Below are 57,671 nucleotides of genomic sequence, written 5' to 3' on the forward strand. Positions count from 1 at the left end.
TCTAATAATCAACATATCGTCGCTACGACCTTCAATACGTCCAATTCTTCTAAAGCTTCGTCCACACGCACATGATCCTGGTAAGATACTTGTAATATCGCCCGTTCTATAACGAATAATCGGTAGCGCTTCTTTTGTTAAAGAAGTAAACACCAACTCCCCTTTTTCACCTTCAGGAAGCACTTCTCCCGTATCCGGATCAATAATTTCCATGAAAAAATGATCTTCCATTACATGAAGTCCGTTCTGCTCCTGGCATTCTACAGCCACACCAGGCCCAATTATTTCGCTTAATCCATAGATATCGATGGCTTTCAAATTAAGACGTTGTTCGATTTCTTTTCTCATATTTTCCGACCAAGGCTCTGCTCCAAAAATACCTACTTTCAACTTTAAGTCTTTCAGATGAATACCGTTTTCCTCAATAGATTCTGCTAAATACAAAGCATAGGAAGGTGTACACGTAATCGCTGTGCTTCCATAATCTTTCATGATCATAAGTTGCCTGTTTGTATTTCCTCCAGAAATTGGTATAATAGACGCTCCTATTTTCTCTGCCCCGTAATGAATCCCTAACCCTCCAGTAAATAACCCATAACCATAAGCATTTTGAATAACATCCTGACGTTGTATTCCTGCACTCATCAAAGATCTTGCCATCAGTTCAGACCAGGTATTAATATCTTTTCTGGTATATCCAACAACCGTTGGTTTTCCTGTCGTTCCTGAGGAGGAATGAATACGCACCACCTCCTGCATGGCCACAGCGAACATATCATAGGGATAATTATCTCTTAAATCCTGTTTTTGACAAAAGGGTAATTTCTGCAAATCTTTCTCATCTCTCATTTCATAAGGTTCAATTCCCATTGCCTGAAACACTCTTCTGTAATGAGGAACATTATGAAATGCTGTTTCTACGGTTTTTATCAGCCTTTTTTTCTGCAAGCTTTCCAGTTCATCTCTCGACATACATTCTTTCTGTTCGTTCCAATACATAGGTATCTCCTCCTTCGTTTTTTATCCGATGCCTAGCATCGCTCAGAGTCCTGTTTACAGTGCCTTTTCCGTTGGTTACCAAAAACAAAAATAACCTTCCTCCCTATAAGGGACGAAAGGTTTTCCGCGTTACCACCCAATTTGACCATTAAAAAACGATCCACTTCTATTGAATACAGGAATCATGATTCCGATATTCTCACCCGATAACGGGGGCTCCGCTCAAACTTACTGCTATTTCAGTCTGAATGCTCCAGAGAGAACTTCAATAAAATTCTTCGCAGGAATGCTTCCAGTCGATGACATTCCTTCCCTGTGCAATACCTTTTACCTACTTTTCTCTATCATCACATTTCGTTTATTGTCAGAATGTTAATTGATTTATAACAAATTATACACTGCTATCCAGCCGGTGTCAATCATATCCTTGCTCTCTTTTTAAGACTCGTCTTTTATGGGTATCATTCTGTAAAGAAGATTCTATTTACAATGTCTGGAGGTTATACAATGAATACTCACAAAAGAAAATGGCTCACTGTTATCATGATATCAACAGCTGTGATTTGGAGTGCATTAGTAACTGGATTTTTTGAAGATGTAGAAATTTTAATTCTTCCAGCCTTAATTGTGGTATGGTTATTTATCATTCTGCAGTGGACAAGGCATTAGTTCAAAAGGTTCTTTCAACTTTAAAATTCTAAGCACCGCCTCATTTAATCTTTCTTCCTTTAACCTTCCCTCCCTTACGGCTTCTATAATTTCCTTATGAACCTTTTCTGGTTCCGGTGGCATCAAGAGCATATCGACACCCGCATCAAGGGCTTTTATCGCCGCTTGCGAGTTGTCCCAGGATTCCGTAATGGCGGCCATATCCAGAGCATCCGTGATCACCATTCCATTAAAGCCCATTTCCTGACGTAAAAGACCTTCAACAATCTCTTTCGAAAGGGTTGCCGGATAATGTTCATCGTAGGCAGGAACCATTATATGTGCCGTCATTATAACAGGAAGATTTTTGTCAATTCCCTTTTGAAACGGTATTAACTCTATGCTTTGCATTCGCTCTTTGGTATGATGAAGCACCACCTGCTGAAAATGTGTATCTTCAGAAGTATCTCCATGACCTGGAAAATGTTTTAGAACAGGTATCACTCCTGTTTCAATCATACCTAAAGCTTGAGCGGTTGCCATTTCACCTACTTTATATGGATCCGCCCCAAAGGATCGGTCACCAATAACAGGATTTTGAGGATTGCTATCTACGTCAGCCACCGGTGCCATGTTCATATTAAAACCTAACTCTTTCATGCGACTCCCTAGTTGGTGACCTGTTTCCTGTATAAATCCTATCTCTTTTTCCTGTCCCAAATATCGATTAGCAGGCAATGTCGGAAAATCCATATTCTTTCCAGTGAGTCGTGAGACGCGACCCCCTTCTTCATCAACAGCTACAAACATTGGAATTTTTGACGATAATTGCAAATCTCGAATAAAGGTCTTTATTTGCTCTTCTTCTTCAATATTTTCAGAAAATAAAATAACGCCACCTGGTTTTATGGTTGTTATCATCTTTTCGAGTTCTTTATCCATATGAGTAACAGATCTTCCTTCTGAATCATTTCTAAAGGCTAACATCAAAACCTGCCCGGCTTTTTCTTCCAAAGTCATCCCTTCTATCAATCCCTCTTTTGTTTCCTGTATTTCCTGATTATGTTCATTACATTCGTCTTTTGTTTCTTCTACCGATCCTTTCGGAAGATCCGTTTTGTTTTGTTGATTATCCTTTTCTTTGTTCGAGTTCAGCGTGTTTTTACTACACCCTGATACGAATACAAGTAACAGCATACAGCACAAAATCAATGCTGCATATCTGTTTTTTTTGCGATCTCTCTTAGTGTTGATTGTATTTTGTTGTATCAATAGATTACCCTCCCAGAATTGGATGAAAAAACAGCCCCTAAAAGCATAAGCTTATCAGGGACTGTAATGACTTTATAACATTATGATATTACTTGACAAGAATCCGATGATAGGTTTTTTTGCCTTTTTTTATCATTAGTGACTTTTCGAGAAAAGAATCTTCTGTAATTCTATAATCAATATCGGTTATTTTTTCATCCTGAAGTGTGATGCCTCCTTGTTGCACCAGCCTTCTCCCTTCAGAACGTGATGATACAATCTTTGCTTCTGTCAAAAGTGTCAAAATATCTTTTCCTTCCTTAAAATCAGCTATTTCATATTCTGTTGTGGGTACATTTTCCGCGAATCTTCCAGAAAAAACGTTTTTTGCTGCTTCTTCTGCTGTTTTCGCCGCTTCTTCACCGTGTACGATTTTTGTTGCTTCAAAAGCAAGTATTTCTTTTGCTTTATTTAAAGCCGCACCTTCCACCTTACATAGTTGACTAATTTCATCCAATGGCAAGAAGGTTAACAGTTTAAGGGTTTTTTCCACATCCCTGTCATCTACATTTCGAAGATACTGATAAAATTCATAAGGAGAAGTTTTATCCGGATCAAGCCAAAGAGCCCCTGATTCCGTTTTCCCCATTTTGATTCCTTCGCTGGTGGTTAGCAACTGAAAGGTTAATGCATATGAACTGCTGCTTTCTACTTTGCGAATCAGTTCATATCCCGCCAGTATATTAGACCATTGATCATCCCCGCCCATTTGTAGCTGGCAGTCATATCTTCGATAAAGCTCTAAAAAGTCATACGCCTGCATAATCATATAATTAAATTCTAAAAAAGTAAGGCCTTGTTCCAGCCTTGCTTTATAGCATTCGGCCGAAAGCATACGGTTGACAGAAAAGTGTCTACCTACTTTTCTCAGAAAATCAACATAGTTTAGATCCATTAACCACTCTGCATTATCAACCAAAACAGCTTTTCCTGGAGAAAAATCAAGAAATTTTTCAAATTGTTCTTTAAACCTTTGAGCATTGTGCTGAATTTGATCTGCTGTAAGCATTTTTCTCATATCTGTTTTTCCGGAAGGATCTCCTACCATAGTGGTTCCTCCACCAAGTAAAACAACCGGTTTATGCCCCGCATTTTGCATATGCATCATTGCCATAATTTGAACATAATGACCAAGATGCAAACTTTCTGCCGTTGCATCAAAGCCTATATAAAAAGTAATAGGGTCTTTTTGCATTCTGGCACGAAGGTCTTCTTCATGAGTAACCTGGGCTATATACCCCCGCTCTTTAAGCACATCAAACACATTAGACATTTCCTTTTTTGCCTCCCTTAGCCACTATCAAATCTGTGTTTTTTTATTTTTCTGTAATTCAGCTACCTGTAACTGGCTTTCATATAGCTGATCTTGCAATTCTTTGATCACTTCGTTTGCTTTCGTTAACTGATCCTCTTTTTCCGTAAGTTTCCCTTGCATCTCCTGTACTTCTTTTTTAGTATCTTCTTCCTTTTTCCTCATCAGGGTAAGTTTGTTTTGCAGTGCTTTACTATGTTCTTTTTCCTGATTTAAGGATTGATTTTTCTGGTGCAACTCCTTTTGAACATGAAGAATATCATCATTTTTCAATGGTGGTTCTTCTTTTGATGTGGCTTTTTCTCTTTCTTTTTTAAGATATAAATCAGCTATATTAATAGACGTTAATACAGCTACCATTGACAGGCTTAGCTGCCGGTTATTTTTAGCTACATCCTGCATTTTTTCATCCACAAAAGTTCCAATCCTGATCAAATATTCTTTCGACTCATTGCCAACGATAGGATACTCCTGTCCATTAATTTTCAGAATAACTCTATTTCTATTATCTGCCAACGACAACCCACCCCTCACCTGAAAACTTTGCTTTTATTGTAGCATATTTTCAATGGTGTCGTACAGAAGATAGTTTCTTTACGGTTTCTATGCTCTTAATTCTGCACCAGTAGATTCTTCTAATACTTTCACCACGTTTTTTATAATTCCATCCACTTCTCCATCTTTCAGTGTTCTTTCCGGATGTCGGAAGGTCATGGTGTAGGCAACGCTTTTCAATCCTTTTCCGATCTGATCCCCCTGGTATATATCGAATAGTTGGAAGGATTCCATCCATTCACCGCCATGTTCCTTCAAAATATCTTCAATCGCTTTTACAGGTATTGTTTCTTCCAACACTAGTGCTAAATCCCTTACGATAGAAGGGTATTTAGGTAAGGCTTTGTATTGTGGAGCAACGGATGCCATATCAAGCAATAAATCAGCATTCAATTCAGCGATATAGCATCTTTCTTTGTCAAGATCATACTGCTGCCCTACTTTGGGGTGGATTTCCCCTAAATTGCCGAGCAGTTTTCCTTTAGCATAAATAGTAGCACACCTGCCAGGATGATAACTTGGATGATTGGTTTCTGCTTCATAGACCACTTCATCGATACCAATCTTTGTCAGTAAGAACTGTACCACACCTTTTAGTGCGAAAAAGTCCTCTTCTTTCCCAAAGCTTCCAATTACAAGCTCTCGAACCTCTAATGGGAGCGCATTTTCTTCTCCCATTTTAGCGTAAAAAACATTTCCTATTTCAAAAAAACGACCTTCGGTTACATTTCGATGAATATTCCTAGCCATTACCTCCATCATATTCGGTACAATGGTGGTTCTCATCACACTTGTTTCATCACCTAACGGATTTAATAATTTCACAAAATCTCTTTTAAAACTGCCTGGCGCTATCCGAATGGCATCCACACTGGAGGGACTTACAAATGAATAGGTTAGAGATTCAAAGCAGCCACAAGAAATTAATGCATTTTTAATCCTTTCTTCCATCTTTTGACGCTCTGATAACCCACCTACCATAATATCCCCTTTCATTAAGGTAGGCTTAATTTTATCAAATCCATAAATTCTTCCTATTTCTTCGATAAAATCAGCTTCTTGCTGTAAATCTTTTCGAAAAGTGGGTACTGTGAGGTTTATTTTATCACCAACCACTTTTGACTGTATTTCTAATTTATTTAGTATTCTTACCATCTCTTCAACAGAAAGATCGGTTCCTAGTAAAGCGTTTACTCGGTCAGGTCGAAGAGTGGTTTTCATTTGCTTAACAGGATTTGGATATTCATCTAATACACCCTTATCAATCACGCCAACATCTAGCTCTTCAATTAACTGGCATGCTCGATTGGATGCAAGAAGACAACCTTCAGGGTCCATGCCTTTTTCAAAGCGAGAAGACGCTTCAGTACGAAGGCCTAAAAGTTGAGACGTTTTTCGAATTCGCTCTTGATTAAAGTTTGCCGATTCCAAGATAATGGTATGAGTATCTTTTGTCACTTCTGACTCTTCACCACCCATAACACCCGCAATTCCTAAAGCTCCTTGCGAATCAGCGATTAAAGTCATTTCCGATGTTAAGTTTCTCTCCACTCCATCTAAAGTCTTAAAAATTTCTCCGTCTTTTGCTTGACGAACAATAATATGCTGATCTTTTATCTTATCAGCATCAAAAGCATGTAAGGGCTGCCCTGTCTCCAGCATGACATAGTTAGTAATATCTACCACATTACTGATAGGCCTTATACCTGCCTGAATAAGACGTTGCTGCATCCATTGTGGCGATGGGCCGATTTTTACATTGCTGATTCTTCTAGCTGTATATCGAGAACATCCTTCTAGATCTTCAATAGCTACTTTACTTTCTTTTTTCCAGTCTACGCCTTCTTCTTTCAAGGTAATTGCCGGAAACTTCGTTTCTGTGTCCAAGGTTGCGGCTGTTTCTCGGGCTAATCCCAACACACTCAAACAGTCAGGTCGGTTAGAAGTAATTTCAAACTCAATAACCTTTTCGGCCACAGGAATCACTTCTGTAAGCATTGCTCCTATTGGTGCTCCTGGATCTAAAATCCATATACCATCCTTGAACTCCTCCGGAATCATATGCTTAGGAATTCCCAATTCATCTGGTGAACACATCATTCCCTGAGAGAGCTCTCCTCTAAAATCAGTTTCTTCAATAACCATTCCATTGGGAAGCTTTGTCCCTTCTACAGCTATGGGAATGAGGTTCCCTTCTTCTACATTTTGAGCGCCCGTCACAATTTGCAGCGATTTATTGCCTGTTGTCACCTGCGCAATAACCAGTTTATCAGCTCGTGGATGAACGTCTATTTTAGTGATTTTTCCTACTATAATTTTATCCAATCCTTCTCCCCACTGCTTAACTTCTTCTACGTTAGATCCGGACATTGTCATTTTATCTGCTAGTTCATCTACGTCAACATTCACATTTACATATTCTTTTAACCAATTTACGGGTACAAGCATTATTCAAATCCTCCTTTGAAGGTAGCCATGTTTTTCTTAAAACTGTTTCAGAAAACGGATGTCATTTTCATATAATAATCGAATGTCGTCAATGCCATATTTTTGCATCGCTATCCGATCAATGCCCATTCCAAAAGCCCATCCGCTATATTTTTCTGGGTCGATTCCACAATTTTTCAATACATTTGGGTGAACCATTCCAGAACCCAGCATTTCAATCCATCCGCTGCCTTTACACATTGGGCAGCCTTTACCCTGGCATTTGAAACAGGTAACATCTACTTCAGCGCTTGGTTCTGTAAAAGGAAAGTAATGGGGACGAAATTTTGTTCGTGTATGCTCTCCAAAGAGATGTTTTGCAAAAATCTCAAGACTTCCCTTTAAATCACCAAGTGTACTTTTTTCATCAATCACTAATCCTTCAAGCTGGTTAAACATTGGCGAATGGGTAGCATCAGGTGTATCGTTCCGAAAACATCGCCCAGGGGAAATAACTCGTATCGGTGGCTTGTTTTGTTTCATGACTCGAACCTGTACCGGAGATGTTTGTGTTCGTAAAATCGTATTTTCATCTATATAAAAGGTGTCCGAAAAATCTCTGGAAGGATGATTTAGCGGAGCATTTAACATATCAAAGTTATTACTGACAGTTTCCACTTCAGGCCCTTCCACCACAGTAAAGCCCATTCCAATAAACACTTCTTTCAATTCATCCAGCGCCTGCGTTAAAGGGTGTCTTGATCCGCGAACCGGTGGATTTCCAGGCATGGTTACGTCGATTGTTTCTTTCGCCAGTCTTTCTTCCATGGCCTCCGCATGGATACGTTCTTTCGTCTCGCTAATGGCTTTTTCAAGAGACTCCCGAACTTCATTGGCAATTTGACCAACGACAGGCCTTTCCTCCTTAGGGAGGCTTCCCATACTTCTCAAAACTTCGGTTAAAGCTCCTTTTTTACCTAAGTACTTTACTCGAATTTCTTCTACTTCTTTTGCTTCTTTTACCTTTTCTAAAACTTGTGCAGCCTCTTGCTGAAGTTGTTCCAGTTTTTCTTTCATGTTGAAATGACTCTCCTTCCTTATTAGAAACTGATCATCAAAAACCAAAAAAACTTTCATCCATCAAGGGACGAAAGCTGCTCCGCGGTACCACCCTAATAGCATCATTTTAATCTATGCCACTTAAAGATGATAACGGGTTCTTCCCGCCGAGTGCCTACTATTGATTCAACACCGGTGCTCCTGAGTGAACTTCCGTTGTAATTCTTCCAGGTGCTCACAGCCTAGGCAACCTTTCTCTGCAGGAAGAAATCTTCAACATACTTTCTCAATCATCGCTTTATATGTCATTTCTAAATCTATAAATTTCTCAACATTATAGCATAGTTTTTGTTTTTCGACAAGAAGAGGACAGATGAAACATTAAAATACTGCCCGCTATTGCCGCATTAACCGATTGCGTTTTTCCAAGCATTGGAATTGTAACCGTCTGATGAACTTCTGTTAATATGTCAGGACAAATTCCTTTTGATTCGTTACCAATAATCAAAGCTATTGGTGCTCGACATTCTACCTGGGTATAGGATATTCCATTCGTCAATGCCGCTCCCAAAATATGATATTCCTTTGCCTCCATGATGCTTAGTATTTCTCCAAATGATGAGGTTTCCACTACTGGTAAAAAAAGCATCGCACCGGTGGCTGACCGAATACATTTTGAACTATATGGATCAGTGCAGCCTGGCATAAGAATAACCGCATCAAAACCAGCTGCGTCGGCTGATCGTATTAACGTCCCCATATTTCCCGGATCTTGGATGGCATCAAGGATCAACACATAAGAACTGTTCTCTAAAACCTGCTTTACTTCATGCACCGGCATGGATACAATGGCAACAATGCCTTGCGGAGTCGATGTGTCCGCAATTTTTTTCATTACAGGTTCTGTCACGTGAAACGCGCTAATCTTTTCATCTTCTAACTCTTGGATCAAGCTTTTCCCATCCGGTGAAGACTTTATTTTTTCGTCATAAAAAACACATTCGATCGATGAAGTGCTTTTCAAGGCATCTTTAATACCATGTGCTCCTTCCAGCAAAAACTGTTGACTTTTTTTTCTATGCTTTCTCAAATGAAGCGTCGTAGCTTTTTTTACCATTATATTCGAAGTGCTTTCAATTGTTTTCTCTTTCATCAGCAACATCCTTGTGATTTTAATAAAAAATGAATATAAAACAAAGCCCAAAGGGTATCGATCCACTTTGGGTTTTTATAATTAAGCGTTTAACTTTTCTTTTGATAATTCTACCAGTTGCGCAAAGCCATTTTTGTCATGAACGGCCATTTCAGAAAGCATTTTACGATTCATTTCTATGCCTGCCAGTTTAAGACCATTCATAAAACGAGAATAGGACATGCCGTTCACTCTAGCCGCCGCATTAATTCTTGTAATCCACAACTTTCTAAAGTCTCGCTTTTTAAGTTTTCTACCTTTATATGCATGGCTTAATGCTTTAATAACCGTTGCATTTGCTGTTTTAAACAACTTGCTTCTGGCTCCACGATACCCTTTTGCTAATTTCAATATTTTTTTATGTTTTTTCTTGGCGTTTACCGCCTTTTTTACTCTGGCCATGATTTTTTTCCTCCTTAGCTAATCTTTTAGATCATTTCTCTGATTTTTTTCAATTCACCTTTAAACACAGTTGCTGATTTTCTTAATTTTCTTTTACGCTTTGCCGATTTTTTTGTCAAAATATGACTTTTAAATGCTTTTGCTCGTTTCAGTAATCCTGATTTTGTTTTTTTGAACCGCTTAGCAGCGCCTCGATGACTTTTCATTTTTGGCATAACATTTCCTCCTTAAATAAGTAATACTCTCTATTGAGCCTTAGGGACAAGAAACATAATTAATTGTCGCCCTTCCATTTTTGCTGCTTTTTCAACAACCGTATGCTCTGCCATCATTTCCTTAAATTCGTCCATTACTTTACGACCCAGTCCTATATTGCTTAACTGACGCCCTCTAAACCGTAACGTAACTTTGACTTTGTCTCCATTTTTAATGAATTTAATGGCTTGATTTGCTTTCACCTGCATATCATGTTCTTCGATATTGGGACTTAACCGAATTTCCTTAATGTTGATTATTTTTTGGTTTTTCTTTGCTTCTTTTTCTTTTTTTGCCTGTTCATACTTGTACTTACCATAGTCCATAATCCGGCATACTGGCGGTTTTGCTTGGGGCGCTACTTTTACCAGGTCTAAACTTTTGTCGTCCGCCATTTTTTGTGCTTCTTTCGTTGAAACTATTCCCATCTGTTCGCCTTCTGAATCAATCAGCCTTACTTCTTTTTCTCTGATTTCCTCATTGATTTGAAGTTCTTTAATCGTAATGGCACCTCCCTGAATACTTTGTGGATAACAGAATTAGAACGAATCACGCATGACCTGTTTTTATGACATGTAAAAGCGGATGGTGAACACCATCCGCTTCATAGACATCAACACATTATACCCCGAAATATAAACCACTTTCGCAGTCATGTCATCTATTGACCCTGTCGAGCTTTGCTGCAGGGTGAGAAACGGATCGTTCTACTTTGTTTATAGACTAGAATTGTACCATTTCTCTATACATAAGTCAAGTACTTTATCAACAGATATTTAATCTTCTAATTCTATTCTTAAATCTTTTGTTTTTATTTTTTCTTTTATCTGGTTCAAGAAATGATCCGGCTTCATCGCACCAATTTCTCCACCATCTCTGATTCTAAGATTTAACGTTTCGTTCTCCAGTTCTCTATCCCCAATAATAAGCATATAAGGCACTTTTTGAAGTTGTGCTTCCCGTACTTTGTAACCTATCTTCTCGTTACGATCATCCAGTTCAACACGAATGCCTTCACTTAGCAGCTGGTCACGCAACTTTTTAGCATATTCCATCTGGTTATCAGAAATAGGCATAATGCGAGCTTGCACCGGCGATAACCAAAGTGGAAATTTGCCAGCAAAATGCTCTATTAAAATACCTATAAAGCGTTCAATACTTCCAAAAATAACTCGATGAATCATGATAGGCCGATGTTTTTCTCCATCAGAACCAATATAATTAAGGTCAAAACGTTGTGGCATCTGAAAGTCCAGTTGGATTGTTCCACATTGCCACGTCCTACCTAAACAGTCCTCCAAGTGAAAGTCAATTTTAGGACCATAAAAAGCACCGTCACCTTCGTTAATTTTATATCCTAACTCACGTTCCTCCAATGCTTCTTTCAAAGCATCAATGGCCATATTCCATTCTTCTTCGGTTCCCATCGATTTTTCTGGCCGTGTTGATAGCTCCACATGAAACTTAAAGCCAAACATATTATATACATGATCGACAAAATCAATCACACCAATGATTTCATCTTTAATCTGTTCTGGTAGCATGAAAATATGAGCATCATCCTGTGTAAAACATCGAACCCTCATCAATCCATGCAAAACCCCTGACATTTCATGACGATGAACCAGTCCCAGTTCACCCATTCGGATAGGAAAGTCTCTATAGCTATACATTTTTCTTTTGTATACTAATACAGCTCCCGGGCAATTCATTGGTTTAACGGCATAATCCATCTCATCGATTTTAGTAAAATACATATTTTCCTGATAGTGCTCCCAATGGCCTGACTGATGCCATAAATCTTCATTAAGAATAATTGGTGTTCTTATCTCATCGTAACCACGCTGTACATGAGCGTGTCTCCAGAAGTTTTCTAATTCATTACGAATGACCATTCCTTTTGGGTGGAAAAAGGGAAATCCCGGTCCTTCTTCTAACAAACTGAAGAGATCCATTTCTTTTCCAATTTTTCGATGATCTCTTTTTTTTGCTTCTTCTATTTTTTCCAGATACTCTGTTAACTCTTTTTTCTTTTCAAAAGCTGTTCCATAAATTCGTTGAAGCATTTTGTTTTTTTCACTGCCTCGCCAGTAGGCACCTGCAACGCTTAATAGTTTAATCGCCTTCACTCGCCCTGTTGATAATACATGTGGTCCTGCGCAAAGATCTGAGAATTCACCTTGCTTATAAAAAGAGATAATTTCATCCTCTGGAAGTTCTTCGATTAGTTCAACCTTATATGCCTCGCCTGCTTTTTTTACATATTCTATCGCTTCATCTCTTGGTAGTTCAAAACGTTCAACGGGCAAGTCTTCCTTTACAATTTTCTGCATTTCTTTTTCAATTTTTTCTAAGTCTTCAGGACCAAAGGTGTGCTCTGTATCAAAATCGTAGTAAAAACCATCTTTGATCGCAGGGCCTATGGCAAGCTTTGTTTCTGGGTACAATCTTTTTACAGCCTGTGCCAAAATATGGGATCCTGTATGTCTCAAAAAGATTTTTCCATTTTCTTCTTCAAATTTCAAAAGATTCAGTTCAACATCTTCTTCCAGTTGATATTGATAATCCACCGGCTCGCCGTTTATTTCTCCACCTATAGCCGCTTTTGCAAGACCTTTACTAATGCTCTCTGCTACTTCTATCACCTTTACTCCTTTAGGATATTCTTTAACCGTTCCGTCTTTCAACGTTACTTTTATTGTTTCCATGCTTATCCTCCTATCTGATTTCCTTTTATCAAAAACTCAAAAAATCCTTTCCCCTAAAACATCAGGGCGAAAAGGATTCCGCGGTTCCACCTGATTGAAGCATTTTACGCTCCACTCATTATGATGATATCGGGATCACCGGCTTTAAAAGCTACTCGTAAATGGTTTTCAGCAATACTTGCAATAAAATGCTTCCAGCCATGGCATTTTTTCTCTGGGATGCAGTTCTTTGCTTACTCTTTTTACTTCATCGCATTATCTGTTTTCGTGATAACTTATTATACCGATAATTTTATTGTTTTGTCAAGAAATTAAGGTAATGATCCATGCCTGGAAAAAACCTATCATTACTCCCAACAATCCACCTAACCTTTCAATATGACGCAATTCTTTTTTGGCAACCATCAGAATCATTTCTTCCAGTTGTTCCATCGGATACTGATTAATTTTCTCTTCAATAAGATCGGCCAGCTTCAGTTTCTCTGATTGGTCTTCGATCAGGTAATCGATCATTTCTGTAATAATTCGATCTCCTTCTTCATTTAATAAATCATTGACAAAAATGCTAATCGGCTTACGCATAGCTCTTCGTAACATTCCAGGAAGTTTTTCCACAATCATATTGTTCAAGTATATTTTAAGAAAAATTTTCAAATCTTCTCTTTGCTGATTTTCACCAAATGTTTTCAAAATATCTTTCATGGATACCAGTTCTTTTTCAATTTGATAGCCAATATTTTTAGCAATTTCACCCTTTCTCCTCGGAATTAAGCCTTGTAACTTAAATCCAAGCAGTGGTACTGAAATCGCCTTATAGGGCTTAAACAGCAGTCGAATAGCTAATACATTGGTTGTCCAACCAATAAAACCTCCGACTAACATTAATAAAATCCAGTTAGTAAGACTCATCTTTCCACCTCGACTTTCAGTCGCATTCCAAGCTCTTTTATATCGATAAATCGTGAAGCTCTGTAGATTTCTTTTCCCTGGCAAAAGAGTATCAGCGTAGGGACTGCAAAAACCAAATGTTTACCGGATATTTCCGGTATTTCATCCAGATTCACCTCAAAAATGCCTACCTTCGGATCCTTTTCCATTTCTTTTTCAATTTTTGGTTTCATAGCGTGACAAACATTACAACTGGTCACTCCTATATATAACATGGCTATTCTCTGTTTTTCTATACAGGCTTCCCACATTTTCATTGTATTAATTTTTATCACGTAATCGATCCCTTCATAAATGACATAAAATTTTTGCAATTTATCTTACGCATCAACCATCATATCGCATTCAAAAATAAAAAGACTTCCTTCCCCTGGTTGGCTAAAGACTTTTATAGAGCCTCCCATAAGATCAGACAATTCTTTGGATATTGATAAGCCAAGCCCCACTCCTCCATAAGAGCGGGTATGTGAATCTTCCACCTGTTGAAACCGATCAAAAATATCAGCCAATTTATCCGATGGTATTCCTATACCAGTATCTTGTATTTTCCATTGTAGTCGCAGAGTCGAAGAGTTAACCCTTTCTTTTACAGTAACGGAAAGATGAACCGAACCTTCATTTGTAAATTTCACTGCATTTCCGGTTAGGTTGTTTACTATTTGCTTCAGTTTGTAATAATCGCCTCTAAGGCTTGTAGGAACTGTATCATCGACTTCCATTGTTATAGACACACCTTTATGAATTGCCGTAACCTTATATAATTCCACTACCTCTTCTAGAAGCTCCGATGAAACAAATGTCATTTCTTCTATAAACGGCTGTTTCTTACCCAAATTAGTATAGTCTAAAATCTCCTGCACTACATGAGCTAAGGATTGGCATGCTTTCACAGAAAGCTCCAGGTATTCTTCCTGCTCTTTGTCAAGCTCGGTTTCCAGAAGTAGTTGCGTCATGCCCATTAAGCCATTAATTGGTGTCCGAAGTTCATGGCTCATATTTGCAAGAAATTGAGATTTAGCTGCATTGACTGTTTCGACGGCTTCTTTAGCCAACACTAATTGTTCATTGATTTTTTGAAGTCTTTCTTCTGATTCTTTTTGTTTTGTAATATCACGCATATATTGAACAACAGCTACCACTTTTCTTTCATCATCAAGTATGGGATAGGCATATTGTTCTATCACTTTTATGTCATTGGGATCCATCTTGTGAGTAACCTCATTCATTTCAAGTTTTCTAGAGTTCATCGCTTTTACTGCTGAACATTTATCGCACCCAGAATATGCATTGCAAAAAACATGGTAGCATTTCTTTCCTTCCAAAGGTGTATTTCTTGAGTACCATTTTTTAATGGTTTCATTTGTGCGAATGATGTTTAAGTCCATATCCAAAACACTAATTCCATCCTGAATTGCATCAATAATCGATTGAAGAAATAACTCTCGTTCACGAATTTGTTCTCGAACAACGACCCATTCTGTAACCACTTCCGTATAGATGACAATTCCTCCAATGTCACCATTTTTTTTATACCATGGACGACATTCCCAGTTTGTATAATCTATCTTACCGTTTTTGCGTATATATTTATTTTCATGACCAGTTATTACTTCGCCAGATAAGGCTTTCTGATGAACCGCTCGCCATTTCTCCGGAATGTCCGGAAACACTTCATAGTGATGACGACCAATCACTTCTTTTTCTTCTACGCCATAGTCTTTCAAAAAACGATTGCTAACAAACAAATGAATAAGATTTTTATCAAAAACAGAAATTGCATTAGGGTCATGACGGATGATTTCCTGCATCATGTGGTTCCACTCATTATTACTCATAAGGCTTTTCTGTTTTTTAAGTTTCCAGAGGTGATTTTGTTTTATGTTCAATTTCTTCACGTAATCACTCCTCACTACCTTATCATAGGAAAGTAATTTGCTTAGATGAAGATCAAAAATGCTTTAAGTAAAATATCGCCAATTGCGTGCGATCCCTCAAAGCCAATTTCTCTAATAATGCCGAAATATGATTCCTAACAGTTCCTTCACTAAGATGAAGCTGCATCGCAATTTCTTTATTAGAAAATCCCGCTCCTATTAATTCCAATACCGTCATTTCCCGAGCTGTCACCTGAAAAGCTTCCGGATCAGCCTTTTGACGATCGTCAATAAATGCCGTCAAGCTGCTGGCAACTTCTGCCTCCAGAACCATACTCCCCTTAGCCACAGAACGAAGCGTCTCTACAATGCTTTCGGCTGGCTGGCTTTTCAATATATACCCTGACGCTCCATGTTTCAAAGCTTCTTTTATATAGTTTTCTTCTTTAAAAGTGGTTAAAATCACTACTTTCACTTCCGGAAACTGCTCACGGAGGTACCGAGTTCCCATCACACCATCCATCACAGGCATTCGCACATCCATCAAAACAATATCCGGTAATCTTTCTTCACATAATGTCAATGCTTCCTGTCCATTGATAGCGGTTCCAATAACCTGAAAATCATCTTCCATATCCAGAATCAACTGCAAACTGTCCCGAATCAGTGCATCATCATCAACAATCATTACCTTTATTATTCCCATTCTCGCTCTCCTTCCCTTGGCAAAATACCAACCATCATAAACCCTTTCTGAGGAGTAACTGAAAAACTTCCCCCGGCATTTTCAATTCGTTCTCTAATACCGCTGATTCCCATTCCTTCATGAATATACGAGCATCCGGATCCATTATCCCGCATAAACAACCGAATGATTTCTTCCCGGATTTCTATCTCGATTTTTATTTGTGTAGCATCAGAATGACGAGCCGTGTTTGTCAGTGCTTCTTTTATTGAGGAAGTTAGTATTTCTACTTGCCGAGGAGTGAGTAGTCCTATGTCTCCCACGTGACGAAATTCTACAGAACAATATTGATAATCATCGATTATTTTCTCAAAATGTGCCCATCCGATCACCGTTTTGGGTCGGATATTATGTACCGTATTTCTTAGTAATTCCAACGAGTTAGATAGTCCTTGTACGGTTTTTTGTAACAACTCTCTGGATTTTTTCAGATCTTTTTCCATTAGTTTATCAGCCGCCTGCAATTGGATCAAATTACCAGCTAACGCATGCCCAAGGTTATCATGTATTTCTGCTGCGATTCGATTCCGTTCATGAATTTCTGTTAAGCGGGCTGTCTCATCAACAGACTGCCGTAATTTGCGTTGTGATTCCTCCAACAAGTATCTGCTTTTTCTTTCCTGATCATAAACCCGTTGATACTCTAAACGGTTTTTTTCGATTTTTCGTTTCATAAATCCCAGGTAAACACTCATCATTATCAGTAGCATATATCCTAGCCACCACTTTTGAGGAAGAAAAAAAATACCAATCGGCATAAGAAGCAAGACAATTGGTATTAGTTCTTTCACAGCTAAATCGTAGGCTGTCACGCTTAACAACGCCAAATAAACAGGGCTGTATCCTGTCAACATAAGGACGATTACTATTTCAAAGCAGAGCAGTGCATTCCAGTCCCAAAACCTGGTACGAAATATATAAGAAGCCACGATCAACAAAAAACCGGCTGATTCTATCAGTGAAACAGACTCGCCAGGAATCAAGCTAAGGAACACCCAAAGAATCATTATTAATTTAAGCATATATCTTGAGTCAAGGATCCTGTTTTCAGCCATAAAAATCCTCTTTTCGCTTTTTACTCATTATCCTTAATCCATAAGATTATGTCAATATTTTCATCACCTAGTTTTCCCCTTGAAGATGAGTTGTTTTTCGCCAATTACCTAGGAGGAACAGGGTAGTGCTAAAAAGAAAAAGAATAAACAGTTCCCAAACTACATCCAGTATCCTTCCATTAATGACAACATGAGTAACGGCATCCATCAGCCAGGTGGTAGGTAAGAAAAGACTAACGTGCTGAAGGATTTCCGGCATTATTTCTTTCGGCCAAAGCATCCCACCCAGCATAGCCATTGGAGTAATTAACATCGAAGCCGTTGCACCAGCCTGACGTTTGTTTTTAGATAGAGAACCCACCGCAACACCAAAAGCCACGCACACAACAGCAAAAACAGACATTACTACAAAAAGTGCTGATACATTCACACCCAAATACAAGTCCAGTACAAAACTAGCAATGAAAAACACACCACTCATTTGAATCAGCATAATGATTAAAAACCCAAGGATATTCTGCAGCATATAATTCCATTGTGGTAACGGTGATATTTGTACCCGGTAAAAAGTTTTGTTTTCTCTGTCATTCAAAAGGTATATGGATGAATATACGGATAAAAAAAGCATGTTCATTCCCAGAATACCCATGCTAAAAATAGTTTTTTCATTTGTACCAGCCTCAACGCCGGCACTTTGAATTACTTCCAGATCCAAGGGCCCTTCCTGATAAAGCTTTAAACCCTTATAAAAAATATCGATATCTCCCTCAGCCACCATTGCTAGATTTTTAGCCGCTCGAATATAGGCATCTGCTTCTAATTGCACCTGAATAACTGAATCCGATTCCTGGATTTTATAGCTATACAATACAGGATCTTTTCCAGCAATCAATTCTTCTGCAAAACCTTTTTCCAACTTTAGTACCAAACTGACCCTTCCTTCCGATAGCATCTGGTTAATCTCTTCTTCCCGGAGCGCCGTTATTGCTACATTATTTCCAATAACTTCTTTTAAGTGCTTTGTTAGCCATGTCTGATCCTGATCAACAAAGCCTACATGAACAACACTTGTTTCACCAACGGCTACCCCAAAGACCAGGCTAATCATAAGAGGAGGAAGGACCAATATTAATAACAGGCTAAGCTTGCTACGAAACATTCTTTTAAAACAATTTTTCAAAATAGTCATCACCAGTACCTCCGTTCCGCTAAGAGGGCTAAACTATATGTGACAAGGATCATAAGGATCATCATAACGATAACAAAAATTAATCTTTTTGTGTCGCCATCATAAATCAGGTTGAAAATTGCATTTTGTGCGAGGTGATTCGGTATCATATACTGCATTTTGTATAAAAAGGACCCTTGCTGAATGTTTGTCTGGAAAAAGCCACCAGAAAAAAAAGTCATCAGCGGAATCATAATCATAAGAATATTACCTGATAGCGTTTCATTCCGCGTGATCATAATAACGGCTGTCCCTATCCCCACAGCCATCAAAGCCGTCAGCAGAATGATTCCCACCAGCATCAACCAACTATTCCCCCAATTTACACCATATACGTAATAGGTAAACCCAATAATAAGAATCGCTTGAAGGACAATTGTTGTCATGTTGGATAAAAGCAGTCCCAGATAATGCTCCACCGAACTGACAGGGGTAGATTTAATTCTATGTCCAGTCGAGCCGAGGTAAGATTGTTTCATCCCGAATACCGCATAACTCGTTCCATACATCATAAACATCACTAACATGGTAACTCCATAATAATCCATGGCTCCTGGCCTTTCATGCGAAGCATTCAGTGACCTTTCAACGATATTACTTCCCTGAAAATCCAAGATTGTTTCCATTCCCAAACTTTCCATTACGATTACTGTATTCGCACCGTTAATAAAGCTTTTTGTTGTATTTTTTACCAAGGACGCCTGCAAAGGATGTTGGGGATTCCCATAAAAAGCAATCATTCCCGTGTCTGTTTCAAGTATATTTTCTGGAAGATGAATAAATCCATGCCCTTCTCCATCTTTCATCATCTTTAGTCCTTCATTGATGGTTGAAACAGGTTTGACAGCGATAAAGCTTTCTTTTTCTAAATTTTCCATAAATACTTCAAAAGCTTCACCCACAGGTCCCTGATCCTCGCTTAGGTAAATAGCTTTTGTATCTGTAACTGGTGGTATTTGAAAAGCACCGTCTAGAGATACCCCAAGGATAAAGATGAGCAGAATTGGTAGCAGCATCATTTCCAAATAAGTGGCCCGATCTCGTATATTTTGAATGAATTGATAACGAAACATGGTCCATAGACGCATAGGAATTCCTCCTGTATTTTACTCTCTATCCCGAAGTGTTTTTCCGGTCAAAGTCAAAAAGACACTTTCCAGGGTAACTTTTTCCACCTGTAAGGAATGGATTTCAGCACCCATATTACTGATGATCTGGCTGATTTGTCCAATTAATGCACTGTCTTTTTTTGCCAGGATCGTGATTTCTTTTCCTTTCCCATGACAATCAATCACTCCCTGTAAATTCTTAATTTTTTCCATCATTGAATAACTGGCATCCGAAACCGTCAACAGAATTCGGTCTTCAGATGAAATCATTTTTTTCAACTCATCTGATGTTCCCTGTGCCATCACCCTGCCTTGATCCATAATAGCTATTTTTGAAGAAATTGCGTCTACTTCTTCCATATAATGGGATGTGTACAAAATGGTGGAACCTTCTCGATTCAATCTGCGAACGGATTCTAAAATATGATTGCGGGACTGTGGATCGATCCCCACCGTTGGTTCATCCATAATGATTAGTTTGGGTTGATGAACAATGGCGCAGGCAATGTTCAAACGTCGTTTCATTCCGCCGGAAAACTTTTTAGGAAATTGTTTTTGATGATCCTTCAGCCCCACAAATTCCAACGCCCATTGAACTTTTTCCTTTAATCGATTTCCCTTCAGTCCATATAATCCACCAAAAAAGGCTATGTTTTCCCAGGCATTCAGATCATCAAAAATTGCTATATCCTGCGGCACTAATCCTATGCCCTTTTTAATGGCTTTTCCACTTTTTTCAAGATTTTGTCCAAAGATCTTAATGCTTCCCTGATCTATTTTGGTAAGACCGGTAATCATATTAATGGTCGTTGTTTTCCCTGCACCATTGGGGCCAAGTAATCCCATTATTTCACCTTCACGTATTTTTAATGAAAGATGATCAACAACAATTTTGTGATGATATCGCTTAACTAACTGATCTATTTCCAATAACATGATACTCCTCCTTTGCCTGCTGACTTTTGCTCAGTAAGCATTAAAAGCCCTTCCTTGAGCACTGATTCTATTTTTGCTAGCCAGCCGCTTCTTCTACGGTGGTTTTTTTTCTGAAAGGCTGACGTTGTTTGTAAGTCAGGGTACGCCATAACCATTCCATAGGACCAAAATGATAGTGAGAAAGCCACCAGTTGCTAACTATTATTTGCAAGAGGTATATAATAATTGTAATGCCCCATAACCCTGCTGCTCCTACTTGATCATACATACCTATTCCATATCCATTAAAAATAAATGATCCTATCACCGAATGCATTAAGTAGTTTGTTAAAGCCATGCGTCCTACATTAGCAATTGGTAGTAAGGTTTTTTCACCATTTTCACGCCGTCGGATTAAGCATAACCCCATTACATAGGCCGTTCCCAATATCGGAGCACCGATAATCCAAAAGAAACTGGAAAGCCATGGAGATTCCGCAAAAATAATAAATGCACCATTGAAAGATGTACCGAAGATCAAGGTCCATACAAATATTTTTTTTATCAACCCATGATAGGATTTCATTTTAGAAAGCAAGTTCATTCGACCGACCAGTAGCCCTAATAGGAAAAGAGCCATTACCGTTCCCCCCTGAACAAACACAACAGATACGAAAGCAGCTAAAGATACGATTCCCTGAAAGAAAGATACCTGCAAAAAGGATCCTTCAAGATGAATTTCTCTTGCCATTTCCGCAATATTCATTTCATCAGGTACGTCCCCAGCGTCTACCAGCGGCCCACCCAAAAAACCCAATGCAACAAAATTAATGACCAAAAAGATAATGGCCCATATGATCAGTGTCCGATTGCGACGTTTTCGAAACACCATCAAAAGAAATCCCAGCACCGCATATAGTCTTAAAATATCTCCATAGAAAAAGAAAACAGAATGAATCATCCCCAATATAAAAAGTAGTGTGAGCCGCCGAGGATAAAAAGAACGAAGATTTATTCCTTTTTCCTCCGCCCTCATCATTTGAACAGAAAATCCAAGCCCAAATAGAAAAGAAAAAATCACATAAAACTTTCCTGTAGCTAAAAAGTTCATTAAAAAAGTTGCCACTTCATCATACCAAGGCGCTATTGGCGCTATATATCCAGGAAGCCACACCGGACCCGCCATCCCTACAATATTAACGGCCAAAATGCCAAAAATAGCAAATCCACGCAAAATATCTAGAATATCCATTCGTTCTTTTTTATTGATCGAGTTAATGATCGGTTTTTGTTGCTGATTTGTCACAGTAACCTCTCCTTCCAGAATCGTCGATACCATCGACGGATTTGACTTTAAAAATGACTCTCCATATCCTTTTCATCTATCATTATATAAAAAAACAGCTTTAAAACCAGTGATCCTACGCCAAACAATCCATGACAAATGTCATACTTCCATTATCGGAACAAAAAACCATAGTGCAAAAAAACTTCGAAGGCACTATGGTTTCTATTTTTTTCTCCGATCTTTTAATAAACGAGCGAACTGGTTTTAATGGATAGAATCAAGAATAGGGCGTATCGATTCTTTGTTCATAAAGTTCACTGGATGTTGAATGCATTCCAAAATCCCACGATCTTCCTCTGTTCTATCTTCTTCTTTTTTACTTTTAATTTTCGCTGCCAGGGCTTTCATCATCATTTTATGGATAAACTTTTGTTTTTGATGATCATAAGCTCCACGCAATAAGAAGAAATTAACTTTCCCCTTCATTTCTGCTGTCACATTTGCCTCCATGACTTCATGAATAACTTTCTCCACCACTGGCGAAAGACCCACGGCGCATATGATTATTCTTTTTTCTTTTATCTGATCGTAGATTTCTTGAAAGGTTTTCATACCGTTGATCCCAGCAGCATAAAGACCACCGCCAAACACTATGACATCATACTTTTGCAACTCTTCAGCTTTTATTTTATCCAGCTCAAAACAGTCTCCGTCCGTTTCTTCGACAATCCACTCGGCATATTGCTTTGTACTGCCATAAAAGCTTTTATAAAGGACAACTACCCGTTTGTTCTCTTTCTTTTCCATTGTCTCTCCCCCATTATAAAATACTCACAAAGACTCCCTCTTCTTCAAGAGGGAGTCTGAGTCCTTATATCCAAAATACGATACAACGCTCTAAAAGAGTTTTATCTCTTAGCTGCTAACTGTAAACGAATATCTAGATTCATATGTTTGAAGTAGTTTTCCCAGCTTTGCCATTCCTTCACGAATTTTTTCAGGAGGCACAGCTCCAAAGCTTAGTCTCATACAGTTTCTTCCCTTTCCGCCACCTTCTGTAAAAAATCCTTCTCCTGCGACATAAGCCACCTTTACCTCCGGGTTTGTAGTAGCTTCTACTAACAATTCTGTGGTATTAATATTCTTTGGCAACTCAGCCCAAGTAAACAGCCCACCATCCGGTTGAGTTCTTCTTGTTCCTTCCGGAAAATAACGGTCAATCGCATCCAGCATCGTATCTCTTCTGATTCGATGAACGGCACATAAGTTTCGATGATGTTCCTGATAATGTCCTTTTTTAAAGAACTCAGCACATATAATCTGTGGCAAAATAGATGTGTGAGAATTAGTGGCGCTTTTTGCATCTGCCAGTTTATTGATGATTCTTTCATTTGCCACCAAATACCCCAGTCGGCTTCCGGGTGAAAAGATTTTGGAAAAACTATTCGCCATTACCACATGACCTGTCGTATCAAATGCTTTTACCGGTGGTAACTCTACTCCATTATAACGGATATCTCTATAAGGATCATCCTCTAAAAGAACAATATCATACTCACTCGCTAATTGAGCTGCTTTTTTTCTTCTATCTAAAGACAATGTAATTCCCGTAGGATTCTGAAACGTAGGGATTAGGTACATCATTTTAGGATTGTATTTTTTGATTTTTGCTTCTAAATCTTCCATATTCATCCCGTTTTCGTCGGTTTCCACAGCAATGCACCTTGCCTGAAACATGTCAAAAATTTCGATAGAATGGACAAAGGTTGGAGATTCCACTAAGATAATGTCTCCCGGATCAATAAACACCTGGCACATTAAATTCATTGCCTCTAGCCCACCGGATAATATCATCGCATTATCAACCGATAGTTTAACCCCTTTCGGTCTAACTAGGTCTGATACAACGACTTCTCGGAGATCCTTCACACCCATCACAGGACCATAGGAAAGGGCTTCTACTCCCCTACCTTCTCTTTGCATAATGTCTTGGGTTAGTTCATGAATGATTTCTACTGGTAGGCATTCCTGAGCGATGGCTCCACCGCTAAAAGAAATAACTTCCGGATCATTCATTGCACCGAATAGATTTCTTATCACAGCAGCTGATTTTTCCATTGAATGCATACGTTTGGCAAATTTAGACATACGTTTGGCCCCTTTTCCTGCAGTTTTTTCTCAATAGAAATCTTATCTCTATTATCTGCGTAATTATAATCAATGATTCTACATGATAAAAAGAGGAATGTCAACACAGAAAAGACAAATGTCTTTTCTGAAAGCATTATCAAAAACTTAAAAGCTTCCAAAAGGGAAGCTTTTAAGTTTTCTAACCGTTTTTCTTGTTTATTCGGATTGATTTTTAGGTGCTTCTTGGCGTCTTAATAGGTTTGGTAAACCTCTAGATTTTTTCTTAACAATTCTGGTGTATCCAGCTCATAAGGACACTTTTCTTTACATTGATTACACTGAGTACATTGTTCAATCATAAGCATTTTTCGCTTCCATTCATCCGTAGAAGTCATAGAGTTCGGTGCTCTTCTCAGTAATAGAGACATTCGTGCACATTGAGGGATATCAATATCCACAGGACAGGGAAGGCAGTATCCACAGGCACGGCAAAAATCACCCATCAGCTCTTCCCGATCCCTTTCAATAATGCTTTCAATCCTCTCATTTAATACTGGTGATGCTTTTTGATATTGAAGGAATTCTTCCAGCTCTCTTTCTTTTTGAATACCCCAAATTGGTAATACATGATCAAACTGACCTATGTATGCATACGCTGCATCTGAATGATGAATAAGTCCTCCCGCTAAAGCTTTCATCGCAATAAAACCAACATCCTTTTCTTTACACTGATGCACCAGATCAATTTCTCGTTGATCTGCGAGATAGCTGAACGGAAACTGAAGCGTATCATACAACCCGGATTTCAGAGCTTCCTGTGCAACGGCCAAGCGATGATTTGTTATTCCAATAAAACGAATTTTGCCCTGATTTTTCGCTTCTTCCATTGCTTCATAAAGACCACTGCCATCTTCTGGTGCAGGGCAAAATGCAGGTGTGTGAAACTGATAAATATCGATATAGTCTGTTTTCAAATTTTCCAAGCTGGTATGCAAGTCTTCCCAGAAATCCCTTGTGTTTTTAGCCATGGTTTTGCTGGCAATAATGATTTTGTGTCTCTTGTCACTTAGCGCTCTGGCAATCTTTTCTTCACTATCACTATACATTCTTGCGGTATCATAAAAATCGATTCCCTGCTGAAAAGCTTTTTTGAGTAGTAAATCTGATTCTTCATAAGAAATGCGTTGAATTGGCAAAGCTCCAAATCCATTTTTTTGAACAATGATATTTGTTTTTCCAAGTCTTACTTTTTTCATGCTTGACGACTCCTTTCTACTATATTCCTTAAAGTTATGGCAAATTCTGCCGGCTTTTCAATCATTGTAAAATGTCCGGATTTAATGTTTCGATGTATGTTTTCTTCAGGCAAATGATCAAATCCATATTTCTTTATCACTTTTTCCTGTAGTGTTTCACTCGGGGCTAAACTACGACTTAGAATTAGGTGGATTGGAATCTGTACGTTTTTTACTTTTTCATGTAATTCTGTATACAAAAGACTTTTCATATAACAAAGGTAAGCACGTCTATCGGTTTCTTTGCAAGTGGCTACCAATTGATGATATAAATCCATATCACCGGTCATATGAGCATATTGCTTTTCGATGGCTTTATCAAAATTTTTGTTAAGTGTGTTCATCACCATACGTTTTAGAATCCAAAAACGAATTTGCCTGGTAGGTGTATCCAAAAGCACCAGTTTTTCTGCCTGTTTTGGTTGTTTTAGCTCTATCATTAGTGCAAGCATTCCACCTAGGCTATGGCCTACAATAGCGCTAGGTTTCCATTTGACCATTTGTAACATTTGAACGATTTCCTCCGCTGTTGTTTCTAAATTAGGCTGATCTGGCACATCTCTATTTTCTCCATGGCCATAAAGATCCAAGGTAACGCAATGAAAGTCAGCCTTTAACTTTTCTATCGTATCTTTCCAGCACTGTTTATTCGAACCCAATCCATGGAGAAAGAGTATCGTCGGCCCTTCTCCTTGTCTTTGAAACTCTAATTTTTTTGTCATTTCTATCACTCCATTTCTGAAACGGTGCTTTGTATTTCCAAGTTCTAGTGCTTATTTTATCATAATTTTTTCTTTCCATATACGAAGAAAAACACTCTTCTTTTCTTTCTCATCGAAAAGAACGAGTGTTTTTAATTCTTTATGGGTTTTACTTCGGAAACAGATGCAATGGTAATCCCAAGGCAGCCATAGCCGCTTCACCCATTCCTTCATTAAAGGTGGGGTGCCCGTGCACCTGGTGAGCCACCTCTTCCAGGCAAGCTTCCATTCCAATAGCCAGAGCACCTTCGGCAATAAGGTCCGTTGCCCGGTCGCCCAGGATATGCACACCGAGAATTTCATTTGTTTCTGCCGTTGCAATAATTTTAATAAATCCTTCCATTTCATAGTCCGCTAACGCTTTTCCCAAAGCTTCATAAGGGAACAAACCTACCTTTATATCACCTCTCGTCTTCCGAGCTTCCTGTTCTGTTATTCCAACACTAGCTGCCTCAGGGAATGTATATAAGCCACCTGGAATGCTTCGATAGTCCATTTTATTAGTCTGCCCCATGGCATTCTCAGCTGCCAACAAACCTTGATGAGCTGCCGTATGGGCCAGCATCATTTTAGCCGTAAGGTCACCTATGGCGTAAATACCAGAGACATTGGTCTCCAGATATTCATTGATTTCCACTGCCTTGTTATGGACCTTAATCCCCAAGGTTTCCAGTCCAATTCCTTCTACATTTGGCTGACGACCTGTTGCCACCAGAAGATTCTTCGTTTCAAGAAATTCTGGTATCCCTACTCCTGTGGCTGTCAGTTTCAATCCATCGCCAGCTTTTTCCACTTTTTTCAATGTTGCATCGGTGTATACGTTAATACCACGTTGTCTCAAAATTTCTGTCATCGCTTCCTGCACCAATTCATCTTCTCTGGGTAATATGGTGGGAAGCATTTCCATCATGGTTACTTTACTGCCCAATGCTTCAAATAAAATAGCAAATTCTACAGCGATAACACCGCCACCCAGTATAGTAAGCCTTTTCGGTATTTCTTTAAAGGAAAGAGCCCCGGTACTGTCTACTACCTGTGGCAAATCCAAACCAGAAACAGGAGGCATCATTGGCCGTGATCCTGTTGCCAGTATTAGTTTATCAAAAGAAATATCCTGAACACCCTCTTCTGTAGCTACCTTCACTGTCTGGCTATTTTTAACAATCCCTCTTCCAGCAATGGTACTGATCCGATGAGCCGCCAGGAGCATTTCCACATTAGCGGTAAGCTGCTCAACCACTTCTTTTTTTCGTTGCATCAATTCTCCAAAATCAAGTTTCATCTGAACATCGATTCCATAAGCTTCCATTTTTTCCTGTTCATGGAGCCATCGAGCTGCTCTCAGCAGAGTTTTTGTAGGAATGCACCCTGTATTAAGGCATACACCGCCTATTTTTCTTTCTTCTATTATGGTGACTTCTGCACCTAGCTGGGCCCCTCGTATAGCCGCTGCATAGCCACCGGGACCGCCGCCCAGAATTACCAGTTTCATCGTTGCCCTCCTTTGCTAAACCAGCGCCATGCCGGGTTCTTCGATGGACTGATTCAGCGTTGTCATAAACCTCGCCGCTGCCTGGCCATCTACAATCCGATGGTCAAAAGACAGAGAAAGCCACATCATCGGACGTCTTAATAGCTCATCCCCTACAAAAACCGGCTTATCTACCATTCGCCCCACGCCCAAAATAGCACATTCAGGAGGATTGATAATGGGGGTAAAGACATCGACACCTTCCATTCCAAGATTTGTAATGGTAAAGGTTGCACCGGATAGTTCGTCAGACTCCAGACGGTTAAATTTTGCTTTCTGTGCCAACTCTCTCATCTCATCATGTATTTCACTAATGCTTTTTCTATCTGCATTTTTTACTACCGGCACCATTAGTCCATTTTCTAAAGCAACAGCAATGCCAAGATGTACGCCTTGATGCCGATATAATAATCCGTCCGCAAACTGAGCGTTCAGATCGGGGTGTTTTTGCAAAGCTTTTGTTGTTAATATCGCCAATAAATCCGTAAAAGAAACTTTCTGATTTCGATCATTCTTAATCTTTTCCTTTAACGCTTTTAATGCACTGACATCTACTTCCCGGGTAATGGTCACGTGAGGCGCCTGCTGCCAACTTTCCTGTAAACGTTCTGCAATCACTTCCCGAAGGCCTTCTAGTGGTACACCTTGAATATCTCCATCTTGTTCCTGAACCTCATCAGAAACAGGTAGTTGGTAGTTTTCTACATCTTCTTTCGTAATTCTGCCTTTGGGGCCTGTTCCTTCGATGTTTTCCAACGGAATTCCTTTTTCTTCCGCCAGCTTCTTTGCCACCGGAGACACACGAATTTTATCGTCAGAACGACGGGCTGCCGCTGCAGGTTTTGCCGCTGGCACTGCTTTTTTGTCTGGTTTTTGTTGATTTGCAGGCATTTCTGTTTCGATATCAGAAATATTCTCATCCGCTTCTGCAATAATTCCTAAAAGGGCTGATACAGGTACTTTCGCTTCTGCCGGCGCTACAATTTTTCTAAGAATCCCATTACCGGGAGATTCTATTTCGTTGTTAATCTTATCCGTTGACACTTCAAAAAGAGGTTCACCTTTTTTGACGGACTCTCCCTCTTGTTTTAACCATTTACTTACGGTCCCTTCTTTCATTGTTAGACCCAGTTTTGGCATAACAATTTTTACAGCCATTGAATCAACTCCTTATCATAGATCATCAAGTTTCTGGCAGTAGACAACTTCATCACTTTTTGCAGATTAACCACTCTTGGCCCTTCCAGATTAAGCATAATGGAAGCGGTATCCTTCCTACCTATTTCTACTTCTCTTTCGCCATCTAGTGCAATAACACCTGGCGTTTTACAGATGGTCATTTTTTGGTCTGGCAAGATCCGACTGCTTTTTTCAATAGAAACCTTCCTTATTAAGCCAGGGGCAATAGGAGCCAGTATCGCCCCACCTCCTTTGCCTAATGTCAGCCTTAGTCCTTCCGATTCCAAAGGATCCAAGGGGTCCAAGAATCCACCCAAGGCGGATAAACCAATGTTATGCGGCTGGGCACGGGTTAAGAATACTTCCGATACATTTTCTAAATCCCAAATCGCCCTGCTGCCAATAAATATTTCTTTTGAGGTTACAGCATCCACCAGTGCATGCTCTACCAATACATCATTTTTGAAAATGTCCAGCTTTTTATGCTGTTCAACACCCTGTTGAAGCTCCGAGTTTTTTGCCATTAATCCTGCTACTAATCCAGCCACAGTGCCCTCAATAAACTGGGGAAAAACGTTGTTGGTTCCGGTTGAAATTGGTATCAATGGAATATTCATGCTTCCCTTTGTAACAGCTCGATTGGTGCCATCGCCACCCATGGTGATGATTACCTTAACTCCTATAGACTCCATCATAGTAGCCGCATTGCCGGAATCTATCTGTGTTCCATCAATGGGCATATCCAAAACAGATACCCGCTGGGTATCAATCTTGTGTCGAAGTTTGCAAATGGCCTGATCTCCAAGGCCGTAACTGTCCGGCATTATATAAATATGATCAACATTCACGGCCAGGGCTCCAAGAATCAGCCGCTCGACAATATTGATTTTTTCCTGATTATCAATGACAGTACCATAGGCCACCAGCCGGCGTATATCCCTGCCAGAAGCCGGATTAGCTATAATTCCTATGCTTGCCATAGGGTTCATCTCCTTTTTGAAGAAGAGTGACAAAGCCGCCGACAATGGCGGCTTTGTCTAAGAGAGGGAAATGCTACATGATTTCTTTAATGACTTTTGCAATCCGATCGGCGTTCGGCACAACATATTGTTCTAAAATTGGATTAAAAGGAATTGGTACATTTAGAGCTCCTACTCTTTTAATCGGTGCATCTAAATCATCAAAACATTCATCCGCTACCATCGCTGCAATCTCAGCACCAAATCCACTTCTTTTAACAGCTTCGTGTACGACAACTAATCGATTGGTTTTTGCAACAGACGTCTTAATAGCTTCTACATCCAGTGGCACTAATGTTCTTGGATCCAACACCTCCACCGAAATGCCTTCTCCCGCCAACACCTCTGCTGCTGACAGTGCCTGTGGAACCATTCCGCCAAGCGCCACTACTGTTACATCATCACCTTCACGGTGAATTTTTGCTTTGCCGAAAGGAATGGGTTCAATCCTTTCAGCCACTTCGCCTTCCATGCCATACAACACTTTATTTTCGAAAAACATGACCGGATTTTCATCTCTAATGGAGGTAATCAATAATCCTGCATAATCTTCCGGTGTTGATGGCATCACCACTTTAACACCGGGAACATGGGTCATCCAGGCTTCTAAAGATTGAGAGTGCTGAGCTGCTGCTGAAATACCACCACCATAGGGCATGCGCAGTGTCATTGGCACTTTTGCTTTCCCACCAAACATATAGCGCATTTTTGCTGCTTGGTTGACAACCTGGTCCATTGATACGGTGAGAAAATCATTGAACATCAGCTCTGCTACCGGTCTCATCCCAACGGCTGCCGCTCCCACCGCCGCTCCAACAATAGCGGTTTCTGAAATAGGGGTGTCTCTTACTCTTTCTTCACCATATTGACTAAACAGGTCACCTGTGACACCAAAGCACCCACCAAACTGTCCTACATCTTCACCAAGAATAAAGACACGGTCATCCCGTTCCATTTCCTGACGGAGGGCTTCTCGAATCGCTTCTGCACATGTCATTTTAGCCATCAGGACCACACCTCCTCTACCATATCTGTGTAAACATCCTGAACTGCCTCTTCCACGGCTGGATCCGGACTTTCCTCCGCAAACTTAATAGCCTTTTCTACCTGATCCGTTACTTCGTCGTCGATGGCGTTCAATGCTTCTTCTTTACAGATTTCCATTTCCAACAGTTTCTTTCGGAATCTTCCAATAGGCTCTTTTGCTTTCCATTGCTGTACTTCTTCGTCTGGCCGATAGTTAGTTGGATCTCCTTCAAAATGCCCTCGATGGCGATAGGTTTTACATTCAATTAGGCTTGGTCCTTCCCCACTTCTCGCCCTCTTAACGGCTTCTTTAATCGATTCGTATACGGCTACCACATCGTTGCCATCAACCGTTACTCCAGGAATACCATAAGCCACTGCACGATCTGAAACGTCTTTAATTTTCTGGTGTTTTTCCTGACTGAGAGAAATTCCATACATATTATTTTCGCATACAAACACCACTGGTAAGTCCCACACAGAAGCAAGGTTAATCCCTTCATGGAAAGTGGATTGATTGGATGCACCATCTCCAAAGAAACAAACTGTAACATCATCTTTTTTCTGAAGTTTTGATGCCAGCCCTGCACCTGCCGCAATGGTGAAGCCACCACCAACAATTCCATTAGCACCAAGAATTCCAAGATCCACATCGGCTATATGCATCGATCCGCCTTTCCCTTTACAATATCCGGTGGCTTTTCCATACAGTTCTGCCATCATTTCGTTTAACTGGCCGCCTTTCGCTATCAAATGACCATGACCTCGGTGAGTACTGGTGATATAATCTGTCGTTTTCAGATTACTGCATGTTCCTACGGCTACGGCTTCTTCGCCCAGATAAGAATGAACAAATCCAGGAATTCTACCTTCTGCAAACAGTTCTGTTATCCGCGTCTCAAATATTCTTATTTCCTGCATTTTGCGATACATATTTAGTAACAGATCTTTTTCCATTTCCATTCACACGACACCTCCTCGTTTCAATCCACTGCAACGGAAACTTCAACACACGCATTGACTACTACCACACTATCGTCAACATCACCAAACCCCTGGACATATAAACCTGGAACAGCCATCCCTCCTTTCCTTACTTGAATGGATTTTTGACCTACAGGAAGTACTGATAAAACTTCTGATTCCTGTATTGCTTCCGGATTAGGGCAAGCAATGGTGACATGAACCCGAATTTCATCAAAATCCTGAATTCCGAGCACTTCCTCCAAGCCACAAAGACAGCTTCGCCGAATAGCATCTTCTACAGCTCTTTTGGCTGCTTTTGTCATATCCTGACCATGGAGATCCGCACCAAAACCCAGTTCAATAATATACCGTTTCCACACCAGCCATCACCCCCTTTGATTCTTCCAGTTATTAGTAATGCATTTTTTATGCCAATATTCCAAAAAAACACAAAAAAAAGATTCATCGCATTAACCCTGTTGAAAATGCAATGAAACCTTTTTATTGATACTATTTTTTAATAAGCAATGAATCTATTCAAACGCCTTTCTTTTCGTCCTGATTCCTAACACTTTTTCTCCTCTTCTTCAGAAGAAGCCATTTCAAAGGCTTGAATCAATTGTTAGAAAATAGAACATGTCTTATTTTCTAACAATGTGTTTTTTATCAACTGTTCCTCTTCTTCATTGATGACAAATACTTACGTTGGCTTGTTGATATGATACTTTTTCATTTTTTCATACAGAGTGTTCCTGGCAATTCCCAACTCTTTTGCCACTGCTGTTATTTTGCCATTATGACGATGAATTGATTTAATAATAGCTTCCGCTTCTATTTCCTGTAAGGATTGAATCAATTCACCTTCTTTTTCCCAGTATCTTTGATGTGGCCCTTTCTCTAAATAGGCTGGCAATAATTCCACTGTCAAGACTGTGCCTTCCAACATATTAATGGCATATTCTAGGACATTCTCTAACTCTCTTACATTGCCAGGCCATTGATAAGATTTCAGTTTCTGGTAGAGCTGCTCTTCAATACGATGAACCTGCTTCCCTAATTTCAAGGCTATTTTATCGCAAAAATAATCAACCAACTGGTGAAGATCTTCGCCTCTTTCTCTTAATGGTGGAATTGTCACTGTAACGACATTCAATCGATAAAACAAATCTTGCCGAAATTCCCCTTTCTCAACTTCTTGCTGAAGATTTTTATTCGTTGCTGCTATTAAGCGAACATCTACCGGAACAGCATATTCTCCACCAATTCGCAGAACACTATTTTCCTGTAACACACGTAATAAATTCACCTGCATGTCCAATGGCATATCTCCAATTTCATCTAAAAAAAGCGTTCCACCATCAGCCAATTCAAATTTGCCAGGGCGACCACCTTTCGATGCACCGGTGAAAGCACCTTCCCTATATCCAAAAAGCTCACTTTGAATCAACTCTCTTGGCATGGCTGCACAGTTTAAGGCAACAAAAGGTGCATCCCTCCTATCACTGGCATTATGAATAGCCTGAGCGATCATTTCTTTTCCTGTCCCACTTTCTCCCAATATCAAAACCGTTGAAGGACTTTGAGAAACACTTTTCCCTTTCTGAATCACTTTTTTTATTTTTATGCTGTTTCCGATGATATCTGTAAATCGATATCGTGCCTGAGAACCAGCTATTTTATTAATCATATGATGCACCTGTTTCATCTCTCTAAATACTAAAACGGCCCCTCTCACTTTCCCAGACCTGCTTAGGATAGGTGTTGCACTATAGGTGCAATGAATTTGTTTTTGATCTTTTTCAATTTGTAATTCTTCTTCCAGACAACGCTGGCCTGTTTCTAACACTTCCTGAATGTGGTGTTTGCTTTTCAGTACATCCTGGATTTGAGAACCTATCAGTGTACTGGCGTGAGTTTCGAACATTCTTGTAAACGCTGCATTAACATGTGTAATCTCACCGCTTTGACTGACCGACATAATGCCTTCTGAAATACTACTCATGACAGCGGTCAAATGTTTATGAGCTTCTAACAATTTTTCCTGCGTTTCCCCTTTATGTAACTGGTTTTCAATCGCTCTTACAGCGGCTACCACCATGCCTTGATCCCTTTTATAATCTCGCTCTACAGAGCAGGACAAGTTTAAACAGCCAATCATTTTACCGGAGTAAGCATGAATTGGAGCTGCTGAGCAAAACCAAAGATGATGTTTTAAACAAAAATGCTCCGCACCTGCAACCTGCACGGGTTTATCCAGCGCTAAACAAGTACCGATGGCATTGGTTCCAACAGAAGCTTCACTCCAGTCGGCTCCTACCATAAAATTCATTGATGTTGCTGATCTTAATACTTCATCATCTCCAATCATTTCCAGTATTCTTCCACCTTCATTCGAGAGTACTACCACAAAACTATTCCCCTGGACACTTTTATAAAGTGTTTTCATAATGGGTCTGGCGATATCGATTAAGTTTTTCTTCTCTTGGAGCAGAAAAGATAACTTCTGCCGACAAAAAACATCTTTGCAAGTACCATTATAAGGATCTACAGAAAAGCTCATACTCCTATTCCAGGAATCAGCAATGTCGTTGCGGAGAAGCTCATGAGGTGGTACTCCATGAATAAGACAGGATTCCCAGGCTTTCCTGGCCATGTCATTTTCTGAAGCTATCGATTGATAATCCATCTATACCCCTCCAAAACCTTCTTTTTTCTTGTAATTTGTTATATCCATCAGAGTTCCTACGAGCCTTATCGGTTGATTATTCTGATTTCTTTCTACTATTTTTCCTTTCACTTGAACCCATATGTATTGCTCTTCTTTATTCTTAATTCGATATTCGTTATTATATAGTTCTTTTTTTCCTGCTAAAACTTCTTCTGTCTTTTCTTTCACTTTCCTCTGATCATCTGGATGAATTCGCCGAAGATATTTTTCCCGGTCACCAATAAATTCCGTTGCTTCAAATCCAAGCAACGACTTAAATGTACGTGTAAAGTATAGTTGATTACTTTTAAGGTTCCAATCATAAATGATTAGCCCGGTACCTTCTATCGCATGTTCCCACAATTCTTCATGCTGCCGTGCTATCATTTCTTTTTTTTGCAACTCATCGTATTGATCTCGAAGTTCTTCCAAGGCTGCTGTCAGAACTTCTTTTGTATTTTCCAATTCTTCACATGTATGTTTTAACTCTGCTGCCGCTCTTCTCGTTTCTATTTCTTGGTATCCCATTTCTCCTAGCATCTCTGCTTGACTACATAAATACTCCATCATATGCTTCACTGTTTCTTTGTTATAGATAGGAACACTTTTCAAAGCCTCAAGGTATTGGTGCTCATCAAAGTCATGATGCTTTGCTTGTTGACGAAAAAACACCATATCCGGTTCTTCTAATAAAAACTGTCCTGTATACACGTTTGCTACATGTTCACCATGCACAAAAATTCTGGTAGCCGCATCTATTAAGCCGTTTTCGCAGTAATAAATAACATATTTCTCACCGTCTTTTAACCGTTCATTGATTCGACAGTCACTGATACCACAACGTTTTTGAGTGTTATGATTTTTTCGATGAAAATCAAGACAAATTGAACGCCAGCCTGAAGAAGTTAAAATGTTGCCTTCCAGATCCAGGATCGCCGTTAAAATACCTGTTGCATCATAGAGCAAATCCATCATTCTTTGGATTTTCGAAATGTCTACCAAGTCAACAAAATGGTATCGCACGTTTTTTCCTCACTTTCATTACCCATTTTTTACTATATAAAAATCCTCATCGTCAGCATATCATATTTGTTCGTCATCGGCTATGCAATTTTCTGACAACAAGGAATGTTCCTTCCCGTATTCCTGTGGCCAAAAAAACTCCACCAAAAGTTAAGGGTCTCTTTTATGCTACTTAATCATCAAAACCCCGTTTACCTATCTCCGGGGTTTTGATGATCATCCTCATTCTCCTATAGATGCAAGATAATTTATTAGATCTGCTCTTGCAATGATTCCACAAAGCTTTCCATTTTCCTCCAATACTGGAACATGATTAATTTTTTTCTTTTTCATGATTTTTGCAATATCCGTCCCCAGGGTATCCTTTTGAACCGTTACGACTTTTCGTGACATTAGTTTTTCTACCTTTGTTTTTTCCAGCAATTCAAAACCCTGCTTATAGTCGTATATGTCTCCTGGGTTTTCATAGGGCGAAATCCATCCGGAAGAATCTAGCATTGGAACTACATGAAGCGTACTGCAATACTCTACAATATCAGTTTCTGAAAGTATGCCCACTAATTTTTCTTCCATATCTACTACCGGGAGTGCGCTGATTTTATAATCAGCAAAAATACGTACCGCTTCTTTCAGGGTGGTTCCTGTGGTAACACTAATTACCTTGGCATTCATAACATCTTTTGCTTTTACTTTCATCCAATCGCCTCCCCTTGATCATCTATCGACTCATTTACCTTATTATTTAAGTATTACCCGTTTCCTTCACAGAATATCTTTTATTTTGATAGGAGACGCTTATCTTTATAAGGTAACGTTTTTAGCCTTTATCTGATGCCTATCACCAGATGATCCACAGGGGAGATCTATTGATTCATCACGCATTCAGCTACATTATCTATGATTGAGGCTGTTGAGCAGCCGTTTTATTCACAGGCATTTTAATCTCAGAAGTTGATTCTTCATACAAAGCATTGTTATGTTCACCAGAGGAGAATATCGCAAATCGTGTGCCCAAAGGACCTGTTAACTCACAAAAGGTAACCGCTGCCAACTCGATAGCTGTAATAATGGCCGCAATTTCAGGAAATCGACCCTGGACCAACATGACCAGACCAATGGTGACACCCGCTTTTGAAAACATCGCAAAGCCCAAATATTTCTGAACAACTGTTGGTGCACCCGAAACTCTTGCTCCTACAAAGGCACCACCTACTTTACCAATGCCTCTTGCAATAATATATACTAAAGCTACCTGCCAGTTTGCAGCTAGCACGTCCATATGCAGACTTGCACCTGCAAGGGTAAAGAACACAATGAAAATGGGTAGATCTATCTCATTAATAACAGATATAGTCTGTGGTTTGCTAGAAAGATTGCTAAAGAAAAAACCTACCGTCATATTGGCTAAAAGCGGGGACAAATGAAAGGTATTCGCAATACCACTTACCAGTAGCGCTAATCCTACAAAAACAACAATCTGGTGCTGTTTGTCATTCAGTTTCTTTACGATCAGCGTCAAAGTAATCCCAGCAATTGCTCCCAGTCCAACAGATCCTATCAATTCAATGGCTGGTTCAGCAAACATATGGATACCTAATGTAAAGGTTCCATCTAACAACATTCTTGCTATCGCAGCAGAAACCCCAAAAATAACAATGCAAATTGCATCATCAACCGCCACGACACCAAGCAATGTAGTCGTAAATGGCCCTTTAGCTTTGTATTCCCTTATTACAGCTACAGGTGAAGCAGGCGCCGTAGCCGTTGACATAGCACCCAATAAAATAGAAACAGGTAAAGATAAATTTAGTAAAAAATACATGGTTGAGAACACTACTACAAAGGAACCTGCCACTTGAATGACTGCCGTTCCAACGATAGTTTTTCCAAGATGTCTAATCTTCCTAATCTCCAGCTCCCCACCAATCATTAAGGCAATAAGGCCTAGTCCCAGTATTTTTATAAGGTTAAACTCCGTATTTAATTCGTTTGGAATAATGCTTAAAAAAGAAGGCCCTATAAGCAGTCCCGTAAGCACATATCCAGCTACCATTGGCATTTTAACTAACTTGGCCAGGCGGCCACCAAAATATCCTAAGAGCAGCAACATTGAAAGTCCTAGCGTTTGATCATAAATAGTCATTTTTTTCCTCCATTATCCGAACCTATAATTGTGTTAATACGTCCAGGCGATGATTCATAGATCGTCCGGGCAAGAAGGCTGATAACTCACAGATTATCATTTTGTGATATCAGTCTTTCATAAAGTCGAAGCATCTCTTCGTTTACTAACGTGTTTATTCAATTAATGAGTCTGTTAAACCACTAGCAGCGGAAACAGGCATTATAAAATACATTCCAGTGTTTGGTTCATTCAAATCACCAAGCACTTGATATATTCGCTGAATCACCTTGTCTTTTTGAACTTCTGTGTTTAGAACCATAAAGATTGTCAGGTTATTCGGTCGACAATCTTGGAGAATTTTTCGTAACCCTCCAAAAATTGGCATTGTATCACACAGTGTACGTCCCATTCCAGTTGACTCTAATACGGTAGCACCACTAATTCCATCTTCTAAAAAGCCTTCCATTAATTCATTAAGACGTTCTGGCTGGTTTAATACGAGAAAAAGAACTTCCATTTTTTTCACCTCCTTTAAAAAACAATCTAAAAAACCGCCCTAAGAGGCGGTGTCGACAGACGGGTATTTGAGGTATCAGCAAATTGCCGGTATCGGAAACACCTAGCTGTATCAAATAGTCAGCTTAATAAAAACTGATCATTTTTGCTTACAGTGGGTCTGCGACTAATTTTGTTAAAATAATGTCTCTTACAACCTCAGTTTACGCCTGTTCTATCAGTGTGTCAAGAAAGAAGCCATAATGTCTATTTTCTGAATCGAGCGTCTATTCATTGTGAAATCAAGTTGAAATTCATGCCTAAAATAGATACACTACTATTAACAAATCTATGCTATCCTTGATGGATATCGTAGCATGTAGCTTTTGGCTGTTAGTTGCTTTTGGCGTAAACGAATCTTTACACGTTTTTGTCTTCAGTACGCTAAAAACCTTTGCTCACTGTACTTAAAGGAGGTCCTTATGAACAAAATCATACGTATTCAAATGGAAACTGGCGAAATAAAGGAAGAGTATTGTTCCAAAGAAGAACAACTACTTGCTGGGCGAGCATTAACCAGTAAGGTGATATCAGAAGAAGTCAATCCTCATTGTGATGTGTTTGGTAGCCACAATAAACTAGTATTAGCAGCCGGATTATATGCTGGCACCACTATTTCTTGCGGAAACCGACTCTCTATTGGTGGGAAGAGTCCTTTAACCGGTACGATCAAAGAAAGTAATGCGGGTGGAAATATGGCTTATAAAATGGGAAAGCTAGGTATTCGTGCGATCATATTTGAAGGTCTTCCTCCTAAAGAATCACTTCAATTTCTTTATATTTCTGAAGAAAAAATGGCATTACTGCCAGCGAACGAATATAAGGAAATGCCAATTTATCCAGCAACAAAAAAACTTCGTCATCAATTTGGTGATAAGGTTGGTATTTCCATTATAGGACCAACCGGCGAACGCAGGTCACTGGCTTCTGGAATTGCCAATACAGACAACGAAGGAAGACCCTCTCGGTATTGTGGAAGAGGCGGCTTAGGCGCTTTGATGGGAAGCAAAGGTATTAAAGCTATTGTGTTGGATGACTCTAATGCAAAAGGAGTAACTATTGAAAACGCCGCATTGCTTAAAAAAACACAAAAACAATTGAACAAAGAAATTCTGAATAATGAAGCCCTTGGGCGGTTTACAAAATATGGTACAGCAGGTATGGTTGATATTACCAATGCCTTAGGCGCACTACCTACGCATAATTTTTCTCGGGGAGCTTTTGATCTGGCAAAGGCAATTAATGGAAATAATTTGCACGAAGTGATCACTCAACGAGGAGGAGTTGGAAACCCTTCTCATTCCTGCATGCCAGGTTGTGTCATTCGTTGTTCAAATGTCTATCCAGATGATCAGGGAAAAGAAAAAGTATCACCTCTTGAATATGAAACCATTAGTTTGCTAGGTTCAAATTGTGGTATTGGTAACTTAGATGTCATTGCAGACTTAAATTATCGATGTAATAATTTAGGCCTTGATACTATTGATACCGGTGGAGCTATCGCCTTGGCCATGGAAGCTGGGGTTATCCCCTTTGGCGATGAGCTGGGCGCCTTAAATCTATTGAATGAAGTTGAGCAAAACACCTGGCTAGGACGAATCATCGCATCTGGTGGCGTGCGGACCGGGCAAATACTAGGTGTACGGCGTATTCCAGCTGTAAAGGGTCAAATAATGGCTGCCTATGACCCACGAGCCATCAAAGGGCTCGGTGTTACTTATGCAACTTCTACCATGGGTGCTGATCATACGGCAGGTCAAACGGTCAGAATGCCTATTGAACATCACCATGCCAAAGGTCAAGTAGAAGCATCTCAAAAGGCTCAAATTACAAACACCATGCATGACTGCATTGGTACCTGTTTATTCCTAAATGGAGCATTAGCAAACCATCCAGAGTGGCTTAGCGATATGATAACGGCTATCCATGGTATTACCTGCTCCTATGAGGAATTATTATCCATTGCTAAACAAACACTTTTGTTGGAGCGAGACTTTAATCAACGTGCTGGATTTAGTGATCAGGATGACCACTTACCGGAGTTTTTTTACATTGAAGAAAACCCTGATTCTAAAACTGTCTTCGATGTCTCACATACAGAAATGAAAAAAGTATTTGATTTTGAGTAAAGGTGGTTACCTAAATTGATAAACGTTACTGTCACATGGATTTCCAGTAATAAAAAAGATCAGCAAGTGACACTTTCAGACTCAGCAACTGTCCAAGAGTTGCTTGACCTTCTTTGTCTTAACCAGCATGACTATTTGATTATTGTGAAGGGAAGCAACAGATTGGCAAACTATCCACTATCTGATAAGGACATCGTCAAAATTCTTTATTCAATGGCAGGTGGCTAAAACGTCACGATGCTTATCTATTCAACACTTCCCTATTTGTCCATATTATTAGCATTGAAAATGCTGGCTTCCTTTTTAGGAAGCCAGCATTTTCATTAAATAAAATCATTCTTCATTTGATTTAGATCTGACAGGTAAAAGACCGGTCCATCTTTACAGACATAGAACTCATCTAAATTGCACCGACCACATTTTCCAACTCCGCATTTCATTTTGTATTCAAGCGTCGTAACAATTTGTTCTGGCTTGAATCCAATTTTTTCTAAGGTTTGTAGAACAAATTTAATCATAATAGGTGGCCCACAGGTTACGGCCACTGTATCGGATGGATCGGGAGACAGTTCTTCCAGATACTGGGGAACAAAACCGACAAAGCCATCCCAACCCGGACTTTCCACGTCCACCGATAAGTTGATTTGAAAGTTGTTTTCTTTAGGCCATTGATCAAAAATATCTCTTTCAAAAATAAGGTCATCCGTTGATCGGGCCCCATAAATTAATTGTTTTGCATCCGGATATTCTTCTGGCCTGTCCAATGTATACTGAATTAAGGATCGAAGTGGCGCCAGTCCAATCCCGCCTCCAATAAACAGGAGTTTTTTTCCTTTAATACGTTCTACCGGAAAATTATTTCCATAGGGTCCCCGTATACCAACAGTTTGTCCCGGCTCTAACTGATGAAGCACTTCCGTCAGCTTCCCTACTCTTTTAATACTAAATTCCATATAATCTCTTCCTGGTGGAGAAGTAATTGAAAATAAAGCTTCCCCAATGCCTAAAAGAGAAATCATCGCACATTGACCTGGCATATGATCCAGTGGTGTTTCGGGTCTTAGCTGGAAGGTTTTGACATCACTACTTTCAGAGATGATGTTGATGACTTCTGCATTGATTGGCATTAATGGATTATTTGTCATGGTCTTCTCCTCCTATTCTGTTCAAAACCGTATCCATAGAGATACCTACAGGACATTTATTACCACATCTTCCACAGCCAACGCAGCCCAACGCTTCCTCATTTTTCACATAATAACTAAGTTTGTGATAAAAGCGGTTCTGAATCCGATCTTTACGGGTAGGTCGCGGATTATGACCACCCGCCATCCGGGTATAATCCGGGAACATACATGAATCCCAGGTTCGATAACGCACTCCCTGTTCTTTTCGTTGGAAGTCTCTAATGTCATAACAGTGACAGGTTGGACAATAGAAAGTACAGGTAGCACAACCAATGCATCTCATTGCTAACTCTTCCCAGAAAGGATCATCAAAATGTTCGTCCATCGCCTTTTGGATTTCGGTACCATCCAAAGACTTTGAAACCGGTACAGAAGGATCTGGAAAATCCTTCGTTTCTTTCAGCCCATTTTCTATCAATGCTTTCGCTAATTGATTTCCTTTTTCTGTCTGAGCTTTCAGTATCACTTGTCCACTAGCCTTTTCTTTGCTCATCAGAAGGTCAGCTGTTTTCGTGTCACGACAAACACCAAAATCGTCGCATCGGCAGTGTTCTCCCATTTCATCGCATTGATTTACGATTAATATCGTGTTATTCCGCTTTTCCTGGTACAAGCCATCAACAGGCTCTTTAAGAAACACCTTATCGATCAGCTCTAAACTCATGACATCGCATGGTTTTGCCCCTAGAATAATTTGCGGAATAGACGCTTCAGGTACTTCTACCTTCAGCTCTCCCTCTTTTTTTGTAAATTCAATATACACTTCAGAATCAGGGAATAAAAAGGGCTTTACAGAGCCTAATGGAGGCTGGTTTCGTAAAGATATCCTCTCTACCTGTTCTTGCTGCTCTGTTGACATCTGTGATATTGGCCTGTAGTGTTCAACGCCATCTTCTGCTGTCGGTGCGATGACCAAGTATTTGGACGTTAGCTGGTTAAGGGCTTTTAACAGTTGTTGAAAATCATCCGCTGCTATAATAGGGTTCATTTTTTGCCCTCCTTTCCAAAAAAGTCCGGTTCTTCTGCACTTGCATGAGAAAGTGGAGTAGGGACTTGGTCAACACCCGCTTGATATTCTCCATAAAATTTATTTAATTCTCTTAAAAGCTTCTGGTTTAATAAGTGTAGTGGAATTCCTTCAGGACACACCCTAGCGCATTCACCACACCCAACACATCTATCGGACACATGAAAAGCTCTTATCACTTGGTAAAACTGGTGCTGAGCCATTTGATCCTTAGCACGATCTATATAATCCGGATTTTCCCGATCAAAAACACAAACTCTGCACGTACAAACCGGACAAGCGTTGCGGCAACTATAGCATCTTTTGCATCGATTAAGTTGACGTTTCCAAAACTCAAACCGTTCTTCCTTGCTCATTTTCTCTAATCGGTTAATCTCTGTAAAACTATCTTCATGACTTAACGGGCCATTTTTCATCTCTTCTGAAGTTTCCGCCCCTGTTACCAGAAAATCTACGGCTTCTTTTTCCGGCGCTCTATGTTGACAGTGCAAGCAAAAAGGCGATGTCTCTTCTTCCCATTTCATGCCAGAACATTCAACACCAATTAAAGTAATCAGCTCTCTTTGAACTCGGCTTTCATCAACCATTAGCTTAAAAGCCCGATAATCGCACCCTTTAATGACTAATGCTACTTTTTTATCCTGAAAGCTTTCTTCCAATAAATACTTTGAAAGTGCTTTTTCACTGTATTCATCAAAAATGAGCTGCCCTACATTTTCAGATGAGGTGACGATGCAGGGTACCGATTTTCCTGGTTGTTCGCCTTTGGTATACCCTAATACCAGATCAACTTCTCCTTCTTCTAAAAGGCTTGCAGCAATTTTTTGAATTTCTTCCGTTATTTTACGCATCTTAGATCCCTCACTTTCTCAGAGGCACCCATTTTTTTAAGCTGGTTCGTAAAGCTTTCCACCGTTTCTTTAAATCGATCCGCTTCATTACCGGATATCCATTTAACCAACAGGCGTTCTTCCTCAAGACCCATAAATTCCATTAAGCTTTTTAGTAACATCATCCGTTTTCTGGTATGATAATTTCCTGTATCATAATGACAATCTCCAGGATGACAACCAGCGATCATAACGCCATCCGCTCCGTTTTGGAAAGCTCTTAACACCAACGAGCTATCTACTCGACTAGAGCAGGGAACCCTTATAATCCGTATGTTTTCAGGATATTTCAATCTACCTGTACCGGCCAGATCTGCTCCGGCATAACTGCACCAATTACAGCAAAAGGCGACCAGTTTAGGTTCAAATGATTCTTGCATCATAGCATATCCACCTCCGCCAATAATTGTCTTCCGGTGAATCCTCCGATATCCATGGCACCACTTCGACATAACCCGGCACAAGCACCACAGCCTTGACATAAAGCTCTGTTAATAGATGCTACCGGTCGCTGTCTTGTATTTCCGTGTACCCGTTCTGTGATCATTTCTTGGCTAATGGCTTCGTATGGACAAACCGGTTTACACTGCATGCATCCACTACATAAGTTTTCATCTACCATCGCCGTGGTTGGTACACCTTTTACTTGCCCTTTATTAAAGAGAACAATGGCTTTTGCTGCCGTTCCACTAGCCTGAGAAACAGCTTCCGGAATATCTTTAGGTCCCTGACAAACACCTGCCAAGTAAACACCCTGCGTTTGAGTTTCTACAGGCTTTAGTTTTGCATGAGCCTCTGAATAAAATCCATTCCGGTCTGAAGAAATCCCTAACATTCCAGCCAGTTTTTTAGCGCCTTCTTGAGGCTCAATACTGGTTGCCAGTACAACCAAATCAGCTTCTATTTCCGTCTGTTCACCCAAAGAACCATCATAGCCTCTTACCAACAAGCGATTTTCACTATCTCCTAAAGGTTCTACTTTAGAAACATGACCTCTCAAGTAGTTAGCTCCCATTTGACGGGCTCTTTCATAAAATTCCTCGTAATTCTTCCCGGCCGTTCGCACGTCAATATAAAACACATAACTTTCTGTATCTGGAAACTTTTCATTTAGTAAGATTGTATGCTTTGCTGTATAAAGGCAACATACTTTAGAACAGTAGGCATTCCCGTCATGTCTGTCTCTGGAACCAGCACACTGAATAAAAACGATTCTTTTTGGTGCTTTACCATTCGAAGGTCTATATAATTTTCCTTGTGTAGGCCCAGAAGCGTTAAGCATACGTTCTAGTTCCAAACTAGTGATCACATCAGGATGGTGCCCATAATGATACTCTCCTAAGTGAGTAGGTTCATTCAACTCAAAACCTGTTGCTACAATAATAGCTCCATAATCGTTTTCAATCAATTGATCTTCCATTTCATAGTTAATGGCATCTGTAGGGCAGATTTTCTTGCACAGCCCACACTTTCCTGTCTTAAAATAAATACAGCTTTTTCGATCAAGTACCGGTTTATTAGGAACCGCCTGAGCAAACAACGTATAAATAGCTTTTCTTTTACTATGACCTTGATCAAATTCGTTGCTTACCTTCGCCGGACATTTGGTTACACACTCACCACACCCTGTACATCTTTCTTCATCAACACTGGTAGCACGTTTTCGGATGGTCACATGAAAGTTTCCAACATATCCGGATACATTTTCCAGTTCTGAGTATGTGTGCAACGTAATGTTTTCATGAGTCGCTGCTTCAACCATCTTTGGTGTAAGAATACAGGCGGAACAATCTAGTGTTGGGAATGTTTTATCAAACTGAGCCATTTTCCCACCAATGGATGATTCTTTCTCCAGCAAATCTACTGGATAACCTGCATCAGCAATATCTAAAGCAGCCTGAATACCAGCAATTCCACCACCAATCACCAAAGCTCTTTTGTTTACTGATAAAGATTCTGCATGTAATGGTACCGCATAATAACTTTTTGCCACCGCTTTTTTGACTAAATCAATGGCTTTCACCGTTGCCTTCGCTTTATCTGTGTGTACCCAGGAACAATGCTCTCTTATATTAGCAATCTCTACATAATATGGGTTTAATCCCTTACGGCTCATAAGTTGCTGAAATGTGGCTTCATGCATACGAGGTGAACAGGCTCCTATTACTACTCGGTCCAACTTGTGTTCATCAATGGCATTTCCTATATCGGACTGACCCACTTCTGAACAAAGATACTGAACATCCTGCGTATAAACGACGTGAGGCATCTTTTCCGTTGCTTTTGCTACCTGCTCAACGTCTACCATGTTTTTAATATTACTTCCACACCAGCAGATGAAAACTCCTATTCTCAAATGGTTTCCCTCCCTACCTGGTCTATTTTAACGTCTAAACTTTCTCATATTAGCAATAACCGCCTGCCGTGGTACTCCTGCCGGTATTTCCGCCGAAACATTGGTTCGACCTCTTTCTCTCAAAATCATGGCACGGAAACCTTCCATAACTTTTGCCGGTTCAATATCCCGGGGACACCTGCTGGAGCACGCCAAGCATGAAGCACAAATCCACAATGATTTACTGTTTAGAACTTTTTCATATAATCCTAAATTGGTGAGCCACATCATTTGATGAGGCATATAATCCATTTCATCTGCAAAGGGACATCCCGAACTACATTTCATGCATTGATAACAATCTCTGACATCTTTTTTGATAATGTCGGCCAGTTCTTCACGCTGTTGACTGGCTGCTGTTTTCTGCGGAATGCGCATATGCCTCCCCCTTTCTCTCAAGGGCTTCCATGCCGCCCATTGCTTCTACGATGGGTACTGTCATATAGTTAATTGGCAATCGGTCTGTTTCTTCTATTTTCTCCTGACATTTTTCAAGATTGTATTTGCATAAAGGACAAGCTGTAATCATCTGGGTGGCACCTGCTCTTTTAGCCGACTCTACGAGCTTAAGACTCATTTGCCGACTGACACCTTCTTCCTGACAGGTATGATAAGAGCCACAACAGTCAGTACTATAGGGATAAGTAACGGTTTCGGCCCCTAAGGTGCGAACAATCTCTTCCATCAATTGGGGATTTTCACCATCAACTAAATTTATTTCCTTTTGTGGTCTTAAAAATAAACAACCATAATAACTGGCAATTTTTTCACCTTCCAAAGGTGTTGTTACCATTTCTTTTAATTTTTTCATTCCGACATAATCCCGAAGGACTTCCATTAAATGAAGTACTTTTGTCTGTCCCTGATATTCAGTTTCCAAGTAATTACCAACTCGTTTTTGAGCTTCTTCGTCATTTTTCATCCGGTAATTGACACGTTTCAGCACATGATAGCAGGCACTGCATAAGGTCAGCAGCCCTTCCTGTTGCTCTTCTTCTGTTTGAACCAGAGCCCTCACGGAAGCCAGCAACCCTACATATTCGTCCTGAGCTAACGGATAAACAGCACCACAACATTCCCACTCTTTTAGCTCTTTCGCCTCAATGCCCAGAGCTGCAAGGATTGCCAGTGATTCTTGTTCAAAACCGTCTTCTTTCTGTGCTCTTACGGTACAGCCGGGATAGTATCCTAGCATAGTATTCGCTCTCCTTTTTTCGGATTAACATTAACCCTTCAGTCTTGGATTCCGGTTTTCTGGTAGTGGAATAAGAATCGGTGATAACAGTTGCTTTTCGATGCCTGCTTCTTTCAATTCTTTTTCAAAGGCATCTACATGTTCGTCATTTAGTTCTGTGGACGCACCGTTCATTTCCATCGCTCTCGCTGCCGCATTGCGACCTGCTCTTCTTCCCATCACTAAAATATCCAACAAAGAATTCCCCATTAAGCGGTTCCGTCCATGAATCCCACCAGAGACTTCTCCTGCAACAAACAAGTTCTCTATTGTGCTTTCTGCTTGATCATTAATCAGCACCCCACCATTTTGATAGTGTAGCGTAGGATATACTAAAATTGGTTCTTTACGAATGTCGACACCAAACCTGGCAAACTGACGATACATGGCAGGTAACTCTTTTTCTATGGTGCCTTCTCCATGCAATTCTTCAATCATAGGAGAGTCAAGCCATACTCCTAGCATACCAGAAGGAGCTTTTATTCCGTTCCCCCGGTCACACTCCCTGATAATTGCTGATGCTTCAACATCACGGGTTTCCAAGTGATAAACAAACTTTTCACCATGAATATTAATAGGCGTAGCGCCTAGTCCACGAACTTTTTCAGTGATAAGAAAGCCTTCCACCTGCTCTGGAAAACAAGCTCCTGTTGGATGATATTGCACTGTATCCATAAAAGCTAATTTAGCTCCCGCTCTATAGGCCAGCACAAGCCCATCAGCCGTTGCTCCGTAATGATTAGATGTTGGAAAGTTTTGTGTATGTAATCTTCCCAATCCACCTGTAGCTAAAATAACTGTTTTTGCTTTTACTACCATATATTCTTCTGTTTCCATATTATAAAGAACTGCGCCACCAACTTTACCCTGGTTATCCTTCAAAAGTTCCATCGCTGCACAAAATTCCACCACATTAATGTCTCTACAGATCACTTCATCCCGTAAAGTTCTCATGATTTCAGCACCGGTGTAATCTCTTGCTGAGTGCATTCTCATTCTGGAGGTACCGCCACCATGTTTTGTTTTCATGGTTCCATCGGTATCTTTATCAAACATACATCCCAGATTTTCTAGCCAGCTAATTACATCTGGCGCATCACTTACCAGTGCTTTTACCAACTCCGGAATATTTGTATAGTGACCACCACCCATTACGTCCAAATAGTGTGTAGCCGGTGAGTCTGTTGGTTTATCTGCCGCCTGAATACCACCCTGGGCCATTACTGTATTAGCATCTCCAAAGCGTAATTTAGTAGCCATCATCACATCAGCACCGGATTCGTGGGCTATTAATGACGCTGCCGCACCAGCACCGCCACCACCAATAACCAGTACATCCACTTGACGATCAGGCCGGTTAATATCAAATTTGCTTTTATCCGCTATGGCATATGCTTCTAAAACGTCTGCCAGCTCATGTGGAAATCGTTCTCCTTTATTTGGTCCAACCAACGCTTCTCGAAATTGCTCCTGAATATAATCTGGATGATGATTTCTTAGTACATCCTGTTTTTCTTCCGGTGTCATTCTAGGGTAATCATGTCCCAGGCGTTGTGGCCTGGTGGCTTCTACTTTTTTGATCAGTTCTCGTAACTCAGGTGTATAACTCATGCTTCCACGCCTCCTTATTCTATATTGCGATTATCGTATTGATCTGCTAATGCTTCTTTGCTGGCATTCATTAATTCTTGCAGTGCTTCTTCATGCTTACCATCTTTTATTTCCTTTATCCGTTCCTGTAAATCCTCAGCTTTTGGAACTAAATAACGGCTATGAAGTCTTCGACTCAACAGGGCTACCTTATACTGAAGAATATTAGCCGGACATTTTGTTGCGCATAATCCGCACATTAGGCAGTCAAAAGACTCATCCGCTGCTTTTGATATTTCGCCCCGAATAGAATGAGCAATATACTTCATTACTTTAATATCTTGAGGACAAACATTGCTACAAGCATTACATCCTACACATTTTGTAATTTCAGGAAAAATTTCTGCCAACTGGTCGGCATCACCCTGCAACTCGTCTAATTGATACTGTACTTTGTGTGCTGGATAAAATGGAATTTGAGTCAGGTACATATCATTTTCTACTTTTGTCTGACAGGCTAATCCTACTTTTAACTCATGATCCCCCGCTACTCTGTATACAGTGGAGCAAGCTCCACAAAATCCAGCACGACATCCACATCCCCGGATAAGGGTATACCCAGCATACTCAAATCCTTTCATAATCGTTAACGAATCTGGCACCGTATACTTTTTTCCCATGATGTAAATATCTACCATGTTTTGACTTTGATTCTTTTCTTGACCTTTAACCTCTTTCGCCACCAATAACCCTCCTCTTTTTTCTATTGATTGCTTTTTAATTGTTTTATATTATTATCCAGGCCTGTATAAAAACTTCTAACCTTTTTTAGGAGTATTTCTTCCATCGAAAGCTAGAGCACATTACCCAAATACTTCGTACCGCTTATCTCTCTTGCAGAAGAGTAAGATTTAGCGACGGTAATCATTGGATAAAAAGCGGACCTGGTTTTTCAAGTTTGCTAAAGCTTCTTCTTTTCGTTTTTGATAAAGAATTCTATTGTTGGCAAACAAATTGTTTCCTTTGGTATCAATCGTCACGACCAAGGGACCTAATTCCTCCACCCTGCAAAACCACAAGGCTTCCGGCATGCCAAGTTCCAGCCATTCTACTTTTTCAATTGCTACTATTTGGTGGGCAATAGAAACAGCACAACCGCCAGGGATCATACAATGTATCACTTTGTTCCGTTGACAAGCTTCCGTTGTTCTTTTTCCCATTCCACCTTTCCCTACCATTAAGCGAATTCCGGTGGATTCCATAAATTCTTTTGCCAGCGTCTCCATTCTCATACTGGTCGTTGGACCAACAGAAATCATCTGATATTGTCCTTCTTCATCTTGTTTAACAATAGGTCCAGCATGAAACACAGCTCCGTTTTTAAGATTTGCCGGTATTTCATTCTTTTTTGCTAAAAAGTGCTGATGTGCCATATCCCGACTGGTTACGATGTGTCCATTCAAGTAAAATACATCGCCAATACTTAGTTTCTCTACCACTTCTTCTGTTAATGGAGTGCTGAGGATCCTTTTCATCACAATCCCCCTTTGTGAGATAAGATCTCATAAGAGCCATCTTTTTTGAAACGTATTACTCCTTTACGATGAACCCAACAACCAACACTGACAGCCACTGAAATTGTAGCCGGATGCCTTGCGGCTGTTTCCAAATGAACCCCCATTACAGAAGTTTTACCCGATAGTCCTTGTGGGCCAAAACCAATATAGTTAATACCTTCTTCCATAGCTTTTTCCATTTCTGCCGCTTTTTGATTTTGATTTTTGCTCCCTAGAGGACGAAGAATCGCTTTTTTCGAGAGCAGTGCTGCATTTTCCATAGATCCTGCAATTCCAACTCCTACAAGTAATGGCGGGCAGGCGTTAATTCCTTTTTCAACGATTGTATCATATACAAAATTCACCACACCCTCGTAGCCTTCTGAAGGCATTAGGGTAGTTGCTCTTCCCGGCATACTACTTCCACCGCCGGTCATATATAGTTGAATTTCCACCTCATCACTCTCATCCTTAATATCCCAGTGAAGAAAAGGAGTTCTTTCTCCTGTATTGTCACCAGAGTTTTCTTCATCAAAAATGGAAATAGCGTTCGATCTTAGGGGTGCTTCCGTTGTTGCTTTTTTCACAGCTTCTCTTAATACCTGTTTTAACTGATACTGATACGGATATTTTGAACCAACGTTTAGAAAGAAATTAATAAGTCCGGTATCCTGACATATTGGTCGATCCATCTCGATGGCTTTCTCTAAATTCTCGAACATAGAGCAATACATTTCCTTAGCCATTTTCTGGTCTTCCAATTCTCTCAGCTCTATCAATCTTTTCAAGACATCATCTGGCAAACGCTTACTCGTCATTGAAATAAACCGGGCCATTATTTCAGTCATTTCGCAAATCATTTTGGAGTTGGTCATCTAAATCCTCCTTCACTTGCTTTGAACTAACAGGATTGGATCCAATATCCATCTACATCATACTCCTGACTCTTAATTTTGTCAATAAATTATCAATCATTTTCTCCATTACTTTTCTATTTGTTTTAACTTGTCTTTATACTGCCTCTCTTTCATGAAGATTTTCATTTTAACGAAAGTCTTGCTATGTTCATTCTACATGTGGTAGTATGAGTCCACAATTACTTTTCTTGACTAGAAGGAATGATTATCATGGTTAACCAAATTAAAATAATGCCTGTTCGTGAACGTGTTGCGTCCGAGCTACGCAAAGCCATTCTTACAGAAGCATTTCCTCCTGGCACCGAGTTAACACAGCATAAAATTGCTGAAATGTTAGGTGTGTCAAGAATGCCTGTGAGAGAAGCTATTCAAATGCTTGCTTCAGAAGGGCTTATTGAAATGCGCCCCAATCGGAGTGCGGTTGTCCAGCAAGTTCCTGATGCTTTTATTCGTGAACATTTTGACATTCGAATCATATTGGAATGCGAAACTGTCGAAAGGGCTTGTTTACGTATAGATGATTTTCAACCACTAAAAAACATCCATGAACGTCATCGAAAGGCTGTTGAATCCGGTCTTTTAGAAGATATCCAGCATACTAATCAATCTTTCCATCTACTTCTTTGGGAAGCTTCTGGTAATGTCAAACTCAAAAACATGCTCATGCAACTTTGGAATGGCGTTACCATTAGCCGACCTGGCAGCAGTATTCTTCATTTACATGATGAACATGATAAAATTTTTGAAGCCGTAATCAATCGAAATACCAACGCTGCCCGCGATGCTATGAAAAGGCATTTGGAGCGTGGAATGCAAGATATTCTCAACCGACAAATTTATCGAACAAAGTAACATAAAGCAACCCGCTATAAAGCGGGTTTTTTTTATCGCATTTTTTTTGTTTGAACAAATTTTTCATGCCAGCTAAGAGAATCGCCAAGGGTGTGCGGCGTATGACATGATCCTTCTTTAGCTTTATTAAGGTATTCTTCCAAAGGTTTTTGATAATCTGGATGGGCACAGTTTTCAATAATCGCTTCTGCCCGCTGAACTGGACTAAGGCCACGAAGATCAGCAAGTCCTTGTTCTGTAACAATGATATTCACATCGTGTTCCGTATGATCTACATGGGACACCATCGGTACAATCGAAGATATATCACCATTTTTTGCTATCGAAGGTGTTGTGAAAATGCTCAAATAACTAGCTCTTGTAAAATCACCTGATCCGCCAATGCCATTCATCATTTTAGAACCCATGATATGCGTTGAATTTACATTTCCAAAAATATCCGCTTCAATTGCCGTATTCATTGCAATAGAGCCAATTCTTCTAATCACTTCTGGATTGTTACTAATTTCCATGGGACGAAGCAGCACTTTGCTCCGATATTCATCAAAATTTTGATAAAAACGCTGAAATCCTTCAGGCGAAAGAGTTAACGATGTTCCGGAAGCAAACTTAAACGTCCCTTCGTCCAGTAAATCTAGTACATTGTCTTGAATTACTTCCGAGTAAAAGATTAGATCTTTGAAGCGAGAATCAGAAATGCCTTTCAACACTGCATTCGCCACACTGCCTACACCAGATTGGAGTGGTAATAATTTTTCCGGTAAACGCCCTACTTCAACTTCCTTTTCAAAGAAGCCTATTAGGTTTTTTGCAATTTGACGACTGTTCTCGTCAACAGGCGCAAACCCGATAGGGTCATCTTCCAAGTCTGTTATCACAATGGCTTTAATTTTACTAGGATCCACTTCTATATAAGGCTTTCCAATTCGATCCACAGGATTGACCAAAGGTATTGGTTGTCTGTTTGGCGGATCTTCCGGCTGGTATATGTCATGAATACCACATAACTCTAAAGGTTTTTTGGTATTGATTTCGACAATTATATGTTCTGCCTCACTGCAAAACACAGGGCTAGCACCAATAGAAGTAGTCGGAACAATATAACCTTCTTCTGTTATTTGTGCCGCTTCCACTAAAGCTACATCTATTTTTCCGTAAAATCCATAACGAATTTGCTGAGAAAAATGACTGAGATGAATGTCAGCGTAATGAACATCACAGCTATTCAAAGCTTTTCTCATTGAGTTGTTGGTCTGATAAGGCATTCGCTTACTTATAATACCTGCTTCTGCAAAAATTCCATCAAGGCTTTGTCCTACAGAAGCACCCGTATATAAGTTGATCTTAAAATCCTCTTCTTTTTCAACCATCTTCACCAGAGCTTCCGGAACCGCTTTGGGATAACCGGTTGGAGTGAAGCCACTAGTGCCTAATGTCATACCACTTTTGATCATTCCTGCTGCTTCTTTTGCTGATGTGATTTTGCTGTGAAGACTCTTACATTTTACTCTTTCTTCCACATCCTCAGCCTCCTTGTTTGTTGGTTCCCTCCCTTTACCCATAAAAAAAATATGCACGAAAAAAATCTTTCTTGCAGTCTGAAAGAAAATTCACGGCATACCTAACCTTCTTCTGTTACGATTAAGCAAAGGGATGTTTGCTTTTGTAAACAGTATGGTTAAATTGTAAAAGAAAGGTTGTCTTTGTTACTAATATAACAACCCTTTCTTCTTTCGTCAATCTATTTGTTGAATTCTATCATTTTCCTTTGTTTCAAAATTTTCACTCTAAGATTTGTTCTCTAACCCTTTAACACACCGTAGACAACCGGCTTAATCATCCTCAGGCTCCATCTGGTTGTCCAAAACAGCACAATACCTTAAATGACAATTCTTTATAGCGGTAATTAATGCTTTTTTCGCTGATCCATAATAATTATCATGGAACATTTCTTCAATTTCTTCAATCTGAACCAAATTCTTTCCTTCCAAGGCATTCTTCACAAAAGATTTAGAAACATCTGTGATCATCGATGAGTCAGCTTCTACAATAATACCAGTTTTACGCTCAACTCTTAAACCAACAGCTATTATTTTATATAATTGAGAGGCTGTAGTGTTTTCGGGGGGTTTTGCATAGCCACTGATAAAAATCTCTTTTTCTTTCAGTTTAACCACCTGCTTTTTCATTATTTACTATTATCCTAGCAACACCCAGGATAATTGTCAATCAATTGCAATGTATAGAGCTATTCATTTCTTTCTTTTCTCCGACGGTGCCACTCTTTATCTTCTTTTTTCTACGCTTTCGAGTCTGATTGATAGGTTGCTTTTGAAACAATTATCATTACTATCACAGAAACCATCGCTGCAGGTACCATAGAAATATATAGTCCGTCCCAAATAGCCCAATCCATCGCCAAACCAGCATCTATTATTTCTTCTTCGTAGTTGGCTTCTCTTGTGTATGGAAATACCAAGACAAAAAACACTACCCAGGATACAAGACCTGAAAAGAAGGAGGCTATAGCCCCTTTTGCATTGGCTTTCTTCCAGAAAAAACCGAAAACAAATGGTGCAAACACAGTACAAAGCTGCAATGAACCAGAAAACACAATGAGTCTGTATACTGTCTCAAAATAAAGGGCAATTCCTAAGGAAATGATCATTGTCAACGGGATCGCTATTCGAACGGCCCGTAATTCATCCTGTTTTGATGCCTCCGGTCTAAAATATTTATATAAATTATGCCCAGCCATCGTTGCAGAAATCAAAGTGGTATTCCCTACTGTGCTAATAATAGCACCTGCTAAAGCAACTACAAACAGGGTTCCTGCCCAGGGTGGCAAGAAATTATCAGCAACCCAAGGAAGGACCATTTCCACTGTGTCAAGAGGCAAATCAAGGCCCCATGTGAACATGCCAATCCCAATCAAAACCGGAATCATTCCTAACACAAGGTACAATAATCCCCCGATAATAAATCCTTTCGCTGCAATTTTTTCATCCTTTGCGGCTAATACTCGCTGTAAAATAACCTGACTGGGTACATCCCCTAGTCCTAAAGCCGCCCAAGCAGAAACATAAAAAGCAAGACCAAGTATTCCTGTATACCATAAATAACCACCATCTTCCGCTGCTACTGGTACCATGGCAAAGGTAGGTAATTCCAACCAATTTCCCGCTTCGGCAAAAAATGTGTTCCATCCACCTATTTCACCAATCGTAATAGGGAGCATCACAAATAAACCTATTACCATCAGCATCATAGCAACAACATCCACACGCGATAGCGCCCAAAGTCCACCAAAATAAGTAACAACAATCATCACCAAAGAGGCTAGTATAATAGCGCCTGCCATGCTAAATCCTGTAGTTAAAAAAACAATAACGCCTAAAGCAACTAACTGACCTCCTAACCATCCAATAGCCGCCAGCATCTGCACAACCAGGTATAGCATCCCCATTTTTTTACCATACCGCTCATTCATAAAATCTACGACTGTGCTATAACCTGATTTTCTTAATCGATAAGCAAAGAAAAAACCAATCAGAAACATCATCAAGACAGGAGCAAAGGGATCAAAAATAATCGCTTGAAAACCTCCAATGTAGGCCTCTCCAGCTGCTCCCATCATCGCCCCAGCACAAATCCATGTAGCACAAATGGAGGGTACCAGAAAGGGTAATGTCAGGTTCCTTCCTGCTAATGCCAAATCATCTGATTCTTCAATTCGACCCGCATAACGAAATCCCATGTAAAGAATAAAAAGAATAAAAAGTCCTAACGTTGTCAGGATCCAGTTTGCGGACTGGAATACCTCAATATAGTCCCGTTCAACCAATTGAACTGATGCCGTATAAAGTATGTTCATTTTTCGACCTCCTCCCACTAATTTCCGTCTCTTTTTTTATCCGATGACTACCGCTGCCAGCGTTCTCCCCCGCAAGAGAGAGAGAAGTAGCACTACGTTCTCAGATAGTAGCTTTTAACGGAACATTACTCATATTACCTTTTTATAGGGATCAGTACAAGGAAAATGATGTTTTTTTTTGTTATTTTTTTACATTCAAAAACCAGACCCTTTTAGGTGCTCTTGAAAATCCTCTAAAGGGTCTGGTTTTCTCTCTATTCAATCGTTTTTGTAGTTTTTTTTCAGAAGTTCGATTTCCTGCTGATATCCTTCCAGCTCATTCGGTGTTTCTAAATTAAAGGGAATGTTTTTTAGTTGTGGATGATTCACGATTTGCACAATGGTTTTTTCTCCTAGTGTTCCGTTACCAATTTTTTCATGACGATCTTTATGTGAACGAAAATCAACTTTACTATCGTTTAGGTGAAAGGCTTTTAGTCTTTTTAATCCAACAACTCTATCAACCTCCTGCAAAACACCGTCCAAGTCTTTCACTAAATCATATCCAGCAGAATACAAATGACAGCTATCCAAGCATATCCCCAGCTTTTTATTGTATTTCACACCATCAATAATTTGTTTTAACTCTTCCAGCCTACCACCTATCTCTGTTCCTTTTCCCGACATTCCCTCTAAAAGAATAGTTGCTGCACCATCTTCTGATATTGATTCGTTCATTGCTTCTATTATCAATTCTATTCCTTTTTCAGCACCTTGCCCTACATGAGAGCCAGGATGAAAAACATAGTAACTTTCGGGAATTTGATTTAATCGTCTCAAGTCATCTTTAAATATCATTTTAGAAAACTCTCGGGTTTCTTTTTTGTTTGAACATAAGTTCATAGTATAAGACGCATGTGCAAATAATGGACCAAAGTCATTTTCCTTCATTAATGCTTTTAATTTTTCAATATCCTCCTGATCAATTTCTTTAGCTTTACCTCCTCTGGGATTTCGGGTAAAAAATTGGAAAGTGTTGGCACCAATACTTAACGCTTCCTTTCCAGCATGATAAAATCCTTTTGCAATTGATAAATGACACCCTATTGTTAACATTTTAATTCTCCTAACCTTTTTTGTTGATTCTACTCAGCCTCTTGATGGCTCGTTTTTCCATTCTCCGTATTCCATGTAGGATTGTGTTTTTTCATATATATGATCTCCATGAAGTTTTTTCACCACATGCAAGCTAAGATCAATGCCTGCTGATATTCCCCCACAAGTAGCGATATGTCCATGATCAATCATCCTTTTATTTTCATTGATAATCGTATTTGGCGCACTTTTTTTGAGTAAGTGTACTACCTGGTGATGGGTAACGGATTCCAAGTAATCCAGCAACCCCAGCTTACCCAGTACAACAGCACCACTACAAACAGACATTGTCATTTCTGTTTTTGGCTGAATATGACGTATCCAGTTCAGTACTTTTTCATTGCCTACCTGTAGCCTTGTTCCTTCACCACCCGGTATGACCAATATATCAATCTTTGGATGCTGGTCAATAGAATAATCCGCTATGATTCTCAAACCGTTAACCGTCTTTATTTCACCAGCCTTTTCAGCAATCGTAAATACATTGAATAACTCATATTGATTCAATTCTGATGTAACCGAAAAAACTTCATAAGGAC

Annotated in this window: 54 protein-coding genes and 2 other annotated features (2 of these 56 cut by a window edge); of the genes, 3 read left to right on the forward strand and 51 right to left on the reverse strand. The window is 39.7% G+C overall.

All coding sequences use genetic code 11. From position 1 onward, the window contains the following. The 35 genes from BLV55_RS01645 to BLV55_RS01815 form a co-directional block, all read right to left on the reverse strand. On the reverse strand, nucleotides 1-999 hold the 5' portion of the coding sequence (locus BLV55_RS01645; protein ID WP_093310321.1) for a phenylacetate--CoA ligase family protein. Its footprint begins 300 nt before the window's first position; only the first 999 of its 1,299 coding nucleotides appear in the window; it begins with the start codon at nucleotides 997-999; the stop codon falls past the left edge of the window. Between the two features lie 105 nt (nucleotides 1,000-1,104). After that, nucleotides 1,105-1,356 (reverse strand) — a binding site (T-box leader). Nucleotides 1,357-1,635: 279 nt separating this feature from the next. Then, entirely contained in the window at nucleotides 1,636-2,919 is a 1,284-nt protein-coding gene (gene nagZ, locus BLV55_RS01650) for a beta-N-acetylhexosaminidase (RefSeq protein ID WP_093310323.1), read from the reverse strand. Between the two features lie 88 nt (nucleotides 2,920-3,007). Beyond that, nucleotides 3,008-4,231, reverse strand: coding sequence for a tyrosine--tRNA ligase (gene tyrS, locus BLV55_RS01655; protein ID WP_093310325.1), 1,224 nt, complete (start codon nucleotides 4,229-4,231; stop codon nucleotides 3,008-3,010). Nucleotides 4,232-4,258: 27 nt separating this feature from the next. Then, a complete protein-coding gene (zapA, locus tag BLV55_RS01660) occupies nucleotides 4,259-4,786 on the reverse strand; it encodes a cell division protein ZapA (RefSeq protein ID WP_176968208.1) in 528 nt (175 codons plus the stop codon). A gap of 87 nt (nucleotides 4,787-4,873) precedes the next feature. Further along, nucleotides 4,874-7,273 carry a phenylalanine--tRNA ligase subunit beta gene (gene pheT, locus BLV55_RS01665; RefSeq protein WP_093310329.1) on the reverse strand — a complete coding sequence of 800 codons (2,400 nt, stop codon included), beginning with the start codon at nucleotides 7,271-7,273 and terminating at the stop codon, nucleotides 4,874-4,876. Between the two features lie 36 nt (nucleotides 7,274-7,309). Next, on the reverse strand, nucleotides 7,310-8,329 hold the full coding sequence (gene pheS, locus BLV55_RS01670; protein WP_093310331.1) for a phenylalanine--tRNA ligase subunit alpha: 1,020 nt from the start codon (nucleotides 8,327-8,329) through the stop codon (nucleotides 7,310-7,312). Nucleotides 8,330-8,392: 63 nt separating this feature from the next. Continuing rightward, nucleotides 8,393-8,614: a binding site (T-box leader), on the reverse strand. 31 nt (nucleotides 8,615-8,645) lie between these two features. Continuing rightward, nucleotides 8,646-9,464, reverse strand: coding sequence for a TrmH family RNA methyltransferase (locus BLV55_RS01675; RefSeq protein WP_176968209.1), 819 nt, complete (start codon nucleotides 9,462-9,464; stop codon nucleotides 8,646-8,648). Nucleotides 9,465-9,545: 81 nt separating this feature from the next. Then, on the reverse strand, nucleotides 9,546-9,905 hold the full coding sequence (gene rplT / locus BLV55_RS01680) for a 50S ribosomal protein L20 (protein WP_093310336.1): 360 nt from the start codon (nucleotides 9,903-9,905) through the stop codon (nucleotides 9,546-9,548). Between the two features lie 26 nt (nucleotides 9,906-9,931). Then, on the reverse strand, nucleotides 9,932-10,120 hold the full coding sequence (rpmI, locus tag BLV55_RS01685) for a 50S ribosomal protein L35 (protein ID WP_093310338.1): 189 nt from the start codon (nucleotides 10,118-10,120) through the stop codon (nucleotides 9,932-9,934). Between the two features lie 30 nt (nucleotides 10,121-10,150). Beyond that, nucleotides 10,151-10,681: a translation initiation factor IF-3 gene (gene infC / locus BLV55_RS01690; RefSeq protein ID WP_093310339.1), complete on the reverse strand. Its 531-nt coding sequence runs from the start codon at nucleotides 10,679-10,681 to the stop codon at nucleotides 10,151-10,153. A gap of 255 nt (nucleotides 10,682-10,936) precedes the next feature. Next, on the reverse strand, nucleotides 10,937-12,868 hold the full coding sequence (gene thrS / locus BLV55_RS01695) for a threonine--tRNA ligase (protein WP_093310342.1): 1,932 nt from the start codon (nucleotides 12,866-12,868) through the stop codon (nucleotides 10,937-10,939). A 303-nt stretch (nucleotides 12,869-13,171) separates the two neighbouring features. Next, nucleotides 13,172-13,777 (reverse strand): DUF445 domain-containing protein, encoded by a 606-nt coding sequence (locus tag BLV55_RS01700; RefSeq protein WP_093310344.1) that lies wholly within the window; start codon nucleotides 13,775-13,777, stop codon nucleotides 13,172-13,174. After that, on the reverse strand, nucleotides 13,774-14,091 hold the full coding sequence (locus tag BLV55_RS01705) for a thioredoxin family protein (RefSeq protein WP_093310347.1): 318 nt from the start codon (nucleotides 14,089-14,091) through the stop codon (nucleotides 13,774-13,776). Before BLV55_RS01705 ends, BLV55_RS01700 begins: the two co-directional genes overlap by 4 nt. Before the next feature lie 45 nt (nucleotides 14,092-14,136). Then, a complete protein-coding gene (locus tag BLV55_RS01710; protein WP_093310349.1) occupies nucleotides 14,137-15,711 on the reverse strand; it encodes a PAS domain-containing sensor histidine kinase in 1,575 nt (524 codons plus the stop codon). 52 nt (nucleotides 15,712-15,763) lie between these two features. Continuing rightward, complete coding sequence (locus tag BLV55_RS01715; protein WP_330386550.1) at nucleotides 15,764-16,396, reverse strand: response regulator; 633 nt, start codon at nucleotides 16,394-16,396, stop codon at nucleotides 15,764-15,766. Beyond that, nucleotides 16,387-17,490 carry a sensor histidine kinase gene (locus BLV55_RS01720; protein ID WP_093310352.1) on the reverse strand — a complete coding sequence of 368 codons (1,104 nt, stop codon included), beginning with the start codon at nucleotides 17,488-17,490 and terminating at the stop codon, nucleotides 16,387-16,389. Before BLV55_RS01720 ends, BLV55_RS01715 begins: the two co-directional genes overlap by 10 nt. Nucleotides 17,491-17,557: 67 nt before the next feature. After that, nucleotides 17,558-18,679, reverse strand: a complete 1,122-nt coding sequence (locus tag BLV55_RS01725; RefSeq protein WP_093310354.1) for an ABC transporter permease — start codon at nucleotides 18,677-18,679, stop codon at nucleotides 17,558-17,560. Further along, complete coding sequence (locus BLV55_RS01730; RefSeq protein WP_093310357.1) at nucleotides 18,679-19,806, reverse strand: ABC transporter permease; 1,128 nt, start codon at nucleotides 19,804-19,806, stop codon at nucleotides 18,679-18,681. The genes BLV55_RS01725 and BLV55_RS01730 overlap by 1 nt, the downstream gene beginning before the upstream one ends. A gap of 18 nt (nucleotides 19,807-19,824) precedes the next feature. Then, nucleotides 19,825-20,763: an ABC transporter ATP-binding protein gene (locus BLV55_RS01735; protein ID WP_093310359.1), complete on the reverse strand. Its 939-nt coding sequence runs from the start codon at nucleotides 20,761-20,763 to the stop codon at nucleotides 19,825-19,827. A gap of 76 nt (nucleotides 20,764-20,839) precedes the next feature. Continuing rightward, the gene (locus BLV55_RS01740; protein WP_176968210.1) at nucleotides 20,840-22,048 is read right to left on the reverse strand and encodes a DUF418 domain-containing protein; all 1,209 of its coding nucleotides are present in this window, start codon (nucleotides 22,046-22,048) and stop codon (nucleotides 20,840-20,842) included. A 246-nt stretch (nucleotides 22,049-22,294) separates the two neighbouring features. Continuing rightward, nucleotides 22,295-22,837 (reverse strand): flavodoxin domain-containing protein, encoded by a 543-nt coding sequence (locus BLV55_RS01745; RefSeq protein ID WP_093310365.1) that lies wholly within the window; start codon nucleotides 22,835-22,837, stop codon nucleotides 22,295-22,297. A 108-nt stretch (nucleotides 22,838-22,945) separates the two neighbouring features. Continuing rightward, complete coding sequence (locus BLV55_RS01750; RefSeq protein ID WP_093310367.1) at nucleotides 22,946-24,178, reverse strand: aminotransferase-like domain-containing protein; 1,233 nt, start codon at nucleotides 24,176-24,178, stop codon at nucleotides 22,946-22,948. 233 nt (nucleotides 24,179-24,411) lie between these two features. Beyond that, nucleotides 24,412-25,416 (reverse strand): aldo/keto reductase, encoded by a 1,005-nt coding sequence (locus BLV55_RS01755; RefSeq protein ID WP_093310368.1) that lies wholly within the window; start codon nucleotides 25,414-25,416, stop codon nucleotides 24,412-24,414. Next, a complete protein-coding gene (locus BLV55_RS01760; RefSeq protein ID WP_093310371.1) occupies nucleotides 25,413-26,177 on the reverse strand; it encodes an alpha/beta fold hydrolase in 765 nt (254 codons plus the stop codon). The genes BLV55_RS01755 and BLV55_RS01760 overlap by 4 nt, the downstream gene beginning before the upstream one ends. Nucleotides 26,178-26,325: 148 nt before the next feature. Further along, the gene (gene lpdA, locus BLV55_RS01765; RefSeq protein ID WP_093310373.1) at nucleotides 26,326-27,708 is read right to left on the reverse strand and encodes a dihydrolipoyl dehydrogenase; all 1,383 of its coding nucleotides are present in this window, start codon (nucleotides 27,706-27,708) and stop codon (nucleotides 26,326-26,328) included. A gap of 15 nt (nucleotides 27,709-27,723) precedes the next feature. Further along, nucleotides 27,724-28,905, reverse strand: coding sequence for a dihydrolipoamide acetyltransferase family protein (locus BLV55_RS01770; RefSeq protein WP_093310374.1), 1,182 nt, complete (start codon nucleotides 28,903-28,905; stop codon nucleotides 27,724-27,726). Further along, nucleotides 28,896-29,906, reverse strand: a complete 1,011-nt coding sequence (locus tag BLV55_RS01775) for an ATP-NAD kinase family protein (protein ID WP_093310376.1) — start codon at nucleotides 29,904-29,906, stop codon at nucleotides 28,896-28,898. The genes BLV55_RS01770 and BLV55_RS01775 overlap by 10 nt, the downstream gene beginning before the upstream one ends. Before the next feature lie 73 nt (nucleotides 29,907-29,979). Beyond that, nucleotides 29,980-30,951, reverse strand: a complete 972-nt coding sequence (locus BLV55_RS01780) for an alpha-ketoacid dehydrogenase subunit beta (protein ID WP_093310379.1) — start codon at nucleotides 30,949-30,951, stop codon at nucleotides 29,980-29,982. Then, nucleotides 30,951-31,934, reverse strand: a complete 984-nt coding sequence (locus tag BLV55_RS01785; protein ID WP_093310381.1) for a thiamine pyrophosphate-dependent dehydrogenase E1 component subunit alpha — start codon at nucleotides 31,932-31,934, stop codon at nucleotides 30,951-30,953. The genes BLV55_RS01780 and BLV55_RS01785 overlap by 1 nt, the downstream gene beginning before the upstream one ends. 20 nt (nucleotides 31,935-31,954) lie before the next feature. Next, nucleotides 31,955-32,317, reverse strand: coding sequence for a Lin0512 family protein (locus BLV55_RS01790; protein ID WP_242869997.1), 363 nt, complete (start codon nucleotides 32,315-32,317; stop codon nucleotides 31,955-31,957). A 320-nt stretch (nucleotides 32,318-32,637) separates the two neighbouring features. Further along, entirely contained in the window at nucleotides 32,638-34,623 is a 1,986-nt protein-coding gene (locus BLV55_RS01795; protein ID WP_093310385.1) for a sigma-54-dependent Fis family transcriptional regulator, read from the reverse strand. Then, entirely contained in the window at nucleotides 34,624-35,667 is a 1,044-nt protein-coding gene (locus BLV55_RS01800) for a PocR ligand-binding domain-containing protein (RefSeq protein ID WP_093310387.1), read from the reverse strand. A gap of 222 nt (nucleotides 35,668-35,889) precedes the next feature. Further along, nucleotides 35,890-36,363 carry a CBS domain-containing protein gene (locus BLV55_RS01805; RefSeq protein WP_093310388.1) on the reverse strand — a complete coding sequence of 158 codons (474 nt, stop codon included), beginning with the start codon at nucleotides 36,361-36,363 and terminating at the stop codon, nucleotides 35,890-35,892. 199 nt (nucleotides 36,364-36,562) lie between these two features. After that, entirely contained in the window at nucleotides 36,563-37,810 is a 1,248-nt protein-coding gene (locus BLV55_RS01810; RefSeq protein WP_093310391.1) for a cation:proton antiporter, read from the reverse strand. 154 nt (nucleotides 37,811-37,964) lie between these two features. Next, on the reverse strand, nucleotides 37,965-38,309 hold the full coding sequence (locus tag BLV55_RS01815) for a P-II family nitrogen regulator (RefSeq protein ID WP_093310393.1): 345 nt from the start codon (nucleotides 38,307-38,309) through the stop codon (nucleotides 37,965-37,967). Between the two features lie 460 nt (nucleotides 38,310-38,769). Here BLV55_RS01815 and BLV55_RS01820 point away from each other — a divergent pair, with 460 nt between their 5' ends. Beyond that, nucleotides 38,770-40,476, forward strand: a complete 1,707-nt coding sequence (locus tag BLV55_RS01820; protein ID WP_093310395.1) for an aldehyde ferredoxin oxidoreductase C-terminal domain-containing protein — start codon at nucleotides 38,770-38,772, stop codon at nucleotides 40,474-40,476. Between the two features lie 15 nt (nucleotides 40,477-40,491). Further along, nucleotides 40,492-40,704: a MoaD/ThiS family protein gene (locus BLV55_RS01825; RefSeq protein ID WP_093310398.1), complete on the forward strand. Its 213-nt coding sequence runs from the start codon at nucleotides 40,492-40,494 to the stop codon at nucleotides 40,702-40,704. A gap of 95 nt (nucleotides 40,705-40,799) precedes the next feature. On the opposite strand, the gene BLV55_RS01830 is transcribed toward BLV55_RS01825, so the two are convergent. From BLV55_RS01830 to ttdA, 11 genes are all read right to left on the reverse strand, one after another. Continuing rightward, a complete protein-coding gene (locus tag BLV55_RS01830; protein WP_093310399.1) occupies nucleotides 40,800-41,621 on the reverse strand; it encodes an FAD/NAD(P)-binding protein in 822 nt (273 codons plus the stop codon). Continuing rightward, nucleotides 41,611-42,651 carry a 4Fe-4S dicluster domain-containing protein gene (locus BLV55_RS01835; protein WP_093310402.1) on the reverse strand — a complete coding sequence of 347 codons (1,041 nt, stop codon included), beginning with the start codon at nucleotides 42,649-42,651 and terminating at the stop codon, nucleotides 41,611-41,613. The genes BLV55_RS01830 and BLV55_RS01835 overlap by 11 nt, the downstream gene beginning before the upstream one ends. Further along, nucleotides 42,648-43,541 carry a 4Fe-4S dicluster domain-containing protein gene (locus BLV55_RS01840; RefSeq protein ID WP_093310403.1) on the reverse strand — a complete coding sequence of 298 codons (894 nt, stop codon included), beginning with the start codon at nucleotides 43,539-43,541 and terminating at the stop codon, nucleotides 42,648-42,650. Before BLV55_RS01840 ends, BLV55_RS01835 begins: the two co-directional genes overlap by 4 nt. Beyond that, nucleotides 43,529-43,960 (reverse strand): hydrogenase iron-sulfur subunit, encoded by a 432-nt coding sequence (locus tag BLV55_RS01845; RefSeq protein WP_093310575.1) that lies wholly within the window; start codon nucleotides 43,958-43,960, stop codon nucleotides 43,529-43,531. Before BLV55_RS01845 ends, BLV55_RS01840 begins: the two co-directional genes overlap by 13 nt. Then, the gene (locus BLV55_RS01850) at nucleotides 43,960-45,888 is read right to left on the reverse strand and encodes a CoB--CoM heterodisulfide reductase iron-sulfur subunit A family protein (protein WP_093310572.1); all 1,929 of its coding nucleotides are present in this window, start codon (nucleotides 45,886-45,888) and stop codon (nucleotides 43,960-43,962) included. Before BLV55_RS01850 ends, BLV55_RS01845 begins: the two co-directional genes overlap by 1 nt. Before the next feature lie 75 nt (nucleotides 45,889-45,963). Continuing rightward, nucleotides 45,964-46,353 (reverse strand): 4Fe-4S dicluster domain-containing protein, encoded by a 390-nt coding sequence (locus tag BLV55_RS01855; RefSeq protein ID WP_093310406.1) that lies wholly within the window; start codon nucleotides 46,351-46,353, stop codon nucleotides 45,964-45,966. Beyond that, nucleotides 46,313-47,170, reverse strand: coding sequence for a CoB--CoM heterodisulfide reductase iron-sulfur subunit B family protein (locus BLV55_RS01860; protein ID WP_093310408.1), 858 nt, complete (start codon nucleotides 47,168-47,170; stop codon nucleotides 46,313-46,315). The genes BLV55_RS01855 and BLV55_RS01860 overlap by 41 nt, the downstream gene beginning before the upstream one ends. Before the next feature lie 30 nt (nucleotides 47,171-47,200). Beyond that, the gene (locus tag BLV55_RS01865; RefSeq protein ID WP_093310409.1) at nucleotides 47,201-48,820 is read right to left on the reverse strand and encodes an FAD-binding protein; all 1,620 of its coding nucleotides are present in this window, start codon (nucleotides 48,818-48,820) and stop codon (nucleotides 47,201-47,203) included. A 14-nt stretch (nucleotides 48,821-48,834) separates the two neighbouring features. Beyond that, nucleotides 48,835-49,542: a 4Fe-4S dicluster domain-containing protein gene (locus BLV55_RS01870; protein ID WP_242869998.1), complete on the reverse strand. Its 708-nt coding sequence runs from the start codon at nucleotides 49,540-49,542 to the stop codon at nucleotides 48,835-48,837. 168 nt (nucleotides 49,543-49,710) lie between these two features. Next, nucleotides 49,711-50,334, reverse strand: coding sequence for a L(+)-tartrate dehydratase subunit beta (gene ttdB, locus BLV55_RS01875; protein WP_093310411.1), 624 nt, complete (start codon nucleotides 50,332-50,334; stop codon nucleotides 49,711-49,713). Then, entirely contained in the window at nucleotides 50,334-51,230 is an 897-nt protein-coding gene (gene ttdA, locus BLV55_RS01880) for a L(+)-tartrate dehydratase subunit alpha (protein WP_093310414.1), read from the reverse strand. The genes ttdB and ttdA overlap by 1 nt, the downstream gene beginning before the upstream one ends. A 252-nt stretch (nucleotides 51,231-51,482) precedes the next feature. On the opposite strand from ttdA, the gene BLV55_RS01885 reads away from it, so the two are divergent. Next, complete coding sequence (locus BLV55_RS01885; RefSeq protein ID WP_176968211.1) at nucleotides 51,483-52,124, forward strand: GntR family transcriptional regulator; 642 nt, start codon at nucleotides 51,483-51,485, stop codon at nucleotides 52,122-52,124. A 32-nt stretch (nucleotides 52,125-52,156) separates the two neighbouring features. Here the strand turns inward: BLV55_RS01885 and BLV55_RS01890 are convergent, their stop codons facing one another. The 5 genes from BLV55_RS01890 to BLV55_RS01910 form a co-directional block, all read right to left on the reverse strand. After that, nucleotides 52,157-53,644: an acetyl-CoA hydrolase/transferase family protein gene (locus BLV55_RS01890; RefSeq protein WP_330386553.1), complete on the reverse strand. Its 1,488-nt coding sequence runs from the start codon at nucleotides 53,642-53,644 to the stop codon at nucleotides 52,157-52,159. A gap of 312 nt (nucleotides 53,645-53,956) precedes the next feature. Continuing rightward, nucleotides 53,957-54,313, reverse strand: coding sequence for a DUF3870 domain-containing protein (locus BLV55_RS01895; protein ID WP_093310418.1), 357 nt, complete (start codon nucleotides 54,311-54,313; stop codon nucleotides 53,957-53,959). Between the two features lie 110 nt (nucleotides 54,314-54,423). After that, nucleotides 54,424-55,998, reverse strand: a complete 1,575-nt coding sequence (locus BLV55_RS01900; RefSeq protein WP_093310421.1) for a sodium:solute symporter family transporter — start codon at nucleotides 55,996-55,998, stop codon at nucleotides 54,424-54,426. A gap of 258 nt (nucleotides 55,999-56,256) precedes the next feature. Continuing rightward, complete coding sequence (locus BLV55_RS01905; RefSeq protein WP_093310424.1) at nucleotides 56,257-57,093, reverse strand: deoxyribonuclease IV; 837 nt, start codon at nucleotides 57,091-57,093, stop codon at nucleotides 56,257-56,259. Nucleotides 57,094-57,126: 33 nt separating this feature from the next. Then, nucleotides 57,127-57,671 carry the 3' portion of a DJ-1/PfpI family protein gene (locus tag BLV55_RS01910; protein ID WP_207645999.1) on the reverse strand. Its footprint extends 100 nt past the window's final position, so the window shows 545 of its 645 coding nt (coding positions 101-645); its start codon lies beyond the right edge, outside the window; the stop codon is at nucleotides 57,127-57,129.

Origin of the sequence: Tindallia californiensis (assembly GCF_900107405.1) — a bacterium.
GTDB lineage: Bacteria > Bacillota > Clostridia > Peptostreptococcales > Tindalliaceae > Tindallia > Tindallia californiensis.

Excerpts from the sequence above, each read along its gene's own strand:
- BLV55_RS01730 (WP_093310357.1), bottom strand. The coding sequence starts at position 19,806 with ATGCGTCTATGGACCATGTTTCGTTATCAATTCATTCAAAATATACGA.
- BLV55_RS01795 (WP_093310385.1), bottom strand. The coding sequence starts at position 34,623 with ATGGATTATCAATCGATAGCTTCAGAAAATGACATGGCCAGGAAAGCC.
- BLV55_RS01905 (WP_093310424.1), bottom strand. The coding sequence starts at position 57,093 with ATGTTAACAATAGGGTGTCATTTATCAATTGCAAAAGGATTTTATCAT.
- BLV55_RS01845 (WP_093310575.1), bottom strand. The coding sequence starts at position 43,960 with ATGCAAGAATCATTTGAACCTAAACTGGTCGCCTTTTGCTGTAATTGG.
- BLV55_RS01715 (WP_330386550.1), bottom strand. The coding sequence starts at position 16,396 with ATGGGAATAATAAAGGTAATGATTGTTGATGATGATGCACTGATTCGG.
- lpdA (WP_093310373.1), bottom strand. The coding sequence starts at position 27,708 with ATGAAACTGGTAATTCTGGGCGGCGGTCCCGGTGGCTATGCAGCGGCT.
- ttdB (WP_093310411.1), bottom strand. The coding sequence starts at position 50,334 with ATGAAAAGGATCCTCAGCACTCCATTAACAGAAGAAGTGGTAGAGAAA.
- BLV55_RS01775 (WP_093310376.1), bottom strand. The coding sequence starts at position 29,906 with ATGGCAAGCATAGGAATTATAGCTAATCCGGCTTCTGGCAGGGATATA.
- BLV55_RS01735 (WP_093310359.1), bottom strand. The coding sequence starts at position 20,763 with ATGTTATTGGAAATAGATCAGTTAGTTAAGCGATATCATCACAAAATT.
- BLV55_RS01830 (WP_093310399.1), bottom strand. The coding sequence starts at position 41,621 with ATGACAAATAATCCATTAATGCCAATCAATGCAGAAGTCATCAACATC.
- BLV55_RS01815 (WP_093310393.1), bottom strand. The coding sequence starts at position 38,309 with ATGGAAGTTCTTTTTCTCGTATTAAACCAGCCAGAACGTCTTAATGAA.
- BLV55_RS01785 (WP_093310381.1), bottom strand. The coding sequence starts at position 31,934 with ATGGAAATGGAAAAAGATCTGTTACTAAATATGTATCGCAAAATGCAG.
- BLV55_RS01750 (WP_093310367.1), bottom strand. The coding sequence starts at position 24,178 with ATGTCTAAATTTGCCAAACGTATGCATTCAATGGAAAAATCAGCTGCT.
- BLV55_RS01810 (WP_093310391.1), bottom strand. The coding sequence starts at position 37,810 with ATGACTATTTATGATCAAACGCTAGGACTTTCAATGTTGCTGCTCTTA.
- BLV55_RS01675 (WP_176968209.1), bottom strand. The coding sequence starts at position 9,464 with ATGAAAGAGAAAACAATTGAAAGCACTTCGAATATAATGGTAAAAAAA.
- BLV55_RS01860 (WP_093310408.1), bottom strand. The coding sequence starts at position 47,170 with ATGCTAGGATACTATCCCGGCTGTACCGTAAGAGCACAGAAAGAAGAC.
- BLV55_RS01805 (WP_093310388.1), bottom strand. The coding sequence starts at position 36,363 with ATGAAAGTAAAAGCAAAAGATGTTATGAATGCCAAGGTAATTAGTGTT.
- BLV55_RS01725 (WP_093310354.1), bottom strand. The coding sequence starts at position 18,679 with ATGACTATTTTGAAAAATTGTTTTAAAAGAATGTTTCGTAGCAAGCTT.
- pheS (WP_093310331.1), bottom strand. The coding sequence starts at position 8,329 with ATGAAAGAAAAACTGGAACAACTTCAGCAAGAGGCTGCACAAGTTTTA.
- tyrS (WP_093310325.1), bottom strand. The coding sequence starts at position 4,231 with ATGTCTAATGTGTTTGATGTGCTTAAAGAGCGGGGGTATATAGCCCAG.
- BLV55_RS01900 (WP_093310421.1), bottom strand. The coding sequence starts at position 55,998 with ATGAACATACTTTATACGGCATCAGTTCAATTGGTTGAACGGGACTAT.
- ttdA (WP_093310414.1), bottom strand. The coding sequence starts at position 51,230 with ATGACCAACTCCAAAATGATTTGCGAAATGACTGAAATAATGGCCCGG.
- BLV55_RS01835 (WP_093310402.1), bottom strand. The coding sequence starts at position 42,651 with ATGAACCCTATTATAGCAGCGGATGATTTTCAACAACTGTTAAAAGCC.
- BLV55_RS01770 (WP_093310374.1), bottom strand. The coding sequence starts at position 28,905 with ATGGCTGTAAAAATTGTTATGCCAAAACTGGGTCTAACAATGAAAGAA.
- BLV55_RS01850 (WP_093310572.1), bottom strand. The coding sequence starts at position 45,888 with ATGGTAGACGTTGAGCAGGTAGCAAAAGCAACGGAAAAGATGCCTCAC.
- thrS (WP_093310342.1), bottom strand. The coding sequence starts at position 12,868 with ATGGAAACAATAAAAGTAACGTTGAAAGACGGAACGGTTAAAGAATAT.
- BLV55_RS01780 (WP_093310379.1), bottom strand. The coding sequence starts at position 30,951 with ATGGCTAAAATGACATGTGCAGAAGCGATTCGAGAAGCCCTCCGTCAG.
- pheT (WP_093310329.1), bottom strand. The coding sequence starts at position 7,273 with ATGCTTGTACCCGTAAATTGGTTAAAAGAATATGTAAATGTGAATGTT.
- rpmI (WP_093310338.1), bottom strand. The coding sequence starts at position 10,120 with ATGCCAAAAATGAAAAGTCATCGAGGCGCTGCTAAGCGGTTCAAAAAA.
- BLV55_RS01820 (WP_093310395.1), top strand. The coding sequence starts at position 38,770 with ATGAACAAAATCATACGTATTCAAATGGAAACTGGCGAAATAAAGGAA.
- BLV55_RS01840 (WP_093310403.1), bottom strand. The coding sequence starts at position 43,541 with ATGCGTAAAATAACGGAAGAAATTCAAAAAATTGCTGCAAGCCTTTTA.
- BLV55_RS01865 (WP_093310409.1), bottom strand. The coding sequence starts at position 48,820 with ATGAGTTATACACCTGAGTTACGAGAACTGATCAAAAAAGTAGAAGCC.
- BLV55_RS01895 (WP_093310418.1), bottom strand. The coding sequence starts at position 54,313 with ATGAAAAAGCAGGTGGTTAAACTGAAAGAAAAAGAGATTTTTATCAGT.
- BLV55_RS01720 (WP_093310352.1), bottom strand. The coding sequence starts at position 17,490 with ATGGCTGAAAACAGGATCCTTGACTCAAGATATATGCTTAAATTAATA.
- BLV55_RS01760 (WP_093310371.1), bottom strand. The coding sequence starts at position 26,177 with ATGACAAAAAAATTAGAGTTTCAAAGACAAGGAGAAGGGCCGACGATA.
- BLV55_RS01885 (WP_176968211.1), top strand. The coding sequence starts at position 51,483 with ATGGTTAACCAAATTAAAATAATGCCTGTTCGTGAACGTGTTGCGTCC.
- BLV55_RS01855 (WP_093310406.1), bottom strand. The coding sequence starts at position 46,353 with ATGCGCATTCCGCAGAAAACAGCAGCCAGTCAACAGCGTGAAGAACTG.
- BLV55_RS01745 (WP_093310365.1), bottom strand. The coding sequence starts at position 22,837 with ATGGAAAAGAAAGAGAACAAACGGGTAGTTGTCCTTTATAAAAGCTTT.
- rplT (WP_093310336.1), bottom strand. The coding sequence starts at position 9,905 with ATGGCCAGAGTAAAAAAGGCGGTAAACGCCAAGAAAAAACATAAAAAA.
- BLV55_RS01755 (WP_093310368.1), bottom strand. The coding sequence starts at position 25,416 with ATGAAAAAAGTAAGACTTGGAAAAACAAATATCATTGTTCAAAAAAAT.
- BLV55_RS01700 (WP_093310344.1), bottom strand. The coding sequence starts at position 13,777 with ATGAGTCTTACTAACTGGATTTTATTAATGTTAGTCGGAGGTTTTATT.